The sequence below is a fragment of the Bartonella capreoli genome (assembly GCF_902813205.1).
In the GTDB taxonomy this organism is placed as follows: domain Bacteria; phylum Pseudomonadota; class Alphaproteobacteria; order Rhizobiales; family Rhizobiaceae; genus Bartonella; species Bartonella schoenbuchensis.
Window position 1 is genome coordinate 1 of sequence record NZ_CADDZX010000005.1, and the last position, 57,671, is coordinate 57,671.

Genomic DNA, 57,671 nt, shown 5'->3' on the forward strand with positions numbered 1-57,671 from the left:
TCAAAACACTTGCCGTTCTGTTGACGGTATTAAGTTCTAGTCATGCCTAAACCACGGCCGCCTCACCTTGTTAAGGAAATCACGCGTCATGGCAAGATTATATGGTATGTGCGTATTGGCCATGGTCAAAGGCGTAGAGTGCATGGAGTCTATGGTACACAAGAATTTGTCGACGATTATAAAAAAGCGCTTTCTGAGTTACAAGGATACACACTCCCTAAATCTAAACCTGGTAAACTGGTTGAAGGTAGTTTCATATGGCTCCTAAAACAATATTTTAACAGCGTCACCTGGCATAACCTAGCTCATGCTACGAAAAGACAAAAAGAACTCATTCTAATAAAAGTATCAGATGCCATAGGGGACATTCCGTATAAAGCAATCAAAAAAGCGCATATTATAGCTGGTATTGAAAGACGCAAGGAAACACCAGCAAATGCTCAGAATTTTCTAAAAGCAGTTAATGGGCTTTTTAAATGGGCAATTGAACAAGGGCTTTTGGAAGATAATCCTGCTGCAGGGATTAAAAGACCATCTCTTAAAAACAAAGAGGGTTTCCCTGCTTGGACAGAAGAAGATATCAATAAATATTATCAACAATGGCCTCTTGGTACACATGAACGTGTATGGCTTGATGTTCTTCTCTACACAGGCTTACGACGGGGAGATGTTGTACGCATTGGTTGGAAAAATGTAACGGATAATGTCATTCATTTAAAGACAGAAAAGAGCAAATTTCAGACAGATGTGTTTCTTCCTATTTTACCTGAATTAGCAAAAACGCTTGAAACGGGCCCTATTGGTGATGAAACATTCATTTGCGGAAAAGGAAGCAAAAAACTTACCAAAGAAACTTTTGGTAATCTGTTTAGAGATGCTTGTAATAAAGCCGGCGTTAAGAAATCAGCACATGGTCTGAGAAAATTAGCCGCAACAAGAGCTGCCAATGCAGGGGCTACGGTTGCACAACTTAAGGCAATCTTTGGGTGGACTGATGATGAAATGCCATCTCTTTACACAAAGACTACTGATCACAAAAGATTGGCTCTGGAATCAATCGAAAAACTCAAAAAAGGTTAACGTTATAAACCATAGTTTTAAAAACAAACCAAGAGCCATAAAAATCAATGATAAATCAAAATGGCGTTTGAGTAGTATCAGAAACCAGAGGACGAATAGGTGGTTGTGCCCGTTGCATTGTTTGCCATAAATTATAATTTGTTTGCATATCTAACCAAAATTTCGCTTTACTAAAACCAGCTAATTCTAATTTAACTGCAAGCTCGGTGCTCATAGAAGCGTGCCCATTAATAACTCTTGACAGAGAAGCTCTTGTCACGTGGAGATGGTCGGCTAATTTTTGTATTGTTATTTCCATTTCTTCTAAAAAAGCCACTTTTAAAACTTCACCTGGATGTGCAGGATTATGCATCATTGTTTTACTTCCTTTCATCAATGGTAATCTTGATAATCAACAAGTTCAACATCTGTTCCGATAAAACGAAAGGTAATGCGCCAATTGCCGTTAACCCATATGGAATAGTAGCCCGCAAATTCACCTTTAAGAGAACGCATTTTAAAAGCAGGTGCTTTCAGCATTTCAGGGCACGTAGCACTTGTTAAAGCCGTTAAAATAATACGTAACTTTTTTGTGTGAGCTGCTTGAATAGCTTTTGTGGAACCCGTTGTGTAAAATAATTTTAAGCCTTTATGCTTGAAGCTCACAATTGCCATTACCATTCCCTATCGTATACTATAACTATACGAACCATAACAATAAAAGTCAAGTATCATGCCTACAAATCTGATTTAATATCTAGGAAAAATGGGTAGGAATAAGCGATAAAAAACTTCAAAAAGGTGCGGGATAGGGTATAAAAAAGCTTAATAGAATCAATAAGTACAAATTCCCTTACTTTTACAATAACCTATTGATTTTATTAATAACTGGTACGCCTTCATCACCCACCATTTATTCTATAAGATTTTATTGTTAAATTTGGTGATAATATCACAATATTTCTATTAAAAATTGAAATTCCTTTCCATTTTATTACCAAAAATTTTCAATATTCATTGTACCTGCTCTCTATCATTCTCTTGTAAATTTTATAGCAAAAATGCTTTATAAGAAGCCGTCATCATATTAAAATAATATAAGAAAACTGAACACTATGACAAAACTATAAATACAATAAACTTTCTCGATAAAAATAAATTAACATTGAAAACATATTTACGAATGTCTAAATAGGCTATATCAATTCTTATTAAAGTTTGTTGATTATAACTTATTTCAGCATACACTCATCTTACCAACAAACTTCACTCATAAAAAAGTATAGTAAGTAAAACGGCTATAATCATGTGCCCTTTGTGTAGAAAATATAATTACAGTTATCACTTGAATAACAAATTTTCACGTTTATTTTATCAATCATCAGCCTGCTTTACAAAAGTAATTGGTAAATTGCTATATTACAAAATACCAATTACTTTATTAAGAGTAATATCTTAAATTTTATAGGTTAACTTCTACTGTTCTATTTGAACAAATTGATGTAATTTTGCCAATATTATATTCACTATATTCACTTTTCTTCTCTATGAACCACTGGACTTTAAAATCATTGAAAGTTTCTACTTTACGACTCACTTGTATCATGCTTCCATATAGGACATTGTCTTTTTGTTAGCATAATTTAGTCTTAAATAATAAAGGGGATCTCCTAAAAATGGATCATAAACCAAATTTAGCTGAAGATTATAAAAAGGAATTACAACGTGGATTAGATAATCGCCACGTACAACTTATTGCTATTGGTGGTGCTATTGGAACAGGTCTCTTCATGGGATCAGGCAAAACAATCAGCGTTGCAGGCCCTTCAATTATACTAGTTTACGCCATTATTGGTTGCATTCTCTATTTTGTAATGCGGGCTATGGGAGAATTGTTACTTTCTAATACACAATATCGATCCTTTATGGACTTTTCATCCGAACTATTGGGGCCGACTATTGGTTTTTTTATTGGTTGGACTTATTGGTTATGCTGGATTGTAACCGGAGTTGCAGATATTATTGCTATCATTAGTTATGCACAATTTTGGTGGCCTACACTCAACCCATGGATTCCCGTTCCTATTTGTATCCTTTTCTTCTTAATGTTTAACCTCGTAGCTGTAAAGTTATTTGGTGAACTTGAATTCTGGTTCGGTCTTATCAAAATCATAGCAATTCTGGTATTAATTGTTGTTGGATTTTATATGGTTTTTATCGGTTTTACTTCCCCAAATGGCACTGTTTCCTCTCTTAGTAACGTATGGAATGATGGAAATATCTTTCCTCGAGGAATCACTGGATTTTTTGCTGGATTTCAAATTGCTATTTTTTCTTTTACTGGCATTGAACTGGCTGGAACAACCGCAGCTGAAGTTAAAGAACCTAAAAAGATATTACCAAAAGCAATCAACTCAATACCTATTCGTATTGTACTCTTTTACATCTTCTCTCTTGTTGTAATTATGTCAGTCATACCTTGGTATCAAGTTGTTCCAGACAAAAGTCCATTTGTAGAAATGTTTTTACTTGCTGGTATTCCAATCTCTGCTGGTATAGTTAATTTTGTCGTTCTCACATCAGCAGCATCTTCTGCAAATAGTGGTATTTTTTCTACTAGCCGTATGATATACGGCCTTGCTACTAAACAGGGAGCCCCTTCTTTTTTAGGAAAACTTTCCAACAATCACGTTCCAGCCAATGCATTAGTCTTTTCTTGCCTGTGCATTTTATTAGGCTATACTTTCTCATCGTTATCTCCAACTGCTATAGGTGCCTTCACAATTGTTACAACTATTTCAGCAATTTTATTTATATTTGTATGGTCCGTGATTTTAATCAGCTATATGACTTACCGTCGTAAGTACCCTACGCAACATGATGCATCTATCTATAAAATGCCAGGAGGTGTTTTTATGTGCTGGGTTACTCTGGCTTTCTTCGCCTTTATTATCTCTTTATTGACGTTAGAATCCGATACTTTAGCAGCTTTAAAATACACATCACTTTGGTTTGTTTTCTTAAGTATTATGTACTTTATATTTGGAAAGAAGAATTCTATCAGACACAAAAAATAAAGGTTATGCGTAAAAGCACATCATAAAAAAGAGTTTTTGTTACTCAGTTTTATACTTAAAGTTTTTACGCATAACCCAATAAATCTCAGTTACGTTCCTTATCAACCAAAGCATTAGAGCTAATCCAAGGCATCATAGCGCGCAGTTTCTTGCCAACTTCTTCAATAGGGTGTGCATCATTTAAGCGTCGAATACTTTTAAAACGGGCCGCGCCAGCTTTATATTCTTGCATCCAATCTGATGTAAATTTACCTGTTTGAATATCCCTTAAAATACGTTTCATCTCTGTTTTGGTTTTATCAGTTATCACACGTGGACCAGACATATATTCCCCCCATTCAGCTGTATTGGAAATTGAATAATTCATGTTTGCAATACCGCCTTCATAAATGAGATCAACAATCAATTTAACCTCATGTAAACACTCAAAATAAGCCATCTCAGGTGCATAACCTGCTTCTGTCAATGTTTCAAAACCTGCACGAATAAGCTCAACCAGCCCACCACAAAGAACAGCTTGTTCACCAAAAAGATCTGTTTCACATTCTTCTCTAAAAGTTGTTTCAATCACACCAGCACGTCCACCACCAATGCCACAAGCATAAGACAATGCCACATCATGCGCATTACCTGAAGCATCCTGTGCAATCGCAATTAAGCAAGGAACACCACCACCGCGTTGATATTCGCCACGCACTGTATGGCCTGGACCTTTGGGAGCAATCATCACAACATCAATGGTTTCCTTAACCTCAATCAAGCCAAAATGAATATTCAAACCATGAGCAAAAGCAATCGCCGCTCCATCACGCAAATAATCATGGACATGCTCTTTATAAATATCAGCCTGCAACTCATCAGGTGTTGCCATCATAATAAGATCTGCCCACTGTGCTGCTTGAGAAACATCAACAACTTTAAAACCATCTGTTTTGGCTTTTTTAACCGTTGCCGATCCTGGACGTAAAGCAATTTGTATATTTTGAACACCAGAATCCTTCAAATTTAAAGCGTGTGCACGTCCTTGTGAACCATAACCAATAATTGCTACCTTTTTTTCTTTAATTAAATTAACGTTGGCATCACAATCATAATAAACACGCATGAAAATATTCCTTTATATCCACATTTTAATTGAAGCTTAATGTCTTTCACTCAAATAAAACAAAAAGTAAAAAACCACTCTACGTATTTTGCACCTTACAAATGCTCAAACTTCCACTCATAATAAGATGGTAATTGAATAATTTTTAAATTTGCATATTGCAAACAACAAAGCTATAAATTCGAAGATTTTTTTTAAATATATTTAGATCTCAAAATAAATAGTAAAAAATCATAATAAACATGATAACCTAGTCATACTTTTACATTAAAACCAATCTCACCTACCCTATGATAAAATACAACCGCTCTTTAAAATGATTGATAATCATCTGTATAATTCCATTTAGTTAACAAAAATAATTTTTTAAAGCTTATTCTTACTTTTATTTTCAGGTTAAATGGGGAAATACCATGTTAAACGATTGATAACAATTATAAAAATACCGGCTATACAATAAAATATTTCCGTCAACCATAAACAGTGCACTCAACACATTGTAACATTTTGATTCTACACTTGTTAAAGGTTTATTTTAACCTAAAATGAACATTCAATTTGCTATTTGGAATAAAGCTATTAAATTGCAAATAATATCAATCGCGATTTTCTAATGACTATGATTTTGGATAAATCATAAAAACAAGCAATTTTTCCGATTTACAAGAAAATTTTACCCCACATTAACAAACTAATATAAGTAAAAATTTATACTAATAAACGGATGAAACGCTGAATAGTCTCATGTATTCCATATTCTAACGCATCAGCAATAAGCCCATGGCCAATGGAAACCTCATCAAGCCAAGGTATTCGATCAACAAGAGCAGGAAGATTAGAAACTGTCAGATCATGTCCCGCATTGATACCTAATTGCAACTCTTTGGCTTTTTTTGCCGCCAATACAAGTTTATCTAACTCTTGCTTCTGCTGTTCCTTATCTTTAAATGCCCCACCATAAGCTCCGGTATAAAACTCTACACGATCAGCGCCAATCGCTTTAACAATATCAAGACCCTCTACAACTGGATTAGCAAATAATGAAACACGAATTTTCTTTTCTTTTAGGCGTTGTACAATAGGTATTAAAAACTCCGCATCATTAGAAAAATTCCAACCATGATCAGATGTCGACTGAGCTGGATCATCAGGCACAAGTGTAATTTGATCAGCATATTTTTCTGCCATATCTAAAAACATATCACCTGGATAACCTTCAATATTAAATTCAGCAGTGGGAAAATTATTGTTAATTAAAAAATGTATATCTGGTAAATCAGAAAAACAAATGTGTCTTTCATCCGGCCGTGGATGAACCGTCAACCCTGCTGCACCAGCTGTAAGTGCTTTATACCCAATATCTGTAACACTCGGCCATGGCAGATGGCGCCGATTACGCAAAACAGCAACAGCATTGAGATTAACTGAAAGTTTTACTGCCATACACACTTCCATTTCTATTAAATTTTAAAGACAGAGAAAAATACAATTCCCTGTAAAATCAGGCAATAAAAATTATTTTTCATCCTATCGAACAATTGTTAACTGTTTTGCTGCGCGCGTAATCCCCGTATAAAGCCAACATGCATTCATATCACGAAATGCAAAACTTTCATCAAATAAAACCACATTATCCCATTGAGATCCTTGAGCTTTATGAACAGTCAATGCATACCCATAATCAAAGTCATCGTATCTCTTTTTTATTTGCCATGAAATTTCATCTTCAGGATTTTCAAAAATTGCTTTGAGCAGTTTAATTTTTACAACTCCCCATTCGCTCTCTTCCGAATTAACAAGAAGATGAATACCCGGCTTAACAAGTTCCTTCTTTGAAGTCATAACTGTCCACAAAGAGCCATTCAATAAACGTTTTGTTGAATCATTGCGCAAACACACAAGCCTGTCTCCAACCTGCGGATATTTTTCTATAAACCCCTTTAACTCACGCAAACGCCTATTATAAAGATAACGCGTTCGATTCAGCCCTACTAAAAGTTGATCAGCATCCAATACCAATTGTTGATCAAGCTCTTTGCGCTTAACAACACGCGCTAGCCCATAATCTCCATAAGCAATATCACGCCCCTCACGTACATCCATAGCTAGGCGAATAATTGGATTATCATATGCTTGTCGATGAATTTCTGATAAAAGAAAATCTGGTGTACCACTAGAAAAAAAACCGCCCCCTGATATGGGAGGCAACTGACCTGGATCACCAAGAACAAGAATTGGCGTGCGAAAACTCATCAAATCACGTGCTAATTGTTCATCTACCATTGAACATTCATCCACAACAACAAGCTTGGCCTGCGCAATTGGACTTTGTCGATTTAATGAAAATGTTGGTGTTATAGATGTTTTACCTGTGACTTCATCAGAAACTTCTTGCTCACCACGAGGACAATAAATCAATGAATGAATAGTACGAGCATTACTTGCCCCCTTAGAACGCAAAACTTGTGCTGCTTTACCTGTAAACGCAGCAAACTGAACAGAACCATCTATTGTTTCTGCAAAATAGCGAGCAAGTGTTGTTTTTCCCGTTCCTGCATAGCCAAAAAGGCGAAAAACAGGAGAGGTCCCGTCTTTCAACCACGCGGCTACAGCCTTCAGCGCATTATCTTGTTCTGATGAAAACTGCATGGTCTATCAAGACAAGATTCGCACAAAAAGAGCAAGCATTTTGAAAATAAAAACTATTATGAAAGATAAGCTTATCCTTATGGTGTTTTTAAAATCTCAACTCATTTTTGAGCCAAAATTTAGTATATTTTATAAACTTCAAAAAACGTAGAGCATTTACCAAATTGATCAATGTTAGATAGGTTTTCAATAATTTAAAAATTAAAATAATTCATCGTCATACTAATTTTACACAAAATACTTTCACCATTACAAAGCTTGTACCTAATCCACCGCCTATACCCCCTTAATTAAGCCTACTCTTGTTGAAGAAAAATATTCCAATTAACCGACAAACAGTCAAACCAATACATATAATAAACGGCAATAATTTCCATATTCTAAAAATAAATCAATGATATACGCTTAAATACCCGACTTATTATCAACTTAAACCGGCATACTAATTTTATTAAATCATGATCACGAATAGTGAAATACGCTGAAATAAAATTCTCAATTGAATATAACAGATTTCAAACTTCCTATACCAATAATTGTCCTGTAACAGGAATAGCATTAGCAACCACTTCATCATTGGCCTCATCAGGCAACAGCATATCATTATGTGCACACCCAGATGGGATCATAGGAAGACAATTTTCTAAATTATCAACATGACAATCAAATAAAACCGGTTTATCGCAATCAATCATTTGCTGAATTTTATCATCAAGTTCATCTGGTTTTGAGCAACAAATACCAACCGCTCCATAAGCCTGCGCCAATTTAACAAAATCAGGCATCGATTCCATATAAGAATTAGAAAGACGATTGCCGTGTAATAATTGCTGCCACTGGCGGACCATACCCATATACTGATTGTTCAAAATAAAAACCTTTACAGGTGTATTATGCTGAACTGCTGTTGCAAGTTCTTGAATATTCATCTGAATTGAAGCATCACCAGAAACACATATAACAAGTGCATCAGGATGTGCAATTTGAACACCAATAGCAGAAGGAAAACCATAGCCCATTGTTCCAAGACCACCAGAAGTCATCCAACGGTTTGGTTCCTCAAAACGACAATATTGAGCAGCCCACATTTGATGTTGCCCAACATCAGTTGTAATATAAGTATTGGTATCTTTGGTAAGAGCGTGAAGCCGTTCAAGAGCATATTGCGGCATAATAATATCTTTTTTCTCGACATATACTAATGAATTACGAGCATGCCATTGATTAATTTGTGTCCACCACTCATCCTGACTTTTCTTATTTAATACAGGTTGTAGTGCACGCAAACATTGTATCATATCTTTTAAAACATAGGCGACATCCCCAATAATAGGAACGTCTACTTTAACTATTTTATTGATAGAAGAAGGATCAACATCAACGTGTATAATGCGCGCATGAGGTGCAAATGCATCAAGCCGCCCAGTAACACGATCATCAAACCGTGCACCAAGAGCTAACATGACATCACAATGATGCATGGTCATATTAGCTTCATAAGTTCCATGCATTCCGAGCATTCCAAGCCAATTTTTGCCAGAAGCAGGGTAAGCCCCAAGCCCCATTAATGTTGAAGTGATCGGAAAATCTCCTAATTGAACTAAATCACGCAAAAGTCGTACAGCTTCAAGTCCTGATGAAATAACACCACCACCAGAATAAATAACGGGCCGTTTAGCTTCTGCTAAAAGAGAAGCAGCATGTTCAATAGCTTTTGCATTCTCTTTTGGTTGGGCATGATAATGCATAGATATCATAGCTTGAGGCGCCCTATAAACACCTGAAGCACATTGAATATCTTTAGGAATATCAATTAAAACTGGCCCTGGACGCCCCGATCGAGTAATATGAAATGCTTCATGAATAATTTGTGCAAGATCATTCACATCTTTAACAAGCCAATTACGTTTAGTACAAGACCGCGTAATACTAACTGTATCCGCTTCTTGAAAACCATTTGTTCCAATCAAAGTTGTAGGTACTTGACCAGAAAAACAAACAATAGGGATAGAATCCATCAATGCGTCTTGCAAAGGAGTTACAGCATTGGTTGCTCCCGGACCAGAAGTTACAAGCATAACGCCAACTTTTCCGGTACTGCGTGCATAGCCTTCCGCCGCATGACCTGCCGCTTGTTCATGACGCACTAAAATATGTTGAAATGAATCTTGTTTATAAATCGCGTCAAAGATAGGAAGAACAGCACCACCAGGATAACCAAAAATATGTTCAACCCCCTGATCAATGAGAGCCTGAATTACCATTTCAGCCCCTGACATTATCTTCCCATCTGCTCTATCTTTTGTTCTTGGATGATCTGTCATTTTTTCTACTCGCTTATTCTACAGCATAACAAAAAAGGCTCCAAAGGAGCCTATAGCATATAAGGAGAAAATATCATAAATCGAACTTCTTATCTTTATAAGCAACTATGATAAGAACACTTTCTATAAATGAAGATTTTAATTTCATTAATGTTATTCGTCAATTGAAAATTGCTTTTTGAAAAATTTTTAATTCAAAAAATTCTTTTTTCCTTAAACGATTTTGATATTTTTTCCTACTCTTTGTTTTATGAATAAATGAGATTCCATTTGTCATCAAATTGGTTATTAAACCACGTCATTTGCCTTTTTGCATATCTCCTAGTTTGCATTTTTGCTTCTTCAATAGCATCTTCAAAACTTTTATACCCATCTAAATAAGCCATAAGTTCACGTATCCCTATAGCTTTCATCGCTGGTAGTAAAGGAGAAAGCATGAGCTTCTTCATAGCAATTACTTCTTCTAACACTCCTCTTTCAACCATATGGTTAAACCGCTCATTAATGCGTTCATAAAGTAATTGACGTGGGGGAATAAGAAGAATTTTCTCTGAACAATCTTGCGCAATTAAGGATTTTGTTTTTTTCTTTTGCCACCAACTTAATCTCTTACCTGTTGATTCATAAACTTCCAAAGCACGAACAATTCGTTGTCCATCTTGTGGAGCAATTTTTTCACAAAGAGCAGCATCAACCTGTAATAACTCACGATAAAGACTTTCAGCTCCTTTCTTATAAAGTCGAATTCGCCATTTTTCCCGTATAGCATCTGGAATAGAAGGGATTTTTGAAATCCCTTCTAAAAGCGCACGAAAATAAAGTCCTGTTCCCCCGACAAAAATAAGCGGTTTTAACGGAAATGAGTTTAAAAGCTTTTCAACATCGCTCAACCATTGCCCTACAGAATAGTTAAAAGTGGGACTTACATAACCATAAAGATAGTGTGGAATAATCAAAGTATCAGCTTTTGTTGGCCTTGCTGTTAAAATATTCAACACATCATAAATCTGCATAGAATCAGTATTAATGATAATAGCATTTTTTTCTTGAGCTATTTTTAATGCAAGTTTTGACTTTCCGCTTGCAGTTGGACCAGCTATCAATGTAACCATTCTCTGTGTCATGAATAGAGGCCTTTTATATCCATTAATCAATCACTTAATTGCAATGCTCATCATTAATATGGAATTCAGTATTTACCTATGACGTTGTAAATAGAATTTTTACAAAATGTGAACACAGAAGCATTGATATATTTAAATAAAGAGAAAAAGCTAATGTAACGGTATTTTTATTTTTTAAAAAGGTAAAACAAGCAATACGATAATTCTAAAATAAGATTAAAGCATTACGATTAATAGATAAATTAAAACTACTCTCTATAAAAACTTTTTCTTGTAGGTATGAACTTCAATTACGATAAAATATATTCTAAATGAGCTAAAAATTAGAATTTGCATACAGATATTTTAAACATCTCTGCATTATCTATAAACGATAACAGCTCTTTTCATTAGCATTCGTATAAAAGCACTGCCTTATAAAAATTATTTTTTACAACGAAAAAAAGGTATTGCAAAACATCAATCCATTCGGACTGTTACAAATCGCAATTCTCCATCAGGACGAGCAACAATAAACAAAGCGTTTTTGCGTCCTGCTTCACGTAATTTATGAAAACGTTTTTTAGCATCATCAACTGTTGTAACCGCACTTTGATTGATATCAACTATTACTTCACCAACACGAATACGTTTTTTATCAGCCGCACTATCTTGTGCTACAGATGTCACAACTAATCCATTAAGCTTATCAGCAATTGAATAACGTTGGCGTAAATCAGAGTTAAGTGCCAATAATGTCATGCCCATAAGTTGTATTGTAGTAGGATCTGCACCACTTTTTTTCTTATCAGATTTTTCCGTTTTATTTTCATCTGAATCAGTTTCAACTAAACGACCAAGTTTAACTTTTACTGTTTTTTCCTGTCCATCACGTAAAACCGTAATATTCACTACTTTCCCTACAGGACTTTCTGCTGCTAAACGCGGTAAATCACGTGCATTCTTTATTTTGGTATTTTCAAAATAAAGGATAACATCACCAACATGTAATTGGCTATTATCTACTTTTGCATGTTCGATTTTACCCGCAACTAACGCCCCAACAGCTTGGTCCAATTTCAAACTTTCTGCAATATCATCTGTCACAGGTTGAATACGAATAGCCAACCAACCGCGTCTTACTTCCCCAAAATCACGCAATTGATTGATAATAGAAATAGCCATATCAGATGGTATAGCAAAACCAATTCCAATCGATCCTCCAGAAGGCGAAACAATTGCTGTATTAATCCCTATCACTTCACCATTTTTATCAAATAATGGGCCTCCAGAATTTCCTCGGTTAATTGCTGCATCTGTCTGAATAAAATTATCATAAGGACCAGCATTAAGATCACGATTACGTGCAGAAATAATTCCAACCGTTACGCTACCACCAAAACCAAAAGGGTTACCAATAGCCATAACCCAATCACCAACACGTACTTTCTCTGAATTACCAAAACGTACAGCTGTTAATTTTTTGCTTCCTGGTGTTACTTGAAGTAAAGCTAAATCCGTCTTACTGTCTTTTCCAAGTAATTTCGCTTTTAGTTTTGTGCCATCAGTAAAATTCACCTCAATATCATCAGCATCCACGATAACATGGTAATTTGTAACAATAAGCCCTTTTTGAGCATCAATTACAAAACCTGATCCAAGAGAACGTACTTTTTGAAACTGACTACCTTCCTGACCATCTTTTGGTGTAAAAAAATCTTCAAAATATTCCTGTAATAATGAATCTTTCGAAATAACAGGAGCAGGAGTATGTTCATCTTGCTCAGTCCCATCAACTATTTGCGTTGTAGAAATATTTACGACTGTATCTAAAAGGGTAGCAGCTAAATCAGGAACTGATAGTGATATATCTTTCTGTAAGGTAACATTAGACCAACTTACTGATCTTAATAAAGACAAAACCATACAGATAATGATTACCGTGACAAAGCGTTTCAGTAACATATTTCTACCTATAACATGCGTTTGCTCAATGCTGAAAAAAGCATTATCAAATTCATTTCTGCAAAACTAACATGTCGGTTACAATACCATACAAACTTCATCATAAAAGAAAATGGCCACACGTTAAGCTTTTAATGAAAAAGGCAAAGTCTACAGCTGTGATCTATTCCTTTATTTTTTATCAGTTTTATTACCCCATATCAACCATCAGTGCTAATATTTAATTTTGTTTGCGGTAAATTACGGAAATAGAAAAAGAAATCCTCCTTTAGTGAAATCACCATCGAAGTTTTCTCCAAATTCTTATACTGCTCCATTGCCAACCAAAAATCATAAAACGATGGATTGGTTTTTCTGGCATTTAATAAAAGACGAATACTTTCAGCCAGCCCTTCACCACGTGTAATTTCAGCATCACGTTTTGCTGCTGCTACAATTTCTTCATATTCACGGTTAGCTTCTGCCACAATACGATCTCTTTCTTGTTGACCACGAGCACGAATATTTTCTGCAGCTGCCTCACGTTCAGCCGCCATTTGCCGATATACATCTTCAGAAACAGCATCAGTTAAATCAGTTTTACGAATACGCACATCAACAATGGTAATACCCAACGAACCTGCATCCACAGAAAATTGTCGTTGTACCTCAGCCATCATTGCTCCACGTTCGTCCGATAAAGCTGCTTTGAACTCTCTTTTACCGTAAACAGCACGCAAAGCATCAATAAAACGTGGTGCAAGATTTTCACGCGCAGCAATGTGTGGCCGACCCGACGCAATGCGTTGCAAGAACAATTTAGGGTCTGTAATGCAATAGATAAAGAATGCATCTACTTCATAATAAGCACCACCACGCACTTGCACAGATTGTGTAGGCAAATCATAACGCAACAGCCGGTTATCAATAACAACTGTCTGATCCAAAAAAGGGACCTTAAAATAAATACCAGGATCAGATTCTACTTTTACGATCTGTCCAAAACGCTTAATCGCCATCTGCTGACGAGGATAAACAATAAAAATAGATGCCCATAAAGTAACAAGAGCAAATACTATAACACCCAAAATAAAAAAGAAACGAGATTGCTGCATAATTAACGCCCTCCAGAAACACTAGACCCCAATAATGATGAGGAATGTGTTGATGTTGTCGCTGTTTTTTCTGATGAATTACGCAACAATTCATTCAGTGGTAAATAAGGTATTGCTGGAGAATCTGTTTGATTCAAAACTAATTTATTAGGTGAAGAAAGAATACGCCCCATCGTTTCCATATAAAAACGATAGCGAACAGCCTCAGGCGCAATTGCAGCCTCACGAGCTATAGTTTGAAAATGTTGAGCACGCCCCATTGCTTCTTCAATCATCCGTGCTTTTTCACCTTTTGCAATTTCCCGTGTGCGTGAAGCTTCACCATTAGCTAAACCAATCTTAGTAAAACGCACACGATTACCCTCCTCAATCATCCGCCCACGTTCCTGCTCTGCTTGTTGGACAGAGTTAAACGCAGCAGCAACTTTAGTAGGAGGAGCAGCTTCACTAATTGATACACGGTTTATTTCAACACCAAGTTGGTATTTATTTGCAGTCAACTGAATAATCTTTTTGACATCATCAGCCACTTCTTCTTTTTTATCGCGTAAAACATCATCAACAGGTCGTGACCCAATCACTTCGCGCATTGCACTTTCAGCAACCTGACGTACTGTTCCTTCTTGATCACTCACATTAAACAAAAATTGGCTAGGATTTGAAATCCTATAATATACAGAAAAATTTACATTAACAATATTTTGATCGCTTGAAAGCATCAAGCCTTCACTTTGTTGTGCCTGATTAGACTGACTACCAATTGCGATTGTTTTTTCTGTTAAAGGCACTTTCATATAGGTTTCAATTGGCCAAAAATGAAAATGCAAACCATCACCAACAATACCTTCTTTAGGAACACCAAAGCGCAATTCTACTGCTTGTTCATTTTGCTGCACAATATAAACAGACTGGAATAGCCAAAAAAGAACAGCAAGCAAAAATAACACAATAAAAATACCACTCTCACCAAACTGCTTAAGCTGATGCTGCCCTTTACGCAGAATATCATCAAGATTAGAGCTATTATCACCGCCGTTATTGCCACCAGAACCAAAAGGATTCTTAGGCGGTAATTTTTTATCACCATCAAGTTTATTTCTATCGCCGCCCCATGGGCCACTGCCATTTTGATTTGTCCAGGGCATCATCACCTCTTTAACTAGTGCTATAAATCAAAACCAACCATTTTCAAAACTTAATCACTGACTTTATAGAAGGTCTATGATCTGTTTACAATCAATTGATAAATTCTTTCATTTAAATGGCTATTGCCGTTCATAAATTACAAAACGCGTCGGATAATTGTCTTTGTCTCCTTGTGGAATATATTGTGTTTCAATAATAGTCCACTTTTCTTTATCAAAAATGGGAAAAAAACTATCACCTGCAATAGATGCAAAAATTTCTGTTAAGAATATTTTATGAGCAATCATTAATCCTTGTTTAAAAATTTCACCACCCCCAATAATAAAAACTGCATCTGCACCATTTTGAGTGGCCACCTCTTCTGCTATATCACAAGCTTGAGACAAAGAATGAGCGATAACAGCACCTTCAGCTGTAAAAGTGCGATTGCGCGTAATTACAATATTTGTGCGCCCTGGTAAGGGGCGCCCAAGAGAATCCCAAGTTTTTCGCCCCATAATAATGGGCTTACCCAAAGTCAAAGCCTTAAAACGCTGCAAATCTGTTGATAAATGCCAAGGCATTGTGCCTTTACAACCAATAACACCATTTTGGGCAACAGCCGCAATTAAATAAATTGGAAGCTTCATACTGCCACCGGCGCTTTGATATGAGGTTGAGCTTCATAATTAAGTAAGTTAAAATCCTCAAATTTAAAAGAAAAAAGATCTGTTACTTCTGGATTTATAAACATCACAGGTAAAACACCCGGTGTACGAGATAATTGCTGTTTTGCCTGTTCAAAATGGTTAACATAAAGGTGAGCATCACCAAGAGTGTGAATAAAATCCCCCACTTTCAAACCAGTAACTTGAGCAATCATCATCGTTAATAACGCATAAGAAGCAATGTTGAATGGAACCCCCAAAAAAATATCTGCCGAACGTTGATAAAGTTGACATGACAATTTGCCATCAGAAACATAAAATTGGAATAAACAATGGCAAGGTGGTAAAGCCATTTCTTCTATTAATGCAGGATTCCATGCTGATACAATCAAACGACGCGAATCAGGATTTGTGTTAATCATATCTAAAAGATTGCTGATCTGATCAATATAATGCCCATCAGGTGCAGGCCAAGAACGCCACTGAAAACCATAAATAGGACCAAGATTTCCATCTTTATCGGCCCACTCATCCCAAATAGATACGCCATGTTTTTTTAGCCACGCAATATTTGTGTCGCCTTTAAGAAACCACAAAAGCTCATAAATAATTGAGCGCAAATGCAACTTTTTTGTTGTTAAAAGTGGAAATCCCGCCTGCAAATTAAATCGCATTTGATATCCAAAAATCGATCGTGTCCCCACACCTGTCCTATCTGAACGATCAACACCGTTACTTAAAACATGGGATAGAAGATCAAGATAAACTTTCATAAAGATATTATGACTGATTCCATCTATTACGGGAAATTGAAATTTCAAAATTCATAAAAACACAATTCAAATACACCAAAAAACACCTTTCACAGGAAATTATTATTACGTGACTTAAATTTTGATGACGCAAAAGGTAAAATACTGTAGGAAGACACAAGCTAATATGAACTTAGGAGGAATAATATGGAAAATAATGTAACTTCAACACATAATACAAAAAAGCGTGTTATGTCTATTGTATCTAGTGCATCAGGTAATCTAATAGAATGGTATGACTTTTATGTTTACTCTTTTGCTTCTATTTACTTTGCGTCGCAATTTTTTCCCTCAGATGGTGATGTTGTTGCTCAACTCTTAAAAGCTGCTGCAGTCTTTTTTGTGGGTTTTCTTATGCGTCCAATCGGTGGATGGCTTTTTGGTTATATCGCTGACCGTTATGGCCGCAAACGTTCAATGCTTATTTCTGTTTTTATGATGTGCGGAGGTTCATTTTTAATTGCTATACTTCCCACATACGAAACTATCGGAATAACAGCAGTAGTTCTTCTTCTCTTATTTCGCATGCTTCAAGGGCTTTCTGTTGGCGGTGAATATGGTACGATAGCAACTTATATAAGCGAAATTGCTGATAAAAAACACCGGGGTTTTTTTGGCGCTTTTCAATCTACCACATTAAGTGGTGGTCAGCTTTTAGCTAGCCTTGTTATATTTATTCTAGCACTTTATCTTACAGAAGATCAGTTAAAAGCGTGGGGTTGGCGTATTCCATTTGCTATTGGTGGGCTAGTAGCGATTGTTGTTTTTTATTTACGCAGTTCTCTCCATGAAACAACCACGAAGGAAAGTCGTTCTAAAAAACAAGCAGGTAGCCTTATGGAGCTTTTACGCAACCATCGAAAAGCTTTTTTTCTGATTATTGGTTTTTCAGGTGCGGGCTCACTCATATTTTATACCTATACAACTCATATGCACAAATATCTGATCACTACTAGCGGATTTGATAAACAGACAGCCACAACTATAATGACAACGGCTCTTTTTGTTTTCATATTACTTCAACCAGCATTCGGTGCTTTAGCTGACAAAATTGGAACAAAAGCTTCACTCTTTATGTGGAGTCTTTTATCTGTCATCTTCACAATTCCTGGACTTAAAATAATTGGTAATACCAACAATACGTGGGTTGCTTTATCAATCATTATTGGAATGCTATGCATTCTAAGTTTCTACACGTCCATCGCTGGTATTATAAAGGCAGACATGTTCCCCTCTTCCGTACGTGCAATAGGGGTTGGTTTACCTTTTGCCATTGCTAATGCGTTATTTGGTGGTTCTGCTGAATATGTGGCACTTGGATTAAAAGATATTGGATATGAATCTGTCTTCTATTTTTATATAACCAGTATGCTAGTAATTGCATTCATCGCAATTACCTTAATGCCAGATCCTCGAAAAAATGGATATCTTCAAAAAGATGAAATCCATTAAGCTTTCCATTTTTTAAAAAGACCAATTTTAAAAGCCCGATTTTCTCGGGCTTTTTCTGATTGTTCTATAAAAACTTGATATTAAAATTTTATCAAGTGCATTTACTTTTCTAATAACTATAATAAAAAACTGTATAATTTTTTACAATTTCCCAACATTACATCAATGCCTTTGAAATCATCATTTTAGTAGCACCTTATCAAAATTGTTTTTTAAGATACTTCACTAAATCATGTGTTATTTCATACATAAAACTAAGAATGAACAATTACACTTTACAATACAATCACATTATAAAATCTTGAAACCTATCAATAATGAAAAGATTTAAAATTTAACAATTTTCCCTTTCCCAAAAACTATTCTTCATCTACATTTAAAGAACTAGTCTTCCAGCTACAATCATAAATGGACAAGGAACAAACCTTTTAGCCCCAGAGGCGGCACTTAGCGCTTCCACAAAAATATAATCAACAAAGTTTATACTTTGGTGGGGGCGAAATAGGATCGACAAGAGTATAAAGATTGCCCTTTTCTCAGCATTGTACCACCGTTATCAGACTAAATTAGCAGCTGCAAATGACAATCATGTAGAAGAACATCTCGCTGCTTAAGCAGTGCGAAAGCTTCAAATTAAGCCTTAAACCGTCGCAAGTTTAAGCAGGGTTCCAAGGCACCTGGCAACAGAAGCCTTCACTTTTATAAGTATTTATTTTGACCAACAAGATATACGAATTGTTATGAAATATGTGGTAGAAAAGCATTGCCAGCTTTAAAAAACGTTTCATTGCACTATGTTATTTGCGCTTCAATAACTGCATAAATTAAAAGGAATAAACAACAGCAAGACAGTAAAGCCATTTCCTCTATTAATGCAGGATTCCATGCTGATACAATCAAACGACGCGAATCAGAATTTGTGTCAATCATATCTAAAAGATTGCTGATCTGATCAATATAATGCCTATCAGGTGCAGGCCAAGAATGCCACTAAAACCATAAATAGGGCTAAGATTTCCATCTTTATCAGTCCACTTATTTCAAATAGATACGCCATGTTCCTTTAGCCACGCAATATTTGTGTCGCCTTTAAGAAACCACAAAAACTCATAAATAATTGAACACAAATACAACTTTTTTGTTGTCAAAAGTGGAAATCCTGCTTGCAAATTAAATCGCATCTGATATCCAAAAATCGATCGTGTCCCCACACACCTGTTCCATCTGAACGATCAACATCGTTACTTACAACATGGGATAGAAGATCAAAATAAACTTTCACAAAGGTATTATGGCTGATTTTACTTATTACAAGAAATTATTATTATGCGATTTAAATTTTGATGACGCAAAAGGTAAAATACTGTAGAAGGAAATAAGCCAATATGAACTCAAGAGGGATAATATGGAAAATAATGTAACTTCAACAACACATGATACAAAAAAGCGTATCATGTCTATTGTATCTAGTGCATCAGGTAATCTGGTAGAATGGTATGATTTTTATGTTTACTCCTTTGCTTCTATTTACTTTGCGTCGCAATTTTTTCCCTCAGATGGTGATGTTGTTGCCCAACTCTTAAAAGCTGCCGCAGTCTTTTTCATTGGTTTTCTTATGCGCCCAATTGGTGGGTGGCTTTTTGGTTATATCGCTGACCGTTATGGCCGCAAACGTTCAATGCTTATTTCTGTTTTTATGATGTGCGGAGGTTCATTTTTAATTGCTATACTTCCTACTTATGAAACCATCGGAGTAACAGCAGCAGTTCTTCTTCTCTTACTTCGTATGCTTCAAGGACTTTCTGTTGGCGGTGAATATGGTACGACAGCAACTTATATGAGTGAAGTTGCTCTTAAAAATCATCGAGGCTTCTTTAGTTCTTTCCAATATACTACACTGATTGGTGGTCAACTTTTAGCTAGCCTTGTTATATTTATTCTAGCGCTTTATCTTACAGAAGATCAGTTAAAAGCGTGGGGTTGGCGTATTCCATTTGCCATTGGTGGACTAGCAGCGATTGTTGCGATTTTTTTACGTCGTACTCTCCATGAAACAACCACTGAAGAAAGTCGTTCTAAAAAACAAGCAGGTAGCCTTATGGAGCTTTTACGCAACCATCGAAAAGCTTTCTTTCTGGTTATTGGTTTTACAGCTGGAGGCTCGCTCACATTTTATACCTACACAACTTATATGCAAAAGTATTTGATCACTACCAGCGGGTTTGACAAACACACAGCTACAACTATAATGACGATAGCTCTTTTTACTTTTATGTTATTCCAGCCAGCATTCGGTGCTTTAGCTGACAAAATTGGAACAAAAGCTTCACTCTTTATATGGAGTCTTTTATCTGTCATTTTCACCATTCCCGGACTTAAAATAATTGGTAATACCAATAATATGTGGGTTGCCTTATCAATCATTATTGGAATGCTATGCATTCTAAGCTTCTACACATCCATTTCTGGTATTATAAAGGCAGACATGTTCCCCTCTTCCGTACGTGCAATAGGGGTTGGTTTATCTTACGCCATTGCTAACGCGTTATTTGGTGGTTCTGCTGAATCTGTAGCACTTGGATTAAAAGATATTGGATATGGATCTGTCTTCTATTTTTATATAACCGGTATGATGATAATTGCATTCATCGCAATTGTTTTGATGCCAGATCCTCGAAAAAATGGATATCTTCAAAAAGATGAAATCCAGTAAGCTTTTCATTTTTTAAAAACATCAATTTAAAAAGCCTGGTTTTCTCGGGCTTTTTTTGACTGTATAAAATAGTTTATAATTTGGCGCTAAAATCTAAAATTTTATCAAGTGCATTTACTTTTCTAGTAACTATAATAAAAAGCTGTATAATTTTTTACGATTTCCCAATATCATACCACCACTTTTGGAATAGCCATTTCAGTGCTTTGTTTTTATCATCCAATAAGTTTTGCGTTCATTTCACGCTCTCTTTTATCCAATAGAAAATGGCTGCATTTAGTTCCTATAGGCAAAGCTAAGTGATATCTAAGCCATTTTTAGCTTACCTCATCAAAATCGTTTTATATTAAACTACTCCACTAAGTTATGTGTCATTTCATACATAAAACTAAGAATGAATAATTACATTTTACAATCACATTATAAAATCTTGAAACCTATCAATAATGAAAAGATTTAAAATATTAACAATTCCCCCTTTCCCAAAGACTGTTCTTCATCTATATTTAAAAGTGCTGGTTTTCCAGCTATGGTAATAAACGGACAATGGAGTAAACTCATTGGACCCGGGGGCGGTACCCGGCGCCTCCACCAAAATATAATCAACAAGCTTATACTTTGGTGGGGGCGAAATAGGATCGACAAGGGTGTAAAGATTGCTCTTTTACTCGGCATTGTACCACCGTCATCGGACTAAATTAGTAGTTGCAAACGACAACTATGCGGAAGCACGTCTCGCTGCTTAAGCAGTGCGAAGGCTTCAAATTAAGCCTTAAACCGTCGCAGGTTTAAGCGGGGTTCGGAGGCACCTGGCAACAGAAGCCTTCACTTTTATAAGTATTTATTTTGACAAACAAGATATACGAATTGTTATCAAATATGTGGTAGAAAAACATTGCCAGCTTAAAAAAATGTTTCATTGCACTATATTACTTGCGCTTCAATAATTGCAATAAATTAAAAGGAATAAACTTCAATGGTTCAAGATCAAATCCGTTACGATATTCTCGTTCAGGATGCGCTCCGTGGAGTTATCCGCAAAGTTTTGCTAGAAGTGGCTAAAGCAGGTCTTCCGGGTAATCATCACTTTTTTATTACCTTTTCAACAAAGGCACCAGCAGTAACAATCTCTTCTCGACTCAAAAGTCGTTATCCTGATCAAATGACAATCGTATTACAACATCAATTTAGAGACTTGAACGTATCAGAAACCGCTTTTGAAGTCACTTTATCCTTTGGAGAAATTACTGAAAAATTAATTATTCCTTTTACCTCCATTCAAGTTTTTTATGACCCTGTAGCGGCATTTGAAGCGGCATTTGATTTGCCTGCTAATCCCACTTCTGAAGAAAATGAAAATCCAGAAAGTGCTCCACATACACCCGATATTTCTTTAAACAAACAAAAAACAGAAAATGAGCTCATAAAAACACAGAATCCCAAAAAGGATAAAGAACCTTCAAACAATGATACCAAACAAAGTGCTGATGTTGTTTCTTTAGACTCTTTTCGAAAAAATAAATAAACCTGTCCATGACTAAAGTGATTAACCTTCGCCAATTTCGAAAACAACAGAAACGTATTGAGCAAGCTACTCATGCAGAGGAAAACCGTTATCGTTTTGGACGAACAAAACTTGAGAAACTTTTTGATAAAAAAGAACTTTTAAAAGCTCAAAAATTTCTTGATCAAAACCGTCTATCTAACAGTGAATGAGAAAAAATGAAAATAAATGTTTGGTCAAAAACTATTCGCTTATATTGATAAGCTTTTTATAAGTAGATTTTTAGAATAACCATTTCGGAGATAAAAACAGTTCGCAAAAAAATAATTTTTATATTTAATGACCTTTAATATTAAAATAAAAGACGGAAAAAATTTAATATTTCAGTTTTATTATATGTTTACCGTACTTTATAATCTCTCACCTAACAGTTTTTATACTTCTTTTGTTTCGTTTCTGTTATTTTTATAAACTCATTCACCTGAAAATGTTGAGATTTTCCCCGAGAAGAATTTTAAAACTAGCGTTTCAATCAAAAAAATAATACATAAAAAATATAATGAATGACTTTTCTAATCACCTACCATTTTTTGAAGATGAAGAGCTCCCCCATAAGCCTGAAAATAATTCTGAATTAACTCCCGGCGCTATAGTAGCAAAAGAAAAAGCACAATACGAGCCCGAATATTTGAAAAAACTTAACCCAGAACAACGAGAAGCTGTAACAAACACAGAAGGGCCTTTGTTAGTTCTTGCCGGGGCTGGAACGGGAAAAACACGTGTTCTTACCACACGCATTTTTCATATTTTGCACCTTGGTCTTGCCCACCCTAAGCAAATATTAGCGATTACTTTTACAAATAAAGCAGCACGTGAAATGAAAACCCGTATTGCTGAACTTGTTGGTGAAGCTATTGAAGGTATGCCGTGGCTTGGAACGTTTCATTCCATTGGTGCAAAAATTTTACGCCGCCATGCAGAACTTATCGACTTAAAAAGCAATTTCACCATTCTTGATACTGACGATGTTGTTCGTCTTTTAAAACAGCTCATTCAAGCTGCAGGTTTAGATGACAAGCGCTGGTCGGCACGTAGTTTGGCAACAATGATAGATGCTTGGAAAAACCAGGGGCTCTCACCAGATCATATTTCAGAAAGTGATTCTTATGCCTTTGCTAAAGGTATGGGACGTGAACTCTATCACAGTTATCAGGATCGGCTAAAAAGCCTCAATGCTTGTGACTTTGGTGATCTCTTGCTCCATTCCATTAACATCTTCCAGCATAATCCAGATATCCTTCATGAATATCATGCTAAATTTCGCTATATCCTTGTAGATGAATATCAAGACACAAATACAGCGCAATATCTTTGGCTTCGTCTTTTGGCGCAACAATCTACAAGACAGCAGGTCAATCTTTGTTGTGTTGGTGACGATGACCAATCCATTTACGGATGGCGTGGTGCTAAAGTTGATAATATACTGCGCTTTGAAAAAGATTTTCCTCCTGCAAAAATCATCCGTTTAGAACGCAACTATCGCTCTACATCGCATATTCTTAAAACGGCCTCTCATTTTATTTCTCATAATCAGGGAAGACTTGGAAAAACGCTTTTCTCAGATAAAACAAATAACGAAGAGAAAAAAGTAAAAATCCATGCCGCATGGGATTCGGAAGAAGAAGCACGTGCCATCGCGAAAGAAATTGAACAAGCACAACAATCTGAGCATTTTTTAAATGACATGGCTATATTAGTGCGAGCATCATTTCAAATGCGCGCATTTGAAGAGCGTTTTATAACACTTGGTCTTAACTATCGTGTCGTTGGTGGTCCACGTTTTTATGAACGAATGGAAATACGTGATGCCTTGGCTTACTTGCGTGTTGTTGCTCAACCTTCCGATGATTTAGCCTTTGAACGTATTATCAATACACCCAAACGTGGCTTAGGAGAGACAACACTACGCCACCTTCATAATAATGCACGTGCACGCGCTATTCCTCTCTTTTCTGCTGCTATTGAAATAATCGAAACAGATGAACTAAAACCTAAAGCACGAAATGCTTTACGCAACATTATTGAAGACTTTCATCGCTGGCAAAACCTATCACCACGCACACCGCTGACAGAGCTTACTGAAATGATCCTTAATGATTCAGGCTACATGGAAATGTGGCAAGAAGATCGTTCGCCAGAAGCACCGACACGCTTAGAAAACCTTAAAGAAATGATTCGTTCTATGGAAAAATTTGAAAATCTTCACAGTTTTTTAGAACATGTTTCATTAGTTATGGATGTTGAGCATAACGAAAATATGGATGCAGTTAATATTATGACCCTTCATTCAGCTAAGGGGCTTGAATTTAAAACAGTTTTCCTTCCTGGCTGGGAAGAAGGACTCTTTCCCAATCAACGCTCACTAGATGAAGGTGGCCGTGCAGGACTAGAAGAAGAACGCAGGCTTGCTTATGTAGGTCTAACAAGAGCACAACAAAATCTGCATATATGGTTTGTCTCTAATCGACGAATTCATGGGCTTTGGCAATCTAGCCTTCCCTCCCGTTTTCTAGATGAATTGCCAGGAGAACATATAGAAGTGCTAGAAAATGAAACATCTTATGGTGGTTACGGTCAGTACTCAAAACTAGGGTGGAAGAGTGCACACAAAAATCAAACAGAAGCAAGACATAATAACTGGAGCTCACAGTCATCCAGCTATATTAAGAAAACTGATTATGAAAATAGTGATTTAGATTTTAGTCCCATTCAATTTCATCAGAAAAAAAATATTGAAAGAAAAGCCACTTCCCAATCCGTGTCTGATACACCATCAGCTTTTTCAATTAATGATCGCGTTTTTCATATCAAATTTGGTTATGGTCATATTTCAGCAATAGGTGGTAATAAATTAACTATTTTGTTTGATAAAGCCGGTGAAAAACGTGTTCTTGATGACTTTGTAACTAAAGCTTAACACAAAAAAACCATTAGCACGTTTATTTCCAAATAACTGCGCTTTACGCAATTTTATTACCGTTTAATATCAGGATGGTTTTTATAACCTTTAAAAAATTTTTTTAAAATTCATTCATTTTGCATCAGTTGTTATTGCATTACAAAATAATAAAACAGCATGCTGATTTTAGATAGTAAAATGACCCCTCACATAGAAAATACAACACTTCATTGCTCATTATTGCTCATCTGCGATATGATAATTTTGTGATCTATATTTTTTATGAAACTTACAGCACAAATCACGCTTCATAATGTTGAAACAAAAGATTGCAAAACTAATCTGTCAGCATTATAGCATTCCTAATGCTTTAAAATTAAGCTATAAAATTCAAAGAGGTTAAGCTATGAAAAATGTAATATACATCTTTGGGTTAACAATCATATTTCTCGCTGGCGTTTTTACTTATGATGCGTGGAAAAATAAGCCACTCGGTGATGATTTTACACTCATCGATTCCAATGGCCAAATTGTTACTGAAGCTGATATTAGAAGTAAACCCTCAGCAATTTTTTTCGGTTTCACCATGTGCCCTGAAAGTTGCCCTACTACACTGACAGATCTTGATCGGTGGCTTACAGAAATTGGCCCTAACGCTGATAAATTAGGTATATGGTTTGTAACTGTCGATCCTGAACGTGATACACCAGAAGTACTACGTGATTATTTAAGCAATTTTACCAACAATATTATTGGTATAAGTGGAGATCCTGAAAAAGTCCATAAAATGGTATCTTCTTTCAACATTGTTGCACAAAAAGTGCCCGGAACAAATGGTAACTATACTTACGATCATACAGCTGCAATTTTCTTGCTTAAAAAAGGTGGAAAACTAGCTGGTATTATTCCTTACAACGTGGAAGAAAATGAAAATCAATTAAAAGATGATATTGCCATTAAACGGCTTAAAAAGCTCATCTCAAACTAAATTAAAAAGCGTTTAATAAAGAAAAAATATGTCTCAACAAATTCGTTTATTTTATACAACCCTCAAAGATGAGGCAGAGCAGTTTTATACTCTTATGGAAGAAGCCTTTGAGGAAGAAGGATATCCTCTTGCTTTGGTAGAAATAGATGAAAAAAACGCTATTTATGAACTGTCACTTTATGTTGACAAAGAAAACCAAGACAGTGCGTACAAACGCTTTGCAGATATTCTTGCTCTAGACTCTAATAAAATTAATATAGAAATTTTACCTGATATTGACTGGGTCCAACAAAGTCTTAAAGGGCTAAAACCTGTATATGCAGGTCCTTTCTTTCTTTATGGAAGTCATGACCGAAAAAACATCCCACCTGATGTTTTGCCAATTGAAATTGAAGCCAATCAAGCTTTTGGTACAGGTCACCATGAAACAACATCTGGTTGTTTAGAAATGATTACCAAAATTATGCGAACTGAAAATCCGCAAAATGCTCTCGATCTTGGTACAGGGAGTGGCGTATTAGCCATTGGTATGGCAATGCTTAAACCCATTTCTATACTTGCATCTGATAGTGATCCAATTGCCGTTCAAATTGCGCAACACAATATTAAACTCAATGGTGTTAAAAAATATATCACAGCTATTACAGCGACGGGTTTTAATCATGATACAATTGCATCACATGCACCCTTTGACCTCATTGTTGCTAATATCCTCGCCGGCCCTCTTATTGAACTTGCACAAGAAATGACCCAAGCTTTGCAAAAAAATGGATCTATCATATTATCGGGTATCCTTGAAGAACAGCACGATCATGTCTTAAAAGCTTACGTAAAACAAGGCTTACAACATATTGAAACATACCACCGCCAAGGATGGGTTACTTTACATCTCAAATAAAAAAGGACATAGTGTGTATCAATCTTTTGATGTTATAACAAACCCAACCCATGCTGCAGAGCGTATTTTTGCCCTTCGTCAAGAACTTGAACGTATAGGGCTAGATGGTTTTCTTGTACCAAGAGCAGATGAACATCAAGGAGAGTATATTCCACCGCACGCTCAGCGCCTTAGCTGGCTAACTGGTTTTACTGGATCAGCTGGTATAGCATTAATTCTAAAAAATAAAGCTATTATATTCACAGACGGGCGTTATACACTCCAAGTTCGCCAACAAACTGATCCTCAGATTTTTGATTATGAAGACCTGATGACTTGCCCACCCTCACAATGGTTAGAAGAAAATGGTCACAAACTTTCTATTGGCTTTGACCCATGGCTTCATACTATTGCTGCTACCGCTACATTGAGAAAAGCATTAGAATTTAAAGCAGGAGGAAAGCTTATAGCAACAAAAGCCAATCCTGTTGATCTTATTTGGCAAGACCAACCACAATTACCGCAAGCTGCCTTATCAATTCATCCTCTTGAATATGCAGGATGTACAACTGACGAAAAATTAGCATTAATTTATAAAAACATACAGCAAGCCGGAGCGAATGCTTTTATTTTCACAGATCCTGCTTCTATTGCATGGACATTCAATATACGGGGCAATGATGTCTCTAACACACCCTTTGCCCTTTGTTTTGCTCTCATTTCAACCAAAGAAACGCCATCCCTATTTATTGATAGCAAAAAACTTGGCCAAGAACAGAAAAACTATCTAAAACAATATGTAGAATTATATGAACCGGAAAAACTCATTCCAAAGATCAAAGATCATGTTCAAAAAGGAATGATTTTTGCTTTAGATCCACTGCGAACATGCGAAAAATTGCGTACTGTTATTGAAAATGAAAATAATTCTTTCATTACGCTTACTGACCCAGCTGCCTTGCCACGTGCTATTAAAAATAGCACAGAATTAGACGGTGCACGCAAAGCTCATTTGTGCGATGGTGTATCACTTACCCGCTTTTTTGCTTGGTTGGACAAACAAACACCAGGCACAATTAGTGAAATTTCTGCTGCCCAAAAATTAGAAGAATTTCGCATAATAACAGCAAAAAAAATGGGAACAAAACTCGAAGATCTTTCCTTTGATACGATCTCAGCAGCAGGCGCAAATGGTGCAATTGTTCATTATCGTGTAACAACTGAAACAAACAAACCACTCAATGCCGGTGAGCTTTATCTTGTTGATTCAGGTGGACAATATCGCAACGGCACAACAGATGTCACACGTACAATAGCAATTGGCCTTATTGGAGAAGAAGAAAAACGCTGTTTTACTCTTGTTCTTAAAGGTATGATTGCTCTTTCAACCGCACGATTTCCAAAAGGTACACGCGGACAAGATATTGATGTTCTAGCACGTATCTCTTTATGGAAAGCTGGTTTTGATTATGCGCATGGTACTGGCCATGGAGTTGGCTCTTACCTCTCTGTTCATGAGGGACCACAAAATCTTTCACGTTACGGAAGTCAAGAACTCATTCCCGGAATGATTATTTCTAATGAACCAGGGTATTACCGTGAAGGAGCTTTTGGTATTCGTATTGAAAATTTGATGATTGTGAAACCTGCACAAAAAATTACTTCTGGTGATATAGACATGCTATCATTTGAAACACTCACAAATTGCCCTATTGATCGACGGCTAATCCTACCAGAGCTTTTGACAACTCAAGAGCGACAATGGCTTAATGACTATCATGCGCACGTTTATAAAGTGAATGCACCTTATCTTAATACAGAAGAAAAAAAATGGGCAAAAGAAGCCACAATGCCCCTTTAACTGAATAAAAGTGCACACTTATTCTGTTTCAAAAGCATTCTCTTTGATATTTTGGAAAAACAAATGCGTATTTCTTGTAAGCAGAGATAAATAAAACCCTGAAGCTCATAATTGCACAAAGGGTAATTAATTGGAATATATCATCAAAAAATTTAAATATAATACTCTTTAATCAACTGGGACCAGCTATCTTCATCGATAACCTCAACACCTAACTCTTTTGCCTTGGTCAATTTTGACCCCGCTCCAAGCCCTGCAATAAGAAGATCAGTCTTTTTAGAAATAGAACCAGATGTTTTAGCACCTAACCGCTCTGCTAATGCTTTTGCTTCATCTCGCGACATAGACATTAAAGTTCCCGTAAAAACAATTATTTTTCCCGCTATTGGCGAATAATCTGTTGCAATAGCTTCCTCAGGAAGAGGTGTCACTTCTTGAAGCAAGGCTGATAACACATCACGGTTATGTGCTTCTTGATAAAAATCAATAATTGCTCTACCAACACGAACTCCAATCCCTTCAATACTGATCAGGTCTGTCCACTCCTCATTACCTTCATCTGCCTTATCATGTGGCACAATAGCTGCCATCACAGCAGCCTCAAAAGCAGTATAATTTCGATAAACACGTGCAAGACGTTGTGCATTAACTTCACCAACATGACGAATACCTAATGCAAACAAAAAACGACTTAAAGGAATTTCTCGACGTGCATTAATAGCATCAAAAAGCTTGCGGACAGAAAGACTGCCAAAACCCTCTATATTTTCCAAACGTGTTAAAGCTTTTTTTTGGCGTTTCTCTAAAGTGAAAATATCAACCGGTGAACGGATACAAAGCGTTTCATCTTGAATATTAAAGAAAAATTCCACCTGTTTTTTACCAAGCCCCTCAATATCAAAAGCATTACGTGAAACAAAATGACGAATACGCTCAATCGCTTGTGCTGAGCAGATAAGCCCACCTGTGCACCGATACACTGCCTCACCCACTTCACGAACAGCATGACTCCCACAAGCAGGACAATGATGAGGAAAAACGAAAGGAACTGCGTTTTTTGGACGCTTGCTAGAAATAATATCAACAATCTGAGGAATTACATCACCAGCACGCTGTACAATCACTGTATCACCTACACGGATATCACGCCCCTCACGGATTGGTTCACCGTTACGACCAACCCCTTTAATATAATCCTCATTATGCAAAGTTGCGTTAGTAACCACAACCCCACCTACAGTGATAGGTGCAAGGCGTGCAACTGGCGTTAGTGCTCCAGTTCGACCTACTTGAATATCAATATCTTCTAAAAGTGCTGTAGCTTTTTCTGCTGGAAATTTATGTGCAATTGCCCAACGTGGTGAACGAGATACAAACCCCAAACGCATTTGCAGCCCTAAATCATTAACCTTATAAACAACCCCATCAATATCATAGCTTAAAGATTGCCGCTGTTCTTCAATAAAATGATAATATGAGATAAGATCTTCTACTTTTTCGAAAACTTTTGTAAATGGATTAACAATAAAGCCATATTCTTTTAGCTTATTCACCATCTCCATTTGGCTTTTAGCCGGCATTTCACTCACCTCACCCCAAGCATAAGCAAAAAACTTAAGCTTTCTGCTAGCAGTTATCCGTGAATCAAGCTGACGTAGAGAGCCAGCCGCTGCATTTCTAGGATTTGCAAAAGTTATTTTCCCTTCTTTTTGCTGGTTAATATTGAGGACTTGAAAATCCTCTTGTCTTATATAAACTTCACCACGAACTTCAATAATATCAGGAAATTCACCCTGTAAAACCTTTGGAATATCAGAAATTGTTCGTGCATTTGTAGTTACATTTTCACCTGTGTACCCATCACCACGCGTTGCAGCGCGCACAAGTTTCCCTTGCTCATAACGCAAAGATAAAGATAAGCCATCAATCTTCGGTTCAGCCGTCATTTCTAATGTCTGTGTTGATGGAAGTCTTAAAAAACGGCGAACACGCTCAACAAATTCACTGACATCTTCAGCACTAAACGCATTATCAAGAGAAAGCATCGCCTGTGCATGAACAGATTTTTCAAATTTTTCTGAAACTGGTGCACCAATTTTATATGAAGGGGAATCTACACGAATTAATTCAGGAAATAGAGCTTCAATTTCCGTATTACGACGACGAAGAGCATCATATTGTGCATCAGAAATCTCAGGTTGATCATTATTATTATAAAGAACATCATGACGTGCGATTTCTTTTGCTAACCACTCTAACTCACTTGCCGCTTCAAGAGCAGTAAGATTTTTAACCGCATTTTTGTCCATATACTTTATTCCAAGTCGTGCAATTTATAATTATATGAATCTCAATTCTTTGTTATCAATAAAATCCAAACGAATATATATTCGCTTGTCATCTCAATCATTAATCAATTATATCTGCGCTAAAAGTTTTTGGGCCGCTGCACGTGCCTCTTCAGTGATCTGTTCCCCTGCCAACATACGTGCAATTTCTTCAGCACGTTCACACTCTTCCATTTTATGAATACGCGTAACAAAATGCCCTTTATCACCTTCAACTTTTGAAACAAGAAAATGACTATGAGCTTTGGCTGCAACCTGAGGTGCATGTGTAATAGCAAAAACCTGAACACTTTTTGATAAACACAGCAACCTTTGCCCAATTGCAGCAGCCACAGCCCCACCAATTCCTGTATCAATTTCATCAAAAATCAGTGTAGGAGCTGATCCACGATCAGCCAAGACAACCTTTAATGCTAATAAAAAGCGCGATAATTCACCGCCAGAAACTACACTCAACATTGGTCCAGCTCGTGATCCAGGATTTGTTCGTACCCAATATTCAACACGGTCTATACCATCTGCATTACGCTTTTCAGAATTACTTTGCACGTTCACAGTAAATTCTGCCTTTTCTAACTTCAACGCTGGCAACTCAGCCATAACGCTCGTAGATAAACGGTGCGCCACTTCTTGGCGTTTTATGGAAAGGGCTTGTGCAGATGCATCATACTTTTTTTGTGCCTCCTGCGCTTTTACTCTCAAATGCTCCAACGTGGTCTGAGCAGAATCAAAATCAGAAAGTTCATCCTTCATTTTATCGCATAACTGAGATAATTCAGCTACAGAAACATGGTATTTACGCGCCAATCCCCGAAGTGCAAAAAGACGCTCTTCTATTCGCTCCAATTCACCAGAATCAAAATTCAATGCTTGCATTGCTGTTTCAATACCATCTTGCGCTATTGAAAGTGCCTGCAACGCTTCATCAATAGACTTAACCACAGGTGTAATGAGTGTCTGTGCTTCAGGAATTTTCCGTTCTAAACGCCTCACCAAATTGGACAGAATAGAAATTGGTGATTTCGGACCATTGAAAAGATCATCAGCTTCCTTAATATCAGTCGCTATTTTATCTAGTTTCAACATATCTGCACGACGAAGAGACAGTGTATTTTCTTCATCAATTGTAAAATCAAATTTTTCAAGTTCTTCCACACTTGCACGAAGGTAACAAGCCTCACGTGTAGCAGCTTCCACTTTGATACGCTGCTGTTGCACATGTTCCTCTAATTCATGCCATATCCGATAACATTTGTGTACATTTTCTGCCTCACTCTCAAGCCCACCAAAAGCATCTAATAACCGGCGATGCGTATCAACATCAACAAGTGCACGATCATCATGCTGCCCATGAATCTCAACCAACATACGACCAACATTGCGCATCAATGCAATACTAGCCACCTGATCATTGATAAAACCACGGCTACGACCATCATTTGATTGTACACGTCGTAAAATGATATCGCCTTCATTATCAAAACCATTTTCACGTATAAGCTGGCGTACAGGATGTAAAATAGGCACATCAAAAACAGCTGTCACCTGCCCTTGCTCTGCACCATGGCGTACAAGTGAAGCATCTCCACGCCCTCCAAGAGCTAATGATAAAGAATCAAGTAAAATAGATTTTCCAGCACCCGTTTCCCCAGTTAAAACCAATAACCCCATGGGAAAACTAATATCGAGCTTCTCGATCAAAACAATATTATGAATCGAAAGCTGTATCAGCATATGAAATCAACGTGCCTCATTTTTATCACCACTTAAAACACGTGAAATCCAAGAAGACTTATGCTCTTGGGGCGACACTCTATTTTTCTGTAACAAATCATAGGAGAATTTATACCATTTACTTTCCGGATAATTGCGCCCTAAAACAGCTGCTGCTGTCTGCGCTTCTGCAATTAAACCAAGAGAAAGATTAACCTCAGTCAAGCGGAAAAGCGCTTCTTCAATTTGGTTTGTATCCGAATACTCTTCAACCACTGTGCGAAATCTTCTGCTTGCTGCTAGATATTGCCGACCTTCCTCATAGTAACGACCAATCTGCATTTCTTTACCAGCCAATTGTTCTCGACTAAAGCGTATTTTATCTTTAGCATCTTTTACATACTCAGAGTTTGGGTAGCGTTCTATTAAAAGCTGCATAGCAGCAATAGCGCGTTTGGTATCTCGTTGGTCGCGTGTAATATCACGAATTTGATGAAAAGAAGAAAGACCAACAATATAATAAGCATAAGCAGAATCGCTGGCATTTGGATAAAGAGTAATATAGCGTTGTGCCATACTAATTGCATCATCATATTTGGCCAGTCGGTAACTTACAAAAGCACCCATAACTAAAGATTTACGGCCCCATTCAGTATAAGCGTATTGCTTTTCAATAATAGAAAACTTCTTCAATGCCTCATCAAATCGCCCTAGATTAAGGTTAGTAAGCGCTTGATTATACAATACATCTGGTGGATCCATTATTAAAACATGCATAGCTGGATTAAAAGCATCTTTATCTTTGCTTAAACAACCCGCTAATAAACAGAGCCCCCCTCCTAAGATCCCAATCAATACTTTGCGTACAATGTTAGATTGTCTATGTGCCATACTTTTAATATACATATTAGACCTTTTCATAGTGTTCCCAGCCTCCCAAAAACATCACCTTGAAGTAAAAGCTATTTATCAAAAAGCTTTATGCCATATCATTTTAAAACTGACTAACTAATTTAGTAGTTTTTGATCAATCATCCCCTTAAAAATCAAAGAAGCTTAAGTAAAATTTCTCAAATCTTTTTATCCCAACTACAAAATACTTTTTTCGTAACACGACTCATCTGTCAAAACAGCCTTAACTAATTGTGAATTCAGTGTATGCCCACTGCAATGTGAACGAAATAATCCAATAAAAGGCGCACCAAGCAAAGCAGTGTCACCAACTGCATCAAGAGTTTTATGCCTAACAAATTCATTTTCAAAATAAGGGCCATCTGAATTAATGATTTGGTTATTAAGACCAATAATAAGAGAATTTTCTAAAGAGGCGCCTAATCCTTTTCCAGAAGTCCACAATTTTTCTACATCTTTAACAAAACCAAAAGTACGCGCACGTGATAAATCATCTCGAAATGCCTGTGATGTAAGATCAAAACTTAATTGCTGCTTCCCAATAGCAGATGAAGAAAAATCGATTGTAACATCAAAACGGCGGCCTTCAAACGGCAAAAATTCTGCAAAGCCATTGGTCATTTCAACTCGCATTGGTTTTTTTATAATAAAATAAGGACGCAATACTGCCTGCTGTACAATACCTACTTTCTCGAAAAGCTGACAATACTGCCATGCAGCACCATCCAAAATAGGTATCTCATTACTTGATACTTCAATGATAAGATTATCTAAATCATAAGCAGCAATTGCCGCCATCAAATGTTCAATTGTTTCAACCCTTACATCTCCATGGCCAAGCACTGTTGATAATTCAGTCTTTCCCGTTTGCGATACATGTGCCTGAAACGTTTGTTCTTTTCCGTCCTCCCCAAAACGTCTAAAGATAATACCACACCCAACATCGGCTGGACAAACTTTTACTACAGATAAGCACCCACTATGCACACCGTATCCTTTAAACGTCACTGCATGCTTAAGAGTCGATTGATACCTTTTCATCAAACGCATAATACCACTTCTTAATTTTCTTGATGATCTTTAAAGGCCTTAACAAAATCCTCAACAAATTATTTCTACGTAAAATAATAAACCCGCTTATTATAAAGCGGGCTTATAAAAAGTATAGAATCTTATATAAAAACTCAACATATTTTACTTATAATTTATCAAGATAAAGAGTCTTCTCTTCCTACCCTTTTATCTATTAATGTGCTTGGCGACGCAAAAATGCGGGTATTTCCAACTGATCTTCTTCACTTACCAAAGTACGTTGATCTTGTAACACGCGTGGCTGTGATTCAGTAGAACAACGTGGAACATAAACAGAAGCATCCTGAGAAAGCATTTGACTGTTTTCATTAGAATTTTCAGACCCCTCATGCTGAGAAGATCTTACAGCAGGTTCCAACCGGGCTTCTAGTTCATCTTCCTCACGATATGTTAAGCTCTGCTTTAAACGCTGCCAAAGATTACGTGGACCTTGATCAGAAATAGAAGAATGCACATCCTGTTCAAGAGAAACAGAAGGAAAATCTTTTAATTCAGGAATATGCGCCGATGTTGAGCGAGGCTGCACTTGTACTTTCTTTTCCTTCTGTTCTACAATTTCAGTCATTTCATCAAGAACATGCGCAGTTGCCTCCATACTAACTGCTGCAGCCAAAGGCTGTGCAGAAACACGATTAACCTGCATACGCGGTGTATTTGATATCTGCCCATGAGAGATATTTTGCCCATAAGGAAGAGTATTTGTACTTCGTGTAGCAACTGTATCTGTAGGTCGTGTAAAAATTTGACTTTTAGGGCGGAATGGCTCCTCAACTGATTGATTTATTTCCACTTCAAGTGCTTCCATTACATCTACCATTGATTCAGAAGACGACGATGATGATTGAGAAGTAGTTTGTTCTAGTCCATTATCACCCCTACGCATTGAAACTGCAGGTCGTTGAAATTTAGGACCAGAAGGCTGAACCACATCACTAACCACACGGTCAATACCTGTTGCAACTACCGATACACGAATAAGACCTTCAAGTGAATCATCATCAATGGCACCAAAAATAACATTCGCATCAACATCAACTTCTTCACGAATACGATTAGCAGCCTCATCCACTTCAAACAAAGTCATATCACGACCCCCTGTAATGGAAATCAAAAGACCACGAGCCCCACACATAGAGGTTTCATCTAACAGCGGATTTGCAATAGCAGCTTCAGCAGCTTTTAAAGCACGTCCTTCACCAGAAGCCTCACCTGTTCCCATCATCGCACGACCCATTTCATGCATAACAGAACGAACATCAGCAAAATCAAGATTAATCAACCCTTCTTTAATCATTAAGTCCGTGATAGAAGCAACACCAGAGTAAAGCACCTGATCAGCCATAGCAAAAGCATCGGCAAATGTTGTTTTTTCATCTGCGATACGAAATAGATTTTGGTTAGGAATAACAATTAATGTATCAACAGATTTTTGCAATTCTTCTATACCAGCTTCCGCTGTTTTCATACGGCGCGCACCTTCAAATTGAAATGGCTTTGTTACAACACCTACAGTCAAAATACCTTTTTCACGCGCTGCACGAGCAACAACAGGTGCCGCCCCTGTTCCAGTGCCTCCACCCATACCTGCCGTAATGAAAACCATATGGGAATTTGCAAGATGATCCATAATCTCATCAATACATTCATTTGCAGCTGCCTGCCCAACTTCCGGTAAAGCACCAGCACCCAAACCTTCTGTAACTGCCGCACCAAGCTGGATCACACGCTCAGCCTTTGACATAGCCAAAGCTTGTGCATCTGTATTGGCAACAACAAAATCAACTCCTTGAAGGCCAGCATTAATCATATTATTGACGGCATTTCCACCACCACCACCAACACCAAAAACGGTAATGCGTGGTTTCAATTCCGCGATATCTGGCCGGTGCAGATTAATCGTCATTTTCTTTTCCTTTTCATAAAACACCGCAAATTAAGACGGTAAAAATCAATTTCATTTCTATATTTACTAAAAACTCTCACGCAACCACTGACCAACACGTTTGAAATATCCATCCGTGCTTGTCGATAAATGATTCACTGCAGTTTGGACTGTTTTTTCTTCAAACCCCGCCAATTGCGGATAAATTAACAATCCAACAGCAGATGAAAATGCCGCCCCTTTAGCAAAGGAAGGAAGCCTGGAAACACCCAAAGGCCGCCCTATACGAACATTTCTCCCCAATATACTACGTGCTATTTCCGGCAAACCCACTAATTGGCTTGCTCCCCCGGTCAAAATAACACGCTTACCAATGATGTAACCAAAACCTGAACGGTTTAAACAATCACGCATCATTTCTAATATTTCTTCAACACGCGCACGAATAATACGACCAAGAACAGCGCATGGATATTGGATTTCATGACGTTCATTTCCAACTTCTGATACATTAATCATCTGACGCTCATCACAATCTGCTGAAAATGTTGAGCCATATACAACTTTTAAACGCTCAGCCTCTTCAATAGACATTGATAATCCACGAGCAACATCAAGAGTTATATGATGCCCCCCAATTGCAAGTGCATCTGCATGAACAAATTTTCCTTCAGAAAACACAGAAAATGTCGTTGTTCCACTACCAAAATCAATACACGCCGCCCCTAAATGCGCCTCATCATCAACTAAAACCGAAAGACCGCTAGCAAAAGGTGTTGCCACCATCGCCTCAACACTTAAATGAGCACGGTTAATGCATGCTTCTAAATTACGCAAAGGCGCTGCTTCTGCCGTCACAACATGCACATCCACACCAAAAAACTCTCCCATCATCCCAACAGGATCAGAAATTCCCTTATCTCCATCCAATGCATAAGACACTGGAACTGAATGCATAACATGACGTTTAGCCTTAAAAGCTTTACGCGAAACATCCGCTAATACCATACGCATATCACGTGTAGTAACTTTACGCCCCCCCAAACGCACAACACCATTAACAAAGGCACTCTTCAACCGGCTTGAAGAAAAATTCACAATGACTGAATCTACTACTAAACCAGCCATTTTTTCTGCTGCATCAACAGCCAAACGTATAGACTGTTCTGCAGCATACATATCCATCACAACACCAGATTTAATACCGCGTGAACGTTGCACACCAAAACCTAAAATTTCCATAGAGTGTGTACGAGCATGTAAATGGTGTGTACGCCTCAAAGGATGCAAACAAGCAATAAGACACACAATCTTACTTGAACCAACATCAAGAACCGTTAGAAAACGTGTTTTGCGCCCTCCACCATGATGCGACCCAAGCAACATTACACACCCCCCACCTTCAAGACGCGCTCTTCTTCTGCCACAGCAGCACGATGACGCGCCAACGCCTCATCCGATAAAGAAACTGTTATTCGATCAGAAAGACGCAAATCAACACTTAAAACATCACGTACAAAAAGATCTTGTGTTGTACCTGCTTTAATAAGAGAAGAAAGGCTTTCAATAGCTCCCTTTTCAGGCAGCATAATGCGCATCCCATTATCTAGAACAATATCCCAACGCCGATCACCCACACGCACATAAGCACGGATACGGTCGCTCAACTGTGGATATACTGAAAGTTCTTGAATAAATAATTTTGCTGCATTTTGCGCACCGTGACCAACCACAAGAGGCAAATTCTGAACTAAACCCGCCTGAAATGGAGCAATCACATACCCTGTATGATCAACAATATCCATTATACCATCATGTTGCCAAACAGCATATGGTTCACGCTCTACCACTGAAATACGCACACGATTAGGATAAATCTTCTGAACATCAGCCGACTGAATCCAAGCCTGCTGCTCTAAAATAAAGCGTGCTTTATTAACATCAAAACTGACAATTGATGGATAAGCATCAAGCCCTAAAATCTTCAAAATATCCTGTCTCGCTATACGCTTATTGCCACCCATGTCGACATTAGTTACTATAAAACCAAAATTTAATGGTGCAGCTTTTATAATATTATCCATCTGACCATTAGATGAAATTCCATAAAACACCGAAAGAAAGAAAAAAAACAAAACGGCAAAAGAACCAAAATGGCGAGGCACATAAATACTGACAACAGACTGAAATATAAACCGAAGAAAACGACGATAAAGACGCGGAAAAACTGGCACTGACTGCACCATCAGAACATTTATTCTATCAACATTCAACGCATACACGACGCGTCCTCCGCTATCCATTTAACAATATCACCGTAAGTACGGCCACTCGCTTTTGCTATATCAGGAACAAGAGAAACCGGTGTCATACCAGGCTGCGTATTAATTTCGAGCCAAATTAGCTCCTCTGTCTCCTCAACAAAACGAAAATCTGAACGGCTAACACCTCGACAACCTATAGCTTGATGTGCTGCCAAAGACATTCTTTGCACATTTTGGTAAATATTTAATGAAAGTTGCGCAGGACAAATATGAAAAGAACCTCCAGGCTTATATTTTGAATCATAATCATAAAACTGAAAGTGTTTATCAGGCACAATTTCACAAACATCCAAAGCCTCATCCCCTAAAACTGCGCAAGTAAGTTCACGCCCAGGAATGTATTTCTCGACAATCACTTCATCTCCATAAGCCCATTCACTACTCATAACATTACGCAGTGGCAAAGCCTCATCACCACCTACAATCACCACACCAAAACTTGACCCTTCACGCACTGGTTTAATGACATACGGTGGTTCCATAGGATGCTCTCGCCCTATAGCAAAGCGATTCATCACACAAGAAGGAGCAACATGTACACCAGCGCTAGCAGCAATAACTTTCGCACGTCCTTTATCCATTGCCAAAGCTGATGCCATCACTCCAGAGTGAGTATAAGGAATTTTTAAATATTCAAGAATACCTTGGATACAACCATCTTCACCAAATGGTCCATGCAATGCGTTAAAAACAATATCTGGCTGCAATTGCTTAAGAACAGCAGCAATCTGCTCATCAACATCCACACGAATTACATGATAACCCTGTTTTTCAAGAGCATCAGCACAAGCAGTACCTGAAGATAAGCTTACAGAGCGCTCAGATGAAAATCCACCCATCAACACAGCTATACGCTTATCTTTCATAACAATCTATTCCTCTCGACATACTAGATATAGACTCTACTAAAACAACTCATACTATACATAAGAACAAACTAGATTTATCCTTGCGAATCAACATCCTAGCATTTTCTATAATGAATCAGAATCAAGAGCATGAAGCAAGAGTTTTTCTGTTAATTTGTTGATTTTTAATGGAAAATTTTTTTATCTCTTTGAAATGACTCAGTTTTTTAGTGATTTAAATAAATCAACAAAACTGATCAAAAGAAGAAACGATATGGTCTTGTTCAAACTGACCAAGGCGCTGTATTTCCCATTCTAAATAATGAGCCGAATGAGCAAAAACACGGGCACGTACAGTTTCACCCAACTGCTCAAGATCATAGCCTGTAGCCTCACCTGTATTAATCATAAAATTACAATGCATCTTACTCATTTGAGCGCCACCGATCTGTAAACCACGACACCCTGCTTCATCAATAACGCGCCATGCAGATGTACCCTTAGGGTTACGAAAAGTTGACCCACCTGTTTTCTCGCGAACAGGTTGCACTTTTTCCCGATGCAGAACAACTTCATTCATAGCAGCATGAATATTATCTTTATTTCCTGGTTTTCCTTCCAACACAGCAGCAGTAAAAATAAGCTCTTCGGAAACATTACAATGACGATACGAATAATGCATATCGTTTATACTCAAGACATGGCGCTCACCCTTACGATCAAGTGCATAGACCTCAACAACACGCTCAGCTGTCTCAATACCATTAGCCCCCGCATTCATTCTTAACGCCCCACCCAAATTACCAGGAATACCATAATAAAAATGAAAACCAGAAAGCTCAGCCTCTAAAGCCGCTGCTGCTAAATGTTTATCTGCCATAGCAGCACCAACAAGAAGGCGCTTTGGAGAAACTTGCTCTAATTGTCCAAAACCTTTTACTGAAAGACGAATAACAACCCCAGGAATTCCCCCATCACGTACAAGAAGATTAGAACCAATCCCTACAATCGTTATAGGAATAGATTCTGGTAGCACTTGAAGAAACAAAGCTAAATCTGCTTCATCAGAAGGCTGATAAAAAAGCTCAGCTAATCCACCAGTACGAAACCATGTCACCTTACGCATTTCAACATTAGGAGTAAATTTACCCCGTATGTTCTTCAACGCAGGCTGTAATTGTATCAACAGCATTTCACCATCAATTGGCTGAAAATTAACCATTTTTATTAAGTTCCGCTAATTGTTTAGGTAGAGCATAAGCCCATTGTGTAATGCTACCTGCACCAAGAAAAACAACATAATCACCAGGCTTTGCTAACGTAGCTATAATCAAAATAATATCTTCAAGAGTATTCACCAAGCGCACATCACGATGACTTGCCATTTGAATATGCTCAACCAACTCTTTAGAACCAAAACCAGTAACTGGTTTTTCACCAGCTGCATAAACCGGTGCAATCATCACTGTATCAGCATCATTAAAACAAGTGACAAAATCATCAAATAAATCATGCAAACGTGAATAACGGTGCGGTTGTACAATCGCAATAACCCGCCCTTTTGCACTTTCACGAGCTGCACTTAAAACAGCTTTTATTTCAACTGGATGATGTCCATAATCATCAAATATCTCAACACCACACCAACTTCCTGTCTGTGTAAAACGTCGTTTCACTCCACAAAATTCTGCTAACCCTTTTCTAATAGATTCATTTGAAATGCCAAGCTCATGTGCAATAGCAATCGCCGCAGTAGCATTAGAAATATTGTGTTGCCCTGACATAGGTAAAACTAAATTTCTCAATTCAGTTTCTTCATTTGTTTTCCGGGATCGAATAAGAACGTCAAAATGCGTTTTTTGACCTTCCATCGAAAGATTAAGAAAACGTACATCAGCTTGCGGATTAGCACCATAAGTTACTACCCAACGATCATCAATACGACTGGCCAATGTTTGAACCTCTGGATGATCAAGGCACATAACAGCAAAACCATAAAAAGGCACATTCTCTACAAATTGTCGAAAAGCCTCACGTATAGCATCAAAACTACCATAATAATCCAGATGTTCAGAGTCGATATTGGTGACAACAACAATATCAGCAGGTAACTTTAAAAATGTACCATCACTTTCATCAGCTTCAACCACCATCCAATCTCCGCAGCCCATACGTGCATTGGTTCCATAAGCGTTGATAATGCCACCATTAATGACCATCGGATCAAAATTACTAGCGTCAAGAAGTGCTGCTACCATTGATGTGGTGGTTGTCTTACCATGTGTACCACCAACAGCTATTGCCCGGCGAAAACGCATCAATTCTGCTAACATTTCCGCACGTCTAACAATTGGTAAATGCTTTTCTTTAGCAGCAATATATTCAGGATTTGTTTTTTTTATAGCAGTGGAAATAACAACAACTTTTGCCGCTTCTAAATTTTCAGCACGATGACCTATATGAATGTTAATCCCTTTACCCCGTAAACGCTCCACATTTGCATTATCTGTTTGATCAGATCCTTGAACTTTATAACCAAGATTATGAAGAACCTCAGCAATTCCACTCATACCAATACCACCGATACCTACAAAGTGGATAAGGCCAATATCAAGCGGCATTTTCATTAAAAAGCTCCTTTCTAATGCCTGATAATGACCTTCCCGTAATCAACGCTTCAGCCATATCCGCAAGAACTTTGGTTGCATGAGGTTGCCCAACCTTTTTTGCAGCAAGCGCCTGTTTTTCTAATAAATCCGGTTCACGACAAGCTTTCGTTAAAAGAGAAGCAAGTATTTGTGCATTTAAATCTTTTTCAGAGATAATTTGAGCTGCTCCCGTTGCAGCAAGCATTGCCGCATTTTCTGCTTGATCATGATCTAAAGCATGAGGATAGGGAATCAATAAAGCTGGCCTACCAATAACAGCTATTTCACAAACCGTTGAAGCACCAGAACGTGACATAATGAAATGAGACCAAGCAATATGTTCAGCCATATTATCAAAAAAAGGAGCAACTTTTGCTTCCACCCCCATATTGCGATAAATTTGTACCAAATCCATCGCTTCACCACGAACCTGCTGAATAATACGTAAACATTTACGGATATTATTATCAAGTAAAGCAATCGCTTCAGGGACAATTTTTGAAAAAGCAGAAGCCCCTTGGCTACCACCAAAAACCAAAAAATGAAATGGCTTGTCCTCAGTAGAAGGACAATAAGGAATTTCTGCCGCTTTAAGAATAGCCTCACGAACAGGATTTCCTGTAAGAAACGTTTTATAAGCATAAATTTCATTAGCTGACAATAAACCACCTGCTATTGCATTGACCCTAGATGCTAAAACTTTATTAGCACGGCCCATAACAGCATTTTGCTCATGAATAAATGTTACACGTTTCGTTAAGGCAGCAATCAAAACAGGTGGAAAGGTAGGATAACCACCAAACCCCCCCACAAGAACAGGACGTAATTTATAAAAAAGCACCCACGATTGACATATTCCCTTTAACAAACGCCAAAATGTTTTTATCAGTGCAAAAGGATGATACCGTGTTAATGTTGCTGATGAAATAATATGGATATGTTTTTTATCAAAATGGCGCACAAAATACTTCGCTCTTTCATCCGTTACCAAATGAACATCATATCCGCGCTGTCTTAATTCAACAGAAAGTGCCTCTGCAGGAAAAAGATGCCCACCTGTACCTCCAGCAACCAAAATAATAACCTTTTTTTTATGCGTCATTAGGTAACATCCTAAACAGTAAGCGGAGGAAAAGCTGAAAACCGCGTTTCTGGCCAACGGCGTGTTAAACTAAGCAAAATACCCATCGAAATAGCAATCGCCACCATAGATGAACCACCATAAGAAATAAATGGCAATGTCATACCTTTTGGAGGTATCAAATGAAGATTGACTGCCATATTAATCCCCGATTGCAAACCAATCATTATAGCCATGCCAGTAATACCAAAACACGTAAATGAATCACGCGTATTCAACGCTATATAAAGTGAACGTATAACAATAAAACCAAAAAGGGCCATAATCAATAAACAGAAGATAATACCATATTCTTCAGCTGCAACAGAAAACACAAAATCTGTATGGCTATCAGGAATAATGCGCTTAACTGTCCCCTCACCTGGCCCTTGACCAAACCACCCACCATTTAAAATAGCTTCACGCCCTACATCCACCTGAAATGTATCACCTTCACCTGTCAAAAAACCATTAATACGTTCGCGCACATGGTGAACAAAAAAATAAGCTAAAAAACCTCCTAAAACCGCTAAAACAACAAAGAACAAAATAATAGTAAGAGATACACCTGCAATAAAAAACAAACCACCCCATGTTGCACTAATTAAAAGTGTTTGACCAATATCAGGCTGTAAAACAAGAAGTGTGCAACAAAGAGCATAAAGTGCAATAGCCAATGTATAGCGCAACCTACCGTAATGTTTCATTTGATCTGAAAACAACCAAGCTGACACAACCACAAACGCTGGTTTCATAAATTCTGAAGCTTGCAAAGAAAAACCAAACAAAGAAACCCAACGCCGTGCCCCTTTTAACTCAGAACCAAATAATAAAGTTGCGACCATAAGAATAAGTGTCGCAAATAACAAAAAAATGGACAAACGACGAATATTATGGGGTGAAAAAAAAGAAATAGTAACCATAGTAAAAAACGCAAGGATACTAAAAATGATATGCCAACGAACAAAATAAAAACTATCCGCAATTCCTATTTTTTTCGCAACAGCGGGACTAGCTGCAAAAGACAACATAACGCCAATCCCCATCACAATCAGACAAGCAGCAAAAATAAAACGATCAATCGTCCACCACCAATTAGCAATCGGATCTTGATTTGCACGAGTAATCATCACCTTCACTTTATCCTTTTTATCATTCCACTCAAAGCGATATGATGTTTCTATTTTTTTTGGCAAGCATTTCAAAAACTAAATTACACTAAAAAAGATTCTGGATTATTAATAGTAGAATAATTTTTTTATAATTCGTTTTCCTTCAACTGCCTAACCAAAGAAATAAAAGTCTCTCCACGCATTTCATAATTTTTGAATTGATCATAACTCGCACAAGCTGGCGAAAACAAAACCACAGCTTCTTTTACATTAGCATGAGTTGCATCAATAGCCGCTTCCTGCACTGCATTTTCCAAAGTTAAGCTCATTGAAAAAGGAAAAGCAGAGCCAATAGTGCGGGCAAAATCCTCTGCAGCAGCACCAATTAAATAAGCTTTATGAATTTTATCAAAAAATCCTTTTAAGGGAGTAATTCCACTTTCTTTTGCCTGCCCTCCAGCAATCCAAAAAATATCGTTAAAAGTAGAAAGCGCGCAAGCTGATGCTTCCGCATTAGTAGCTTTACTATCATTAATAAACAAAACCGATCCCATTTTGCGTACCTGCTGCATACGATGGGCAAGCCCCATATAACTTGCTAAATGCTTCTCTATATGCGGATCAGTAATTTTTAACACCTGCAATGTCGCTAAAACCATAAGAGCATTTTGCACATTATGGGCACCGCGTAACGAAGTTATTGTAGCAAGATCTGCAAGCAAACAACGCTGCCCATGGCTAATAGAAAAAAGTTTGGTTCCTTCTGCATAAAAACCATCATCAATACAGTGTTCTTTAGAAATTGCCTTAACTTGATGCCCCTTATTTACAAGTTGTTGATATAAAACCTGACAGGCGGCATCATCAACTGAAACAAGAGCATGAGAAGCTTTAGAAACTAAACGCCCTTTGATTTGCGCATAATGAGTAAAACTGCCATGTCGGTCAATATGATCAGGTGTTAGATTTAACAAAAGACCAATTGTAGATTGAAGAGAAGGACTTAAGTCAATCTGAAATGATGAACATTCAATAACATAAATACGTTTTTTAACAAATGGCTTAAGAGTTAATATCGCCGTTCCAATATTTCCTCCCATTTGTACATCATAACCCATCTTGTCTAAAAGATGGGCAAGTAAAGTAGTAGTGGTCGATTTACCATTCGTACCTGTAATAGCAATAAATGGAACATCCTGATCACAAAAACCATGTTGACGTAAAAAATGGTTCCGTGCACGAACAAATAGTTCAATATCACCAATAATTTCTATACCTGCCTGACGTGCTTTATCAACCGTCCAATGAGGTTGAGGGTGAGTTAAAGGTACCCCAGGCGCTAAAATCAATACAACAAATTCTGACCAATCCTCATAACGAAGATCTCTCGTTGGGATATTTTCTCTACAAGCAGCTTCTACGCCAGAAGGATTTTCATCCCACCCAATCACTTCAGCTCCACCAGTAATCAGTGCTTGCGCTGTAGCTAATCCCGACTGCCCTAGTCCAAATAGAGCAACTTTTTGACCTTTATAACATTCAACTGAAATCACAATCTTATCTCAACTTAAGTGTTGAAAGACCAATCAACGCTAAAACAATCGAAATAATCCAAAAGCGTACCACAACCTGACTTTCAGTCCACCCCTTTTTCTCAAAATGATGATGAATTGGTGCCATAAGGAATACACGCTTTCTCGTCAATTTAAACCAACCTACCTGAATGATAACCGACAGTGTTTCTAAAACAAAAAGCCCACCGATAACAGCTAAAACAATTTCATGTTTAGTCGCTACAGCAACAACACCCAACAACCCTCCAAGTGCCAACGAACCGGTATCACCCATAAAAATAGCCGCCGGAGGTGCATTAAACCATAAAAAGCCAAGACCAGCACCCACAACTGATCCTAATAAAACAGTCAATTCTCCAGCTCCAGATACATAGTGGATCTGTAAATAATCAGCAAAATTTATATTACCCGACAGATAAGCAATTAACGCAAACGATAAAGCAGCAACCATTACAGGAACAATAGCAAGCCCATCAAGACCATCCGTTAAATTAACCGCATTACCGGTCCCCACTATAACACAAGCAGTAAAAGGAATAAAAAACCAACCTAAATTAATAAAATAGTCTTTCACAAAAGGTAAAGCCAATCCTGGTGAACCAATCTTTACAATAATCACACAAGCAGTTGTCGCAATTAAAAACTCTAAACCCAACCGTGCTTTACCGGAAAATCCCTTGTCTGTTTGCTTTGTCACTTTAAGATAATCATCATAAAAACCAATTACCCCAAAAGAAAGCATAACTAATAATGATACCCAAAGATAAGCGTTCGATAAATTACACCACAGAAGCGTCGATGCCACAATGCCACTCAAAATCATTAACCCACCCATGGTAGGTGTCCCAGCTTTTTTAAAATGGGTCTGAGGACCATCAGCTCGAATTGGCTGCCCCTTTCCTTGCCGCACTTTAAGAGAAGCAATAATACTAGGGCCAAACAAAAAAACAATTAAACCTGATGTCAGCATAGCTAACACAGTGCGAAAAGTAATATAACGAAAAACATTAACGCCTGGCAGCCAATCACTCAACGAAGAAAGTAACAAAATCATAGTGCAAAAAACCCGGTAAAATTATAAAGATATCTTTTTATAGCGATCAAGAAGAGCCACCACAATACGTGACAAACCAACACTATGAGATGATTTAATCATAATAAGATCGCCTTCTGAAATTTCTTGTAAAATAAGCGGTAAAAGTTCCTCAATATATTCAGAGTAATAAACTTTGATATAAGTAGAAAGCTCATCAGCCAAAAATTTCATTGCTTTTCCAACTAAAAAAACCGGATTAGCATCAGAAATACATATTGGCTTCACCAGATCACGATGAAGCTTTTCACTATAAACTCCTAACTCAAGCATATCACCCAAAATTGCTATTTTACGACCACGTGTACCGACTGGTCCCGCAGCAAGAAGATCAAGGGCAGCACGCATAGAAGCAGGATTGGCATTATAACTTTCATCAATTAAATGAAATTCTCCTCCATTTGGCAAAGATAGTCGATAGCGGTTACCTCTGCCTTTTGGAAGAGAAAAACAATTTAAAGCAAGTGAAACACGTGTTAAATCAGCACCAACTACATCACAAACCGCTAAAACGCCCAAAATATTTTGTACAATATGCCGCCCAGGAGCACCAATTTTAACCGTCATATCTTGGTTAGAAAAATGCATAGTCATGCAAGAACAATCTGTCAAAAGATGAATCTCTTTTGCCTGGTAATTAGCACCCTGTGATTCTCCAAAACTCAAGATTTTTTTTACACCACATTGTTCTGCTTTTTGAACCAAACGAGAAAAAAAATGACTATCCGCATTTAAAAGAGCTACACCTTCATCATTCAGTCCTTCAAAAATTTCAGCTTTTGCATCTGCAATTTCTTCAAGATTTTTAAAAAAACCTATATGTCCAGCAGCAATATGAGTAATCAAAGCTACATGTGGGCGAACTAATTTTACCAAAGGGCGAATTTCATCCTTATGATTCATCCCAATCTCAAATATACCATAATCACTATCTGCAGGCATACGTGCTAAAGTTAAGGGAACCCCCCAACAATTATTGAAAGAACCAAGATTAGCATAAACCCTTCCTACAGTTCCAAGTGCTTGTTTAAGAGCTTCTTTTGTTGTTGTTTTTCCAACAGAACCTGTAACAGCTATAATTTTAGCTTTTGAACGCTCACGTGCTGCTTGCGCAAGTTTTTCTAACGCTTTTAAAACATCGGGAACCACAATCAATGGAGCAGCTAATGTCTTCATTTCAGCCAAACGATTTTGCGCAACCACAAGAACTCCAGCACCTTTCGCATAAGCTTGTGCAGCAAAATCATGACCGTCTAGACTATTACCCTTAATACAGAAAAAAATATCACCCTCTATAAGAGATCTACTATCAATAGAAATCCCCGAAAAAGTCTCTGGCAAGCATCCAACCGATAGACCATTCATAACAGAAAGAAGTGTCTGTTTATCCCATAAAACTGTCATTTATTTCGTTCTTTCAAAGCAGAAACTGCTCTTAAATGATCTGAAAAAGGATACGTTGTCTTTCCTATAATTTGACCATTTTCATGACCTTTTCCTGCAATAATCAACGTATCTCCAGCTTCAAGTAATCTCACTGCATAATCAATAGCTTCACCACGATCTGCTATTTCCATTGCTCCTGATGCTGCTTGTAAAATATCTTTTCGAATTTTCGCAGGATCTTCCGTGCGAGGATTATCATCAGTAACAATAACAATATCAGCTTTGCTTGCTGCAATTTTTCCCATCAAGGGTCTTTTGCCTTGATCACGATCACCACCACAACCAAAAACAAGAATCAAACGCCCCAATGTAAAGGGGCGAACAGAAAGTAATACCTGCTCTAAAGCCTCTGGTTTATGAGCATAATCCACATAAACAAATGCATTATCTTTCGTATTTCCGACCAACTCTAACCGACCAGGTGCTCCTTGTAATTTTTTCAAAGAGCGAAAAACACTACTGGGCGGTACATTTGTCGCAATTGCTAAGCCTGCAGCCATAAGTGCATTAGTCACTTGAAACTCCCCCGCAAGAGGCAAATCAAATGTGTAAATATCGTTTCCCATACGACACTCAACACACTGTTTTAAACGCTGATGCTCAATACGATTAATTGTAATAAACTGACCCTTACGTCCAATCGTTAATACTGGGCGCCCTGCTCGTGTAACATGATCAATCACCTTTTGTGAATAAACATCATCTGCAAAAATAATAGCGGGTGCATCACATGGCAAAAGCGTATCAAACAATCTCATTTTAGCACGTAAATAATCTTCCACACATGGGTGATAATCCATATGATCGCGCCCTAAATTGGTAAAAGCTGCTGCTGCCAAACGCACTCCATCAAGTCTACCCTGGTCAAGACCATGCGAAGAAGCTTCAAGTGCTGCATGTGTAACACCCTCACTAGCAATTTCACACAACAAACGCTGCAACATTACTGGATCAGGTGTTGTGAGGGAACCATAATCATTACGCTTCGGTGAAACAACACCAACTGTCCCTATGCTAGCCGCACAAAACCCAACATGCTTCCAAATTTGCCTAACAAAAGCCACAACCGATGTTTTTCCGCTTGTCCCCGTAACAGCTGTAACAATTTCAGGTTGAACACCATAAAAACGTGCAGCTGCAATGGCTAAGCTATGGCGTACATCTACAACACGCAAAACCGGAACACATATCCCCTCAAGAGCACAATTGTAATCTGTAACTATTACTCGTGCACCACGCTCTATAGCATCATTCACATATTGCCTGCCATCACCTTGTTTTCCTTGAAGAGCCACAAAAACATAACCTGGCAACACTTGCCGAGAATCTGAACTTATTCCCGTAATTTCAATTGAAGCAAGACAATTATCTTCAATACATTCTGTAAATAATGCTCCAAGAAACATGATCGCTTATCTTTATGTTAATTGTTTACCGTTGTCTTAAATAATGCAGAATTATTAGTTGTACTTAAAGTTAGCTCATATTCTTTTTTAAAATCTGATTTTACTCCAAGAAAACTGGCTGAACGACGAATAATATTCGCAAGCATCGGTGCTGCATTCATTGCTGCCACTGCTGAGCGTTTGCCTTCTTCAGGCTGAGGTTCATCAACAATTGTTAAAACAACGTAAGAAGGATTATCCATAGGGAAAGCAGCAAGAAAACTGTTGAAATTCTTCATCTTAGAATATTTTCCATTTTCAACTTTTTCAGCTGTTCCTGTCTTACCGCCAATACGATAACCTTCCACCCTTGCATTACGCCCAGAACCAATAGTACTATTTAACTGATAAAGGTAGCGCATATCCTGGCTAGTTCGGGGATGCAAAACTTGTTTAGCATGTTGCAAAACTTGCGCTTTAGTTCGCTTTAAAAATGTGGGTTCAATCAGCCAGCCACCATTCATTAAAGCAGCTGCTCCTACCGCTGTTTGCAATGGTGTTGTTGCCATACCATGACCAAAAGAAATCGTCATAGAATCTATATCCCGCCAACGACGCGGCAAAACAGGATTAGCAACCTCAGGTAATTCTATTGTCATACGATCAAGTAAACCAAGACGTTTCAAAAAATCACGATGTCCATCAATCCCTATTTCTAATGCTTCTTGAGCAGAACCAATATTAGAAGAATAAACAAACACCTCCCATAACGTTAAGAGGCGATTTTTTCCATGAAAATCACGAATAAAACGATTATGACTTACTTGAATTGGTTTTGAAGCATCAATGATACTATTTAAATGAAAAACTTCTGAATCAAGCGCCATCGCAGTAGTAAAGCTTTTGATAATTGATCCCATTTCAAAAGTTCCAGCTGTCATCCGATTAAGGCGGTCACCTCTAAGAGCATCAACAGGATTCCCAGGATCAAAATCAGGCACAGATACCATAGCAACGACCTCACCGGTATGGATGTTAAAAATAACAGCTCCTGCAGCAAGCGCTTTATAGCGTTTCATCCCCTTCATAAGCTCATCACGCACAATTGCCTGAACACGTATATCAATCGAAAGTTGAACTGGTTTCAACAATGCCTCAGTTGCAAGACCAGCATCTCGAAGAACACTCAAACCCGTATCATCAATATATTTTTCTATGCCTGCTATGCCTTGATTATCAACATTAACCATACCAAGAATATGCGAAGCTATAGGCCCACCTGGATAAAAACGACGTACTTCAGTACGAAAACCAATACCTGGAATACCAAGCGCCATAATTTGTGCTTTTTGTGTTGGAGTTAACCCACGTTGGATCCAAGAAAAACGAGATTTTCTTTTTAAGTGTTTATAAGTTTCTTGCCAATTGAGCTGGGGTAAAACTGTTGAAATCAATTCTATTGTCTCATCTATATCAATAATACGGTGTGGCTCAGCAAAAAGTGAGTAAGTTTCAATATCTGTTGCCAATAAACGCCCATTACGATCAATAATATCAGGTCGAGCAGCTAATTGTAATGCTCCCGGTCCTTTTGCTTCTTCAATCTGGCCACCTTGAAGCCCATAAGAAATAAGGCACTTCGCCATAATACCGTACAGAATAAGAAAACACAGTAGAGAAAAAATCAATCGTGAACGATTAAAATATGAGTGATAAATAGGAAAATCTGGATTGTTCAATTGGTCATTTAATTTCTTTTTGCGTGAAAACAAGAGCAACAATCGCATTACTGCACACCTTTTTGAATAACGTTATCATTCTGAGAAACATGATTTTTAACAAGAAGAGCCTTATCTTCTTCAAAGGTATTTTTTTTAATCAATTCGTCAATTTGATCATATAAACGTGTTGGAATGTCTTTCAATTCTACAATCTGACGAGGTTGTATTATTTCCAAGCCTAGTTCTTTTTGATAATATTCTGCAAGTTTTTGCATACGTGATGGTTCTATCATCACAGCCCACTCAGCATGCAAAAGCCTTACCATATTTTTTTCTGCTGCAATCTCCCGTTCAAGACGGTATGTTTCGCTAATTTGTTTTTGGACATCATATTTTACCTTATAAGTAATAGCTGCCATACAAATCATAATAGTTACTAAAACCACATCCAATGTACGAAAAACTGTCATTTTTTACTGCCCTTAAAACTGGTAATTTCTGCCAAACCAAACAATTCCATATCCGCTTTAATGACATCCTCTTGAGTACGTATGCCTACACGTAACTTTGCAGAACGTGCACGAGGATTTTTTTGTAATTCTTCTTCATTTGCAGTCTTCACACCTTTAAACAAAGGCAAAAATGTTGCTGGACTAGATTTTATTTCAGGAAGATAGCGTGACCTTCCCCCTTCTCCTGAACGAGCAGAAAAAAATCTTTTTACTATGCGATCCTCAAGAGAATGAAAACTAACAACTCCTAAACGCCCTCCTGCTTTCAAAACTTTTTCAGCAGCCAATAAACCTCGCATAAGTTCACCAAGCTCATCATTAACGTAAATACGAAGAGCCTGAAACACACGTGTTGCAGGATGAATACGATCATCTGGTTTACGACCCACTAAAACCTCAATAGCATTGGCAAGATCACATGTACGCAAAAAAGGATGAATACGACGACGCTTTTCAATCATCCGCGCAATTCGACCCGCATGACGCTCTTCACCCAATATCCTAAATATACGGGACAATTCATTGACTTTTAAACAATTAACAACATCGCTTGCTGTAAAACCAGTCTGTGCCATTCGCATATCTAGTGGACCATCTTTTTGAAAAGAAAATCCCCGTTCAGCTTCATCCAATTGCATTGAAGATACGCCAATATCAAGAATAACTGCATCCACCTTTTCTTCCACCACACAATCCAACCGTGAAAACTCCATTTGCACCAAACGAAGACGTGGAAAAAATTGATCGACAAGCAATTGTCCCTCACGAATTGCATGAGGATCACGATCAAGAGCAATAACATCTGCACCTGCATCAAGCAAAGCGCGCGTATAACCCCCAGCACCAAAGGTACCATCAATTACTTTTGCCCCAGATAATGGTACAAGCGCAGCTAAAACTGGCTGCAACAATACTGGAATATGGCTCTCAGTTTCATTATCCTGCCCTGTCAAAATAACCCATCTTGATTTATATTTTTCCGCATCAATAACCACCAATGGCAAATGATGTCATAATAACCAAAACCTTAACTTTCACACTTATCTTAACAAAAGAAAATGCAGTTAAAGTTATCCTAATGCACACATTAATTCATTATATTTAAAGAAATGTTATAATTTTAAAAAACATTCTTTAAAGTGTGCAATTTAAACATAAATTTTTCTTGAAAATTTGTGCTAATACTATAAAAATATCAGTCGGCCTGTAAGCCGGGTTCTGTATGGTAAAGTTTACACTCTACATGGCAACCATTCATCTGGGACGGATGTTACCATCCGCCTCGTGCAACCTACCCAAATGACTCACCTGGAAACTGGCTGCAAGTTAAGCCTTGCGCGTCATTTCTATTCGGTCTTGCTCCCGGTGGGGTTTACCTTGCCACACTCATTACTGAGTGTGCGGTGGGCTCTTACCCCACCCTTTCACCCTTACCTATAAAAATAGGCGGTTTGCTTTCTGTGGCACTTTCCCTAGGGTCACCCCCGCCGGGTGTTACCCGGCACCGTTTTTCCATGGAGCCCGGACTTTCCTCACCTGCTTTTTTAAACATTGAGCAAGCGCGGCTGCCCAGCCGACTGACTTGATGATTTATAAAACATTTTTTACAAAGTGAAAATAGCCTTTAAAAATATTTTACATATCCTTAAAATCGTTCATTATCATCAAAACATAGTGTTGTTTCAATGAAACTAAATAGATTGTAATTTTTGAGCAATATTTTAAACTAAAATAGAACTCATTTGCGCAGCACGATTGGTATTATATTTTTAAAATTATACAACTATCGTCACTGCTTAATTTAGGTATTTATATCAATAATGTACACCGCATTCAAAATTGCCTTAAGAATGATAAAGATCTTTATACAGAGTTATTTAGAAACTCCCCCTCGCAGGTCAAATTTATTGTACCAAAAAATTTTTTGTATGTGTACGACCGTTACTTTAATACTAACAATAGCTTATGTTAAATTAATTGGAATCTTATATTGAATTGCAATTTTTGAACTAAAATTTCATAAAAAAGAACAAATATTTTAAAAGAAATAACAATTAAACTGCTGTTGAAGCTTAAACTTTCAATATCAGTATAAACCCTTTCGCACAAAATATAAAAATAGAGAAAAGATCGTAATTTAAAAGGATTTTCAAAAATTGCATTCTTTCTGTTTTCATTAAAATACGTCTAATCACAATTATAAAGCTTTAAGGTGTATTTTATCTAGAAAGGAATTTAAAAGTGATACAATATATTCATTTGATAGACCTACAATACTAATTGTATGCAAAAAAATAATGATGAAAAACTCCATCACTTATCGCTTACAGATATTAAAAACTCCATTATTGCCAAATCTATTATTTAAAATACCAATATCGACTAAGAATGTTTTTAACGAATGCTCTTTTATTCATTAAACATATAGCATCCCTAAAAAAGATCATCAGTTCTATTTAAAGCCAATACCAATTAGCAAAAGCTCATGTCATGAAAACCATTCTTCAGAGCTAATTCTCTTATGAGAAACTACACTTAAATATGTTAACAAGTCAGTCTTTCAATTGTATATTATTAACTGCTTTCAAGCACAACTTGATGACCAATTTCTATCTATTTTTCAGATAATTTTGTAAAAAACATTGATAATTTCAATTACCAACCAATAAGCAGCACTTATTAACAAGCAATTTATGCTTCTGCCCCCCCTAAAAACATTACTTAATAAATATTTTGGCTTACATTAACACACACGGGCTTACGATACACTAACCCTCACGCAGCTAAAATGGATAAACAACTTAAATTTTATAGAAAAAACATTTTAGCAGTTTACCTATCATTCATCCCCAATAACGCAGCGAATAATTCATAATGTATTTTTCACGCTTTTTATATTCTGGAGAAGAACGCAACAAAGCATTCTTAAAACAAGCTTCAAATGATTATTCTTAAATCATTATAGATAAATGATTAAAAACCAACATCAACAGCAGGAGAATGAGAAATTACTTTTAATGCAGCTGCAGCTGCAATTTTCCCAAATTGTTGTGCCTGTTTATTATTCTGACCGCTCGCAAGGGCAGCAGAAATTGCATCTTGACGAGCTTGCTTAACAATGCTTTTTTCCTGCTGAGAACTTATCTTAAAAAGATTCACCCGAATATCCGGCAAAGATACTGCCACCCTTCCTAAGGCGCTATCTGTTGTATCAGTCTGGTGTGAAAAACTCGCCTCACCAAATACAAATTGATACACAAAAAACCTAGCTACCAAAACGAACAATAAAAGAAACACTAGAATAACAAGACAACGCCAGCGAAACTTTATCATCTTTGATCCTAAACATTATAACACACTATAATTACATCATTCATATAATGTTTTTTAGCTTTTAAATTTAAAATAACTGTATATCTTATTTAAAATAATACATAAACATCTAGAAAAATACTCCAAACATTTATGTATCAAACGCCATACTCTAAGTAGCTTTTTATATGAGCATATGTACCAATGTAATGCTGAATTCAAGTTTAATTTAAATAAAAAAATAAAACCCGACTGAAGAATTTTTCAGTCGGGCCAGACAATCTAGGGATCCACGCGGGGGAGGGGGGAGAGGCTCCCTGATTGTCTTATTACATCAACCATTATAATCGCTAATGCAATGACTTTACTATGAAATAAAATATTTTAAACGACAAGAAATTCTCATCACTTTAATTAAAAAAAGAGCAAAAAACAACCTTAATCCTTGTAAAAATGGAAAAATTTAGGCAAAAAATATTTAAAATGATCCACTTTGAAGCAACTTTACTCCAAAGTGTGTTAATGAAATTCTTTTTAGCAATTTTAATCTTTAGTATAAGATTATAAAAAATAATTTACTGTAGCAAAAATTTAAAAATAGCAAACAGTTTTTATAGATCACATTCTAATAAGTAAAATAAATTATATCAATCAAATTAGACAATTTATTACAATAAAAATTTTAATACTCTGCTTTGTCAAATCAAGCAACTATATTTTACAAAATAAAATACAGATCTTAGATATTTTCTAAAAGTACTATACTGACAAATTAAGAGTATAAGTATTCATATAAGAAAAGCAGTATTAACGGGCGAGAGGTTTATAATTGACACGTTTAAGATTAATAGCATCTGGACCAAGACGACGAAGTTTATCAGCTTCATATTCAGCAAAATTACCTTCAAACCATTCCACATGACTATTACCTTCAAACGCCAAAATATGAGTAGCTAACCTATCAAGAAACATGCGATCATGCGATATCACAACTGCACAACCAGCAAAATTTTCCAATGCATCTTCTAACGCACCTAATGTTTCTGTATCAAGATCGTTGGTAGGTTCGTCAAGAAGAAGAACATTACCTCCATTTTTTAAAAGTTTAGCTAAATGAACACGATTGCGCTGCCCTCCTGATAAATTCGCCACCTTTTGCTGTTGATCTGAACCTTTAAAGTTAAATGCACCACAATAAGCACGGCTATTCATTTCATATTTGCCTAATTTAATAATGTCATCTCCACCAGAGATTTCCTCCCAAACAGTCTTATCTCCTGCCAATGCATCACGA

General features: G+C 37.2%; 43 protein-coding genes, 3 other RNA genes and 1 pseudogene (1 of these 47 running past the window's edge). 12 read left to right on the plus strand and 35 right to left on the minus strand.

What is annotated here, in order from left to right; all coding sequences use genetic code 11:
- Nucleotides 1-42 precede the first annotated feature (42 nt).
- Nucleotides 43-1,080, plus strand: a complete 1,038-nt coding sequence (locus tag J7R05_RS05095) for a tyrosine-type recombinase/integrase (protein ID WP_208541453.1) — start codon at nt 43-45, stop codon at nt 1,078-1,080.
- A 55-nt stretch (nt 1,081-1,135) separates the two neighbouring features.
- Here J7R05_RS05095 and J7R05_RS05100 read toward each other — a convergent pair whose 3' ends face one another.
- Both J7R05_RS05100 and J7R05_RS05105 read right to left on the minus strand, forming a co-directional pair.
- A complete protein-coding gene (locus tag J7R05_RS05100) occupies nt 1,136-1,435 on the minus strand; it encodes a HigA family addiction module antitoxin (protein WP_208541454.1) in 300 nt (99 codons plus the stop codon).
- 17 nt (nt 1,436-1,452) lie between these two features.
- The gene (locus J7R05_RS05105; protein ID WP_208541455.1) at nt 1,453-1,734 is read right to left on the minus strand and encodes a type II toxin-antitoxin system RelE/ParE family toxin; all 282 of its coding nucleotides are present in this window, start codon (nt 1,732-1,734) and stop codon (nt 1,453-1,455) included.
- 1,001 nt (nt 1,735-2,735) lie between these two features.
- On the opposite strand from J7R05_RS05105, the gene cycA reads away from it, so the two are divergent.
- The gene (gene cycA / locus J7R05_RS05110; protein ID WP_208541456.1) at nt 2,736-4,136 is read left to right on the plus strand and encodes a D-serine/D-alanine/glycine transporter; all 1,401 of its coding nucleotides are present in this window, start codon (nt 2,736-2,738) and stop codon (nt 4,134-4,136) included.
- An 85-nt stretch (nt 4,137-4,221) separates the two neighbouring features.
- On the opposite strand, the gene ilvC is transcribed toward cycA, so the two are convergent.
- The 10 genes from ilvC to J7R05_RS05160 all read right to left on the minus strand — a co-directional run bounded on the left by ilvC (nt 4,222) and on the right by J7R05_RS05160 (nt 16,942).
- On the minus strand, nt 4,222-5,241 hold the full coding sequence (gene ilvC / locus J7R05_RS05115) for a ketol-acid reductoisomerase (protein ID WP_208541457.1): 1,020 nt from the start codon (nt 5,239-5,241) through the stop codon (nt 4,222-4,224).
- Nucleotides 5,242-5,949: 708 nt separating this feature from the next.
- Nucleotides 5,950-6,684, minus strand: a complete 735-nt coding sequence (locus J7R05_RS05120) for a pyridoxine 5'-phosphate synthase (RefSeq protein ID WP_208541458.1) — start codon at nt 6,682-6,684, stop codon at nt 5,950-5,952.
- An 84-nt stretch (nt 6,685-6,768) separates the two neighbouring features.
- Nucleotides 6,769-7,890 carry an ATP-dependent DNA helicase gene (locus J7R05_RS05125; protein ID WP_208541459.1) on the minus strand — a complete coding sequence of 374 codons (1,122 nt, stop codon included), beginning with the start codon at nt 7,888-7,890 and terminating at the stop codon, nt 6,769-6,771.
- Between the two features lie 524 nt (nt 7,891-8,414).
- Complete coding sequence (locus tag J7R05_RS05130) at nt 8,415-10,214, minus strand: acetolactate synthase 3 large subunit (protein ID WP_208541460.1); 1,800 nt, start codon at nt 10,212-10,214, stop codon at nt 8,415-8,417.
- A gap of 248 nt (nt 10,215-10,462) precedes the next feature.
- Nucleotides 10,463-11,338 (minus strand): tRNA (adenosine(37)-N6)-dimethylallyltransferase MiaA, encoded by an 876-nt coding sequence (miaA, locus tag J7R05_RS05135; RefSeq protein WP_208541461.1) that lies wholly within the window; start codon nt 11,336-11,338, stop codon nt 10,463-10,465.
- A gap of 459 nt (nt 11,339-11,797) precedes the next feature.
- Complete coding sequence (locus J7R05_RS05140) at nt 11,798-13,282, minus strand: Do family serine endopeptidase (RefSeq protein WP_208541462.1); 1,485 nt, start codon at nt 13,280-13,282, stop codon at nt 11,798-11,800.
- A gap of 200 nt (nt 13,283-13,482) precedes the next feature.
- The gene (gene hflC / locus J7R05_RS05145; protein WP_208541463.1) at nt 13,483-14,376 is read right to left on the minus strand and encodes a protease modulator HflC; all 894 of its coding nucleotides are present in this window, start codon (nt 14,374-14,376) and stop codon (nt 13,483-13,485) included.
- Between the two features lie 2 nt (nt 14,377-14,378).
- Nucleotides 14,379-15,521, minus strand: coding sequence for an FtsH protease activity modulator HflK (gene hflK / locus J7R05_RS05150; protein WP_208541555.1), 1,143 nt, complete (start codon nt 15,519-15,521; stop codon nt 14,379-14,381).
- Nucleotides 15,522-15,641: 120 nt separating this feature from the next.
- The gene (locus tag J7R05_RS05155; protein ID WP_208541464.1) at nt 15,642-16,151 is read right to left on the minus strand and encodes a dihydrofolate reductase; all 510 of its coding nucleotides are present in this window, start codon (nt 16,149-16,151) and stop codon (nt 15,642-15,644) included.
- Nucleotides 16,148-16,942, minus strand: coding sequence for a thymidylate synthase (locus J7R05_RS05160; RefSeq protein WP_208541465.1), 795 nt, complete (start codon nt 16,940-16,942; stop codon nt 16,148-16,150). Before J7R05_RS05160 ends, J7R05_RS05155 begins: the two co-directional genes overlap by 4 nt.
- 186 nt (nt 16,943-17,128) lie before the next feature.
- Between J7R05_RS05160 and J7R05_RS05165 the strand changes: the two genes are divergently transcribed.
- Together J7R05_RS05165 and ssrA (J7R05_RS05170) are read left to right on the plus strand one after the other, a co-directional pair.
- Nucleotides 17,129-18,433 (plus strand): MFS family transporter, encoded by a 1,305-nt coding sequence (locus tag J7R05_RS05165; RefSeq protein WP_208541466.1) that lies wholly within the window; start codon nt 17,129-17,131, stop codon nt 18,431-18,433.
- Between the two features lie 344 nt (nt 18,434-18,777).
- Nucleotides 18,778-19,131: a transfer-messenger RNA gene (gene ssrA / locus J7R05_RS05170) on the plus strand.
- A gap of 133 nt (nt 19,132-19,264) precedes the next feature.
- Here the strand turns inward: ssrA (J7R05_RS05170) and thyA are convergent.
- A pseudogene (thyA, locus tag J7R05_RS05175) lies at nt 19,265-19,715 on the minus strand (thymidylate synthase); the annotation flags it as partial.
- A gap of 123 nt (nt 19,716-19,838) precedes the next feature.
- Between thyA and J7R05_RS05180 the strand changes: the two are divergent.
- The 8 genes from J7R05_RS05180 to J7R05_RS05215 all read left to right on the plus strand — a co-directional run bounded on the left by J7R05_RS05180 (nt 19,839) and on the right by J7R05_RS05215 (nt 29,335).
- A complete protein-coding gene (locus tag J7R05_RS05180) occupies nt 19,839-21,146 on the plus strand; it encodes an MFS family transporter (RefSeq protein ID WP_208541467.1) in 1,308 nt (435 codons plus the stop codon).
- 474 nt (nt 21,147-21,620) lie between these two features.
- Nucleotides 21,621-21,976, plus strand: a transfer-messenger RNA (tmRNA) gene (gene ssrA / locus J7R05_RS05185).
- A 146-nt stretch (nt 21,977-22,122) separates the two neighbouring features.
- Nucleotides 22,123-22,671, plus strand: a complete 549-nt coding sequence (locus tag J7R05_RS05190; protein ID WP_208541468.1) for an SspB family protein — start codon at nt 22,123-22,125, stop codon at nt 22,669-22,671.
- Nucleotides 22,672-22,679: 8 nt separating this feature from the next.
- The gene (locus J7R05_RS05195) at nt 22,680-22,862 is read left to right on the plus strand and encodes a DUF4169 family protein (RefSeq protein ID WP_034990091.1); all 183 of its coding nucleotides are present in this window, start codon (nt 22,680-22,682) and stop codon (nt 22,860-22,862) included.
- Between the two features lie 347 nt (nt 22,863-23,209).
- Nucleotides 23,210-25,627 (plus strand): ATP-dependent helicase, encoded by a 2,418-nt coding sequence (locus J7R05_RS05200; RefSeq protein WP_208541469.1) that lies wholly within the window; start codon nt 23,210-23,212, stop codon nt 25,625-25,627.
- Between the two features lie 388 nt (nt 25,628-26,015).
- Nucleotides 26,016-26,597: an SCO family protein gene (locus J7R05_RS05205; protein WP_208541470.1), complete on the plus strand. Its 582-nt coding sequence runs from the start codon at nt 26,016-26,018 to the stop codon at nt 26,595-26,597.
- A gap of 28 nt (nt 26,598-26,625) precedes the next feature.
- Nucleotides 26,626-27,495 (plus strand): 50S ribosomal protein L11 methyltransferase, encoded by an 870-nt coding sequence (locus tag J7R05_RS05210; RefSeq protein WP_208541471.1) that lies wholly within the window; start codon nt 26,626-26,628, stop codon nt 27,493-27,495.
- A gap of 13 nt (nt 27,496-27,508) precedes the next feature.
- Nucleotides 27,509-29,335, plus strand: coding sequence for an aminopeptidase P family protein (locus J7R05_RS05215; RefSeq protein WP_208541472.1), 1,827 nt, complete (start codon nt 27,509-27,511; stop codon nt 29,333-29,335).
- Nucleotides 29,336-29,487: 152 nt separating this feature from the next.
- On the opposite strand, the gene ligA is transcribed toward J7R05_RS05215, so the two are convergent.
- From ligA to ettA, 22 genes are all read right to left on the minus strand, one after another.
- Entirely contained in the window at nt 29,488-31,644 is a 2,157-nt protein-coding gene (ligA, locus tag J7R05_RS05220) for an NAD-dependent DNA ligase LigA (protein ID WP_208541473.1), read from the minus strand.
- Nucleotides 31,645-31,752: 108 nt separating this feature from the next.
- Complete coding sequence (gene recN, locus J7R05_RS05225; protein ID WP_208541474.1) at nt 31,753-33,417, minus strand: DNA repair protein RecN; 1,665 nt, start codon at nt 33,415-33,417, stop codon at nt 31,753-31,755.
- A gap of 6 nt (nt 33,418-33,423) precedes the next feature.
- Nucleotides 33,424-34,317, minus strand: a complete 894-nt coding sequence (locus J7R05_RS05230) for an outer membrane protein assembly factor BamD (RefSeq protein ID WP_208541475.1) — start codon at nt 34,315-34,317, stop codon at nt 33,424-33,426.
- A gap of 168 nt (nt 34,318-34,485) precedes the next feature.
- The gene (lpxC, locus tag J7R05_RS05235; protein WP_208541476.1) at nt 34,486-35,358 is read right to left on the minus strand and encodes a UDP-3-O-acyl-N-acetylglucosamine deacetylase; all 873 of its coding nucleotides are present in this window, start codon (nt 35,356-35,358) and stop codon (nt 34,486-34,488) included.
- A 196-nt stretch (nt 35,359-35,554) separates the two neighbouring features.
- Nucleotides 35,555-37,303: a cell division protein FtsZ gene (gene ftsZ / locus J7R05_RS05240; RefSeq protein WP_208541477.1), complete on the minus strand. Its 1,749-nt coding sequence runs from the start codon at nt 37,301-37,303 to the stop codon at nt 35,555-35,557.
- Between the two features lie 66 nt (nt 37,304-37,369).
- Nucleotides 37,370-38,668, minus strand: a complete 1,299-nt coding sequence (ftsA, locus tag J7R05_RS05245) for a cell division protein FtsA (protein WP_208541478.1) — start codon at nt 38,666-38,668, stop codon at nt 37,370-37,372.
- Nucleotides 38,668-39,564, minus strand: a complete 897-nt coding sequence (locus tag J7R05_RS05250) for a cell division protein FtsQ/DivIB (RefSeq protein WP_208541479.1) — start codon at nt 39,562-39,564, stop codon at nt 38,668-38,670. Before J7R05_RS05250 ends, ftsA begins: the two co-directional genes overlap by 1 nt.
- Nucleotides 39,552-40,472 (minus strand): D-alanine--D-alanine ligase, encoded by a 921-nt coding sequence (locus tag J7R05_RS05255; RefSeq protein ID WP_208541480.1) that lies wholly within the window; start codon nt 40,470-40,472, stop codon nt 39,552-39,554. Before J7R05_RS05255 ends, J7R05_RS05250 begins: the two co-directional genes overlap by 13 nt.
- A gap of 226 nt (nt 40,473-40,698) precedes the next feature.
- Nucleotides 40,699-41,676 carry a UDP-N-acetylmuramate dehydrogenase gene (murB, locus tag J7R05_RS05260; protein ID WP_208541481.1) on the minus strand — a complete coding sequence of 326 codons (978 nt, stop codon included), beginning with the start codon at nt 41,674-41,676 and terminating at the stop codon, nt 40,699-40,701.
- The gene (gene murC, locus J7R05_RS05265; protein WP_208541482.1) at nt 41,669-43,081 is read right to left on the minus strand and encodes a UDP-N-acetylmuramate--L-alanine ligase; all 1,413 of its coding nucleotides are present in this window, start codon (nt 43,079-43,081) and stop codon (nt 41,669-41,671) included. Before murC ends, murB begins: the two co-directional genes overlap by 8 nt.
- Nucleotides 43,065-44,204: an undecaprenyldiphospho-muramoylpentapeptide beta-N-acetylglucosaminyltransferase gene (gene murG, locus J7R05_RS05270; protein ID WP_208541483.1), complete on the minus strand. Its 1,140-nt coding sequence runs from the start codon at nt 44,202-44,204 to the stop codon at nt 43,065-43,067. The genes murC and murG overlap by 17 nt, the downstream gene beginning before the upstream one ends.
- An 11-nt stretch (nt 44,205-44,215) precedes the next feature.
- Nucleotides 44,216-45,352 (minus strand): FtsW/RodA/SpoVE family cell cycle protein, encoded by a 1,137-nt coding sequence (locus tag J7R05_RS05275; RefSeq protein ID WP_208541556.1) that lies wholly within the window; start codon nt 45,350-45,352, stop codon nt 44,216-44,218.
- Nucleotides 45,353-45,480: 128 nt separating this feature from the next.
- A complete protein-coding gene (murD, locus tag J7R05_RS05280; RefSeq protein WP_208541484.1) occupies nt 45,481-46,887 on the minus strand; it encodes a UDP-N-acetylmuramoyl-L-alanine--D-glutamate ligase in 1,407 nt (468 codons plus the stop codon).
- Nucleotides 46,888-46,891: 4 nt separating this feature from the next.
- Complete coding sequence (gene mraY, locus J7R05_RS05285) at nt 46,892-47,962, minus strand: phospho-N-acetylmuramoyl-pentapeptide-transferase (RefSeq protein WP_208541485.1); 1,071 nt, start codon at nt 47,960-47,962, stop codon at nt 46,892-46,894.
- Nucleotides 47,963-47,983: 21 nt separating this feature from the next.
- Nucleotides 47,984-49,405 carry a UDP-N-acetylmuramoylalanyl-D-glutamyl-2,6-diaminopimelate--D-alanyl-D-alanine ligase gene (locus J7R05_RS05290; RefSeq protein WP_208541486.1) on the minus strand — a complete coding sequence of 474 codons (1,422 nt, stop codon included), beginning with the start codon at nt 49,403-49,405 and terminating at the stop codon, nt 47,984-47,986.
- On the minus strand, nt 49,402-50,853 hold the full coding sequence (locus J7R05_RS05295; protein ID WP_208541487.1) for a UDP-N-acetylmuramoyl-L-alanyl-D-glutamate--2,6-diaminopimelate ligase: 1,452 nt from the start codon (nt 50,851-50,853) through the stop codon (nt 49,402-49,404). Before J7R05_RS05295 ends, J7R05_RS05290 begins: the two co-directional genes overlap by 4 nt.
- Before the next feature lie 17 nt (nt 50,854-50,870).
- Nucleotides 50,871-52,619, minus strand: coding sequence for a peptidoglycan D,D-transpeptidase FtsI family protein (locus J7R05_RS05300; RefSeq protein ID WP_208541488.1), 1,749 nt, complete (start codon nt 52,617-52,619; stop codon nt 50,871-50,873).
- Nucleotides 52,619-53,023, minus strand: coding sequence for a cell division protein FtsL (gene ftsL, locus J7R05_RS05305; RefSeq protein ID WP_208541489.1), 405 nt, complete (start codon nt 53,021-53,023; stop codon nt 52,619-52,621). Before ftsL ends, J7R05_RS05300 begins: the two co-directional genes overlap by 1 nt.
- On the minus strand, nt 53,020-54,018 hold the full coding sequence (gene rsmH / locus J7R05_RS05310; protein WP_208541490.1) for a 16S rRNA (cytosine(1402)-N(4))-methyltransferase RsmH: 999 nt from the start codon (nt 54,016-54,018) through the stop codon (nt 53,020-53,022). Before rsmH ends, ftsL begins: the two co-directional genes overlap by 4 nt.
- Before the next feature lie 238 nt (nt 54,019-54,256).
- Nucleotides 54,257-54,646, minus strand: an RNA gene (rnpB, locus tag J7R05_RS05315) — RNase P RNA component class A.
- Nucleotides 54,647-56,038: 1,392 nt separating this feature from the next.
- Nucleotides 56,039-56,398 (minus strand): hypothetical protein, encoded by a 360-nt coding sequence (locus J7R05_RS05320; RefSeq protein WP_208541491.1) that lies wholly within the window; start codon nt 56,396-56,398, stop codon nt 56,039-56,041.
- Between the two features lie 786 nt (nt 56,399-57,184).
- Nucleotides 57,185-57,671, minus strand: the 3' end of a protein-coding gene (gene ettA / locus J7R05_RS05325) for an energy-dependent translational throttle protein EttA (RefSeq protein WP_208541492.1). It continues 1,163 nt past the right edge of the window; the window shows 487 of its 1,650 coding nt (coding positions 1,164-1,650); its start codon lies off the right edge, out of view; the stop codon is at nt 57,185-57,187.

Bases quoted from the DNA above. Each gene is read 5' to 3' on its own strand.
- J7R05_RS05190 (WP_208541468.1), top strand. From the start codon at position 22,123: ATGGTTCAAGATCAAATCCGTTACGATATTCTCGTTCAGGATGCGCTC.
- ligA (WP_208541473.1), bottom strand. From the start codon at position 31,644: ATGGACAAAAATGCGGTTAAAAATCTTACTGCTCTTGAAGCGGCAAGT.
- cycA (WP_208541456.1), top strand. From the start codon at position 2,736: ATGGATCATAAACCAAATTTAGCTGAAGATTATAAAAAGGAATTACAA.
- ftsL (WP_208541489.1), bottom strand. From the start codon at position 53,023: ATGACAGTTTTTCGTACATTGGATGTGGTTTTAGTAACTATTATGATT.
- J7R05_RS05130 (WP_208541460.1), bottom strand. From the start codon at position 10,214: ATGACAGATCATCCAAGAACAAAAGATAGAGCAGATGGGAAGATAATG.
- ftsZ (WP_208541477.1), bottom strand. From the start codon at position 37,303: ATGACGATTAATCTGCACCGGCCAGATATCGCGGAATTGAAACCACGC.
- J7R05_RS05320 (WP_208541491.1), bottom strand. From the start codon at position 56,398: ATGATAAAGTTTCGCTGGCGTTGTCTTGTTATTCTAGTGTTTCTTTTA.
- J7R05_RS05290 (WP_208541486.1), bottom strand. From the start codon at position 49,405: ATGACAGTTTTATGGGATAAACAGACACTTCTTTCTGTTATGAATGGT.
- J7R05_RS05165 (WP_208541466.1), top strand. From the start codon at position 17,129: ATGGAAAATAATGTAACTTCAACACATAATACAAAAAAGCGTGTTATG.
- J7R05_RS05160 (WP_208541465.1), bottom strand. From the start codon at position 16,942: ATGAAAGTTTATCTTGATCTTCTATCCCATGTTTTAAGTAACGGTGTT.
- lpxC (WP_208541476.1), bottom strand. From the start codon at position 35,358: ATGCGTTTGATGAAAAGGTATCAATCGACTCTTAAGCATGCAGTGACG.
- J7R05_RS05300 (WP_208541488.1), bottom strand. From the start codon at position 52,619: ATGCGATTGTTGCTCTTGTTTTCACGCAAAAAGAAATTAAATGACCAA.
- murC (WP_208541482.1), bottom strand. From the start codon at position 43,081: ATGAAAATGCCGCTTGATATTGGCCTTATCCACTTTGTAGGTATCGGT.
- J7R05_RS05180 (WP_208541467.1), top strand. From the start codon at position 19,839: ATGGAAAATAATGTAACTTCAACAACACATGATACAAAAAAGCGTATC.
- hflC (WP_208541463.1), bottom strand. From the start codon at position 14,376: ATGCAGCAATCTCGTTTCTTTTTTATTTTGGGTGTTATAGTATTTGCT.
- J7R05_RS05195 (WP_034990091.1), top strand. From the start codon at position 22,680: ATGACTAAAGTGATTAACCTTCGCCAATTTCGAAAACAACAGAAACGT.
- ftsA (WP_208541478.1), bottom strand. From the start codon at position 38,668: ATGTTGCTTGGGTCGCATCATGGTGGAGGGCGCAAAACACGTTTTCTA.
- hflK (WP_208541555.1), bottom strand. From the start codon at position 15,521: ATGCCCTGGACAAATCAAAATGGCAGTGGCCCATGGGGCGGCGATAGA.
- J7R05_RS05230 (WP_208541475.1), bottom strand. From the start codon at position 34,317: ATGAAAAGGTCTAATATGTATATTAAAAGTATGGCACATAGACAATCT.
- J7R05_RS05295 (WP_208541487.1), bottom strand. From the start codon at position 50,853: ATGTTTCTTGGAGCATTATTTACAGAATGTATTGAAGATAATTGTCTT.
- murG (WP_208541483.1), bottom strand. From the start codon at position 44,204: ATGACGCATAAAAAAAAGGTTATTATTTTGGTTGCTGGAGGTACAGGT.
- J7R05_RS05120 (WP_208541458.1), bottom strand. From the start codon at position 6,684: ATGGCAGTAAAACTTTCAGTTAATCTCAATGCTGTTGCTGTTTTGCGT.
- miaA (WP_208541461.1), bottom strand. From the start codon at position 11,338: ATGACACAGAGAATGGTTACATTGATAGCTGGTCCAACTGCAAGCGGA.
- J7R05_RS05255 (WP_208541480.1), bottom strand. From the start codon at position 40,472: ATGAAAGATAAGCGTATAGCTGTGTTGATGGGTGGATTTTCATCTGAG.
- J7R05_RS05125 (WP_208541459.1), bottom strand. From the start codon at position 7,890: ATGCAGTTTTCATCAGAACAAGATAATGCGCTGAAGGCTGTAGCCGCG.
- ilvC (WP_208541457.1), bottom strand. From the start codon at position 5,241: ATGCGTGTTTATTATGATTGTGATGCCAACGTTAATTTAATTAAAGAA.
- recN (WP_208541474.1), bottom strand. From the start codon at position 33,417: ATGCTGATACAGCTTTCGATTCATAATATTGTTTTGATCGAGAAGCTC.
- J7R05_RS05100 (WP_208541454.1), bottom strand. From the start codon at position 1,435: ATGATGCATAATCCTGCACATCCAGGTGAAGTTTTAAAAGTGGCTTTT.
- J7R05_RS05105 (WP_208541455.1), bottom strand. From the start codon at position 1,734: ATGGCAATTGTGAGCTTCAAGCATAAAGGCTTAAAATTATTTTACACA.
- J7R05_RS05200 (WP_208541469.1), top strand. From the start codon at position 23,210: ATGAATGACTTTTCTAATCACCTACCATTTTTTGAAGATGAAGAGCTC.
- mraY (WP_208541485.1), bottom strand. From the start codon at position 47,962: ATGATTTTGTTACTTTCTTCGTTGAGTGATTGGCTGCCAGGCGTTAAT.
- J7R05_RS05140 (WP_208541462.1), bottom strand. From the start codon at position 13,282: ATGTTACTGAAACGCTTTGTCACGGTAATCATTATCTGTATGGTTTTG.
- J7R05_RS05275 (WP_208541556.1), bottom strand. From the start codon at position 45,352: ATGATTACTCGTGCAAATCAAGATCCGATTGCTAATTGGTGGTGGACG.
- J7R05_RS05210 (WP_208541471.1), top strand. From the start codon at position 26,626: ATGTCTCAACAAATTCGTTTATTTTATACAACCCTCAAAGATGAGGCA.
- J7R05_RS05155 (WP_208541464.1), bottom strand. From the start codon at position 16,151: ATGAAGCTTCCAATTTATTTAATTGCGGCTGTTGCCCAAAATGGTGTT.
- J7R05_RS05205 (WP_208541470.1), top strand. From the start codon at position 26,016: ATGAAAAATGTAATATACATCTTTGGGTTAACAATCATATTTCTCGCT.
- murB (WP_208541481.1), bottom strand. From the start codon at position 41,676: ATGGTTAATTTTCAGCCAATTGATGGTGAAATGCTGTTGATACAATTA.
- J7R05_RS05095 (WP_208541453.1), top strand. From the start codon at position 43: ATGCCTAAACCACGGCCGCCTCACCTTGTTAAGGAAATCACGCGTCAT.